Source organism: Pseudonocardia sp. ICBG1142 (assembly GCF_020496255.1).
GTDB lineage: Bacteria > Actinomycetota > Actinomycetes > Mycobacteriales > Pseudonocardiaceae > Pseudonocardia.
This window is the reverse complement of sequence record NZ_JAHLJC010000030.1, coordinates 2,089,505-2,145,746: the sequence shown is the minus strand read 5'-3', so window position 1 is coordinate 2,145,746 and position 56,242 is coordinate 2,089,505. Positions and strand designations below refer to the sequence as shown.

The 56,242-nt window shown below is 75.4% G+C and carries 55 protein-coding genes, 1 pseudogene and 1 riboswitch (2 of these 57 cut by a window edge); of the genes and pseudogenes, 32 read left to right on the top strand and 24 right to left on the bottom strand.

Annotated features, from left to right (window positions below; translation table 11 throughout):
- Positions 1-455: the beginning of a metal-dependent hydrolase gene (locus KPL59_RS24425; RefSeq protein ID WP_226352198.1), read on the bottom strand. 457 nt of this gene lie to the left of the window's left edge; 455 of the gene's 912 nt are visible here — the first part of the coding sequence; its start codon is at positions 453-455; the stop codon falls past the left edge of the window.
- 19 nt (positions 456-474) lie between these two features.
- On the bottom strand, positions 475-2,262 hold the full coding sequence (locus tag KPL59_RS24420) for an SDR family oxidoreductase (RefSeq protein WP_226362073.1): 1,788 nt from the start codon (positions 2,260-2,262) through the stop codon (positions 475-477).
- 128 nt (positions 2,263-2,390) lie between these two features.
- Here KPL59_RS24420 and KPL59_RS24415 point away from each other — a divergent pair, with 128 nt between their 5' ends.
- The 3 genes from KPL59_RS24415 (at position 2,391) to KPL59_RS24405 (ending at position 5,224) form a co-directional block, all read left to right on the top strand.
- Complete coding sequence (locus KPL59_RS24415; protein WP_226362072.1) at positions 2,391-3,281, top strand: alpha/beta fold hydrolase; 891 nt, start codon at positions 2,391-2,393, stop codon at positions 3,279-3,281.
- A 9-nt stretch (positions 3,282-3,290) separates the two neighbouring features.
- A complete protein-coding gene (locus KPL59_RS24410) occupies positions 3,291-4,094 on the top strand; it encodes a crotonase/enoyl-CoA hydratase family protein (protein ID WP_051050258.1) in 804 nt (267 codons plus the stop codon).
- A 92-nt stretch (positions 4,095-4,186) separates the two neighbouring features.
- Positions 4,187-5,224, top strand: a complete 1,038-nt coding sequence (locus KPL59_RS24405) for an alpha/beta hydrolase (RefSeq protein ID WP_226352195.1) — start codon at positions 4,187-4,189, stop codon at positions 5,222-5,224.
- A gap of 30 nt (positions 5,225-5,254) precedes the next feature.
- Here KPL59_RS24405 and KPL59_RS24400 read toward each other — a convergent pair whose 3' ends face one another.
- The 5 genes from KPL59_RS24400 to KPL59_RS24380 all read right to left on the bottom strand — a co-directional run bounded on the left by KPL59_RS24400 (position 5,255) and on the right by KPL59_RS24380 (position 10,046).
- On the bottom strand, positions 5,255-6,514 hold the full coding sequence (locus tag KPL59_RS24400; protein WP_226362071.1) for an Nramp family divalent metal transporter: 1,260 nt from the start codon (positions 6,512-6,514) through the stop codon (positions 5,255-5,257).
- Positions 6,515-6,609: 95 nt separating this feature from the next.
- Positions 6,610-7,095 carry a GNAT family N-acetyltransferase gene (locus KPL59_RS24395; protein WP_060711452.1) on the bottom strand — a complete coding sequence of 162 codons (486 nt, stop codon included), beginning with the start codon at positions 7,093-7,095 and terminating at the stop codon, positions 6,610-6,612.
- Between the two features lie 4 nt (positions 7,096-7,099).
- Positions 7,100-7,726, bottom strand: a complete 627-nt coding sequence (locus KPL59_RS24390) for a YigZ family protein (protein WP_226362070.1) — start codon at positions 7,724-7,726, stop codon at positions 7,100-7,102.
- Positions 7,727-8,038: 312 nt separating this feature from the next.
- Positions 8,039-8,347, bottom strand: coding sequence for a hypothetical protein (locus KPL59_RS24385; RefSeq protein ID WP_020625351.1), 309 nt, complete (start codon positions 8,345-8,347; stop codon positions 8,039-8,041).
- Positions 8,348-8,360: 13 nt separating this feature from the next.
- The gene (locus KPL59_RS24380; RefSeq protein WP_226362069.1) at positions 8,361-10,046 is read right to left on the bottom strand and encodes a sodium:solute symporter family protein; all 1,686 of its coding nucleotides are present in this window, start codon (positions 10,044-10,046) and stop codon (positions 8,361-8,363) included.
- A gap of 314 nt (positions 10,047-10,360) precedes the next feature.
- On the opposite strand from KPL59_RS24380, the gene KPL59_RS24375 reads away from it, so the two are divergent.
- Together KPL59_RS24375 and galT are read left to right on the top strand one after the other, a co-directional pair.
- On the top strand, positions 10,361-11,152 hold the full coding sequence (locus KPL59_RS24375) for a DeoR/GlpR family DNA-binding transcription regulator (RefSeq protein WP_226362139.1): 792 nt from the start codon (positions 10,361-10,363) through the stop codon (positions 11,150-11,152).
- 14 nt (positions 11,153-11,166) lie between these two features.
- A complete protein-coding gene (gene galT / locus KPL59_RS24370; RefSeq protein WP_226362138.1) occupies positions 11,167-12,246 on the top strand; it encodes a galactose-1-phosphate uridylyltransferase in 1,080 nt (359 codons plus the stop codon).
- Positions 12,247-12,518: 272 nt separating this feature from the next.
- On the opposite strand, the gene KPL59_RS24365 is transcribed toward galT, so the two are convergent.
- Positions 12,519-13,643, bottom strand: coding sequence for a C40 family peptidase (locus tag KPL59_RS24365; RefSeq protein WP_226362068.1), 1,125 nt, complete (start codon positions 13,641-13,643; stop codon positions 12,519-12,521).
- Between the two features lie 810 nt (positions 13,644-14,453).
- On the opposite strand from KPL59_RS24365, the gene KPL59_RS24360 reads away from it, so the two are divergent.
- Positions 14,454-15,800, top strand: coding sequence for a glycosyltransferase family 2 protein (locus tag KPL59_RS24360; protein WP_226362067.1), 1,347 nt, complete (start codon positions 14,454-14,456; stop codon positions 15,798-15,800).
- A gap of 110 nt (positions 15,801-15,910) precedes the next feature.
- Here the strand turns inward: KPL59_RS24360 and KPL59_RS24355 are convergent, their stop codons facing one another.
- Positions 15,911-17,101 (bottom strand): glycosyltransferase family 4 protein, encoded by a 1,191-nt coding sequence (locus KPL59_RS24355; RefSeq protein ID WP_226362066.1) that lies wholly within the window; start codon positions 17,099-17,101, stop codon positions 15,911-15,913.
- Positions 17,102-17,311: 210 nt separating this feature from the next.
- On the opposite strand from KPL59_RS24355, the gene cobF reads away from it, so the two are divergent.
- The 5 genes from cobF to KPL59_RS24330 all read left to right on the top strand — a co-directional run bounded on the left by cobF (position 17,312) and on the right by KPL59_RS24330 (position 20,562).
- The gene (gene cobF / locus KPL59_RS24350; RefSeq protein WP_226352187.1) at positions 17,312-18,118 is read left to right on the top strand and encodes a precorrin-6A synthase (deacetylating); all 807 of its coding nucleotides are present in this window, start codon (positions 17,312-17,314) and stop codon (positions 18,116-18,118) included.
- A gap of 30 nt (positions 18,119-18,148) precedes the next feature.
- Positions 18,149-18,640, top strand: coding sequence for an SRPBCC family protein (locus KPL59_RS24345; RefSeq protein ID WP_226352186.1), 492 nt, complete (start codon positions 18,149-18,151; stop codon positions 18,638-18,640).
- 81 nt (positions 18,641-18,721) lie between these two features.
- The gene (locus KPL59_RS24340) at positions 18,722-18,982 is read left to right on the top strand and encodes a helix-turn-helix transcriptional regulator (RefSeq protein WP_226352185.1); all 261 of its coding nucleotides are present in this window, start codon (positions 18,722-18,724) and stop codon (positions 18,980-18,982) included.
- A gap of 35 nt (positions 18,983-19,017) precedes the next feature.
- Entirely contained in the window at positions 19,018-19,518 is a 501-nt protein-coding gene (locus tag KPL59_RS24335; protein ID WP_226362065.1) for a hypothetical protein, read from the top strand.
- 48 nt (positions 19,519-19,566) lie between these two features.
- Complete coding sequence (locus KPL59_RS24330) at positions 19,567-20,562, top strand: SDR family NAD(P)-dependent oxidoreductase (protein ID WP_075307317.1); 996 nt, start codon at positions 19,567-19,569, stop codon at positions 20,560-20,562.
- On the opposite strand, the gene KPL59_RS24325 is transcribed toward KPL59_RS24330, so the two are convergent.
- Positions 20,552-21,136, bottom strand: coding sequence for a TetR/AcrR family transcriptional regulator (locus KPL59_RS24325; RefSeq protein WP_226352182.1), 585 nt, complete (start codon positions 21,134-21,136; stop codon positions 20,552-20,554). The two genes, KPL59_RS24330 and KPL59_RS24325, sit on opposite strands and share 11 nt — an antisense overlap.
- 207 nt (positions 21,137-21,343) lie before the next feature.
- Between KPL59_RS24325 and KPL59_RS24320 the strand changes: the two genes are divergently transcribed.
- Positions 21,344-21,883 carry a DUF5709 domain-containing protein gene (locus KPL59_RS24320; RefSeq protein ID WP_193564266.1) on the top strand — a complete coding sequence of 180 codons (540 nt, stop codon included), beginning with the start codon at positions 21,344-21,346 and terminating at the stop codon, positions 21,881-21,883.
- Positions 21,884-21,966: 83 nt separating this feature from the next.
- Here KPL59_RS24320 and KPL59_RS24315 read toward each other — a convergent pair whose 3' ends face one another.
- Both KPL59_RS24315 and KPL59_RS24310 read right to left on the bottom strand, forming a co-directional pair.
- The gene (locus KPL59_RS24315; protein ID WP_020625337.1) at positions 21,967-22,392 is read right to left on the bottom strand and encodes an SsgA family sporulation/cell division regulator; all 426 of its coding nucleotides are present in this window, start codon (positions 22,390-22,392) and stop codon (positions 21,967-21,969) included.
- A gap of 285 nt (positions 22,393-22,677) precedes the next feature.
- Positions 22,678-23,337: a hypothetical protein gene (locus KPL59_RS24310; RefSeq protein ID WP_226362064.1), complete on the bottom strand. Its 660-nt coding sequence runs from the start codon at positions 23,335-23,337 to the stop codon at positions 22,678-22,680.
- A gap of 241 nt (positions 23,338-23,578) precedes the next feature.
- Between KPL59_RS24310 and KPL59_RS24305 the strand changes: the two are divergent.
- Positions 23,579-25,276: pseudogene (locus KPL59_RS24305) on the top strand (AMP-binding protein).
- Between the two features lie 16 nt (positions 25,277-25,292).
- Here KPL59_RS24305 and KPL59_RS24300 read toward each other — a convergent pair.
- The gene (locus KPL59_RS24300) at positions 25,293-25,925 is read right to left on the bottom strand and encodes a flavin reductase family protein (RefSeq protein ID WP_226362063.1); all 633 of its coding nucleotides are present in this window, start codon (positions 25,923-25,925) and stop codon (positions 25,293-25,295) included.
- A 46-nt stretch (positions 25,926-25,971) separates the two neighbouring features.
- Entirely contained in the window at positions 25,972-26,958 is a 987-nt protein-coding gene (locus KPL59_RS24295) for an aldo/keto reductase (RefSeq protein ID WP_226362062.1), read from the bottom strand.
- Between the two features lie 102 nt (positions 26,959-27,060).
- Between KPL59_RS24295 and KPL59_RS24290 the strand changes: the two genes are divergently transcribed.
- Together KPL59_RS24290 and KPL59_RS24285 are read left to right on the top strand one after the other, a co-directional pair.
- Positions 27,061-27,927: a helix-turn-helix transcriptional regulator gene (locus tag KPL59_RS24290; protein WP_226352178.1), complete on the top strand. Its 867-nt coding sequence runs from the start codon at positions 27,061-27,063 to the stop codon at positions 27,925-27,927.
- A gap of 10 nt (positions 27,928-27,937) precedes the next feature.
- The gene (locus tag KPL59_RS24285; protein WP_226352177.1) at positions 27,938-28,945 is read left to right on the top strand and encodes a cobalamin biosynthesis protein; all 1,008 of its coding nucleotides are present in this window, start codon (positions 27,938-27,940) and stop codon (positions 28,943-28,945) included.
- Between the two features lie 342 nt (positions 28,946-29,287).
- On the opposite strand, the gene KPL59_RS24280 is transcribed toward KPL59_RS24285, so the two are convergent.
- The gene (locus KPL59_RS24280) at positions 29,288-30,190 is read right to left on the bottom strand and encodes an SURF1 family protein (protein ID WP_226362061.1); all 903 of its coding nucleotides are present in this window, start codon (positions 30,188-30,190) and stop codon (positions 29,288-29,290) included.
- Between the two features lie 58 nt (positions 30,191-30,248).
- On the opposite strand from KPL59_RS24280, the gene KPL59_RS24275 reads away from it, so the two are divergent.
- The 9 genes from KPL59_RS24275 to KPL59_RS24235 all read left to right on the top strand — a co-directional run bounded on the left by KPL59_RS24275 (position 30,249) and on the right by KPL59_RS24235 (position 40,610).
- Positions 30,249-31,778: a cobyric acid synthase gene (locus KPL59_RS24275; protein ID WP_226362137.1), complete on the top strand. Its 1,530-nt coding sequence runs from the start codon at positions 30,249-30,251 to the stop codon at positions 31,776-31,778.
- Positions 31,775-34,027 (top strand): VWA domain-containing protein, encoded by a 2,253-nt coding sequence (locus KPL59_RS24270; protein WP_226362060.1) that lies wholly within the window; start codon positions 31,775-31,777, stop codon positions 34,025-34,027. Before KPL59_RS24275 ends, KPL59_RS24270 begins: the two co-directional genes overlap by 4 nt.
- A 29-nt stretch (positions 34,028-34,056) precedes the next feature.
- On the top strand, positions 34,057-34,671 hold the full coding sequence (gene cobO / locus KPL59_RS24265) for a cob(I)yrinic acid a,c-diamide adenosyltransferase (RefSeq protein ID WP_060711477.1): 615 nt from the start codon (positions 34,057-34,059) through the stop codon (positions 34,669-34,671).
- 5 nt (positions 34,672-34,676) lie between these two features.
- On the top strand, positions 34,677-36,062 hold the full coding sequence (locus KPL59_RS24260; protein WP_226362059.1) for a cobyrinate a,c-diamide synthase: 1,386 nt from the start codon (positions 34,677-34,679) through the stop codon (positions 36,060-36,062).
- A 53-nt stretch (positions 36,063-36,115) separates the two neighbouring features.
- A complete protein-coding gene (locus KPL59_RS24255) occupies positions 36,116-36,616 on the top strand; it encodes a cobalamin biosynthesis protein (protein ID WP_226362058.1) in 501 nt (166 codons plus the stop codon).
- Positions 36,613-37,833 (top strand): uroporphyrinogen-III C-methyltransferase, encoded by a 1,221-nt coding sequence (gene cobA / locus KPL59_RS24250; protein ID WP_226362057.1) that lies wholly within the window; start codon positions 36,613-36,615, stop codon positions 37,831-37,833. The genes KPL59_RS24255 and cobA overlap by 4 nt, the downstream gene beginning before the upstream one ends.
- 53 nt (positions 37,834-37,886) lie before the next feature.
- Positions 37,887-38,429 (top strand): MarR family winged helix-turn-helix transcriptional regulator, encoded by a 543-nt coding sequence (locus tag KPL59_RS24245; protein WP_226362056.1) that lies wholly within the window; start codon positions 37,887-37,889, stop codon positions 38,427-38,429.
- Positions 38,426-40,012 (top strand): chloride channel protein, encoded by a 1,587-nt coding sequence (locus KPL59_RS24240; protein ID WP_226362055.1) that lies wholly within the window; start codon positions 38,426-38,428, stop codon positions 40,010-40,012. The genes KPL59_RS24245 and KPL59_RS24240 overlap by 4 nt, the downstream gene beginning before the upstream one ends.
- A riboswitch (cobalamin riboswitch) is annotated at positions 40,009-40,198 on the top strand. (Overlaps the previous gene by 4 nt.)
- 34 nt (positions 40,199-40,232) lie before the next feature.
- A complete protein-coding gene (locus tag KPL59_RS24235; RefSeq protein WP_075307290.1) occupies positions 40,233-40,610 on the top strand; it encodes a hypothetical protein in 378 nt (125 codons plus the stop codon).
- 22 nt (positions 40,611-40,632) lie between these two features.
- Here the strand turns inward: KPL59_RS24235 and KPL59_RS24230 are convergent, their stop codons facing one another.
- From KPL59_RS24230 to KPL59_RS36580, 3 genes are all read right to left on the bottom strand, one after another.
- The gene (locus KPL59_RS24230; RefSeq protein WP_226362054.1) at positions 40,633-42,165 is read right to left on the bottom strand and encodes a DNA polymerase IV; all 1,533 of its coding nucleotides are present in this window, start codon (positions 42,163-42,165) and stop codon (positions 40,633-40,635) included.
- Positions 42,166-42,172: 7 nt separating this feature from the next.
- Positions 42,173-42,880, bottom strand: a complete 708-nt coding sequence (locus KPL59_RS24225; RefSeq protein ID WP_226352169.1) for a 4'-phosphopantetheinyl transferase superfamily protein — start codon at positions 42,878-42,880, stop codon at positions 42,173-42,175.
- 120 nt (positions 42,881-43,000) lie between these two features.
- Positions 43,001-43,309 (bottom strand): hypothetical protein, encoded by a 309-nt coding sequence (locus KPL59_RS36580; protein ID WP_264198159.1) that lies wholly within the window; start codon positions 43,307-43,309, stop codon positions 43,001-43,003.
- 258 nt (positions 43,310-43,567) lie between these two features.
- Here KPL59_RS36580 and KPL59_RS24215 point away from each other — a divergent pair, with 258 nt between their 5' ends.
- Positions 43,568-44,737, top strand: a complete 1,170-nt coding sequence (locus KPL59_RS24215) for an FAD-binding oxidoreductase (protein WP_226362053.1) — start codon at positions 43,568-43,570, stop codon at positions 44,735-44,737.
- 34 nt (positions 44,738-44,771) lie between these two features.
- A complete protein-coding gene (locus KPL59_RS24210) occupies positions 44,772-45,980 on the top strand; it encodes a cytochrome P450 (protein WP_226352166.1) in 1,209 nt (402 codons plus the stop codon).
- Between the two features lie 71 nt (positions 45,981-46,051).
- Here the strand turns inward: KPL59_RS24210 and KPL59_RS24205 are convergent, their stop codons facing one another.
- From KPL59_RS24205 to KPL59_RS24190, 4 genes are all read right to left on the bottom strand, one after another.
- Complete coding sequence (locus KPL59_RS24205; protein WP_020626879.1) at positions 46,052-46,678, bottom strand: 3-oxoacid CoA-transferase subunit B; 627 nt, start codon at positions 46,676-46,678, stop codon at positions 46,052-46,054.
- A 2-nt stretch (positions 46,679-46,680) separates the two neighbouring features.
- The gene (locus KPL59_RS24200; protein ID WP_020626880.1) at positions 46,681-47,424 is read right to left on the bottom strand and encodes a CoA transferase subunit A; all 744 of its coding nucleotides are present in this window, start codon (positions 47,422-47,424) and stop codon (positions 46,681-46,683) included.
- Positions 47,425-47,621: 197 nt separating this feature from the next.
- Positions 47,622-48,536, bottom strand: a complete 915-nt coding sequence (locus KPL59_RS24195) for an MOSC domain-containing protein (RefSeq protein WP_226362052.1) — start codon at positions 48,534-48,536, stop codon at positions 47,622-47,624.
- A 68-nt stretch (positions 48,537-48,604) separates the two neighbouring features.
- Complete coding sequence (locus KPL59_RS24190; RefSeq protein WP_226362051.1) at positions 48,605-49,393, bottom strand: HAD hydrolase-like protein; 789 nt, start codon at positions 49,391-49,393, stop codon at positions 48,605-48,607.
- On the opposite strand from KPL59_RS24190, the gene KPL59_RS24185 reads away from it, so the two are divergent.
- The 5 genes from KPL59_RS24185 to KPL59_RS24165 all read left to right on the top strand — a co-directional run bounded on the left by KPL59_RS24185 (position 49,392) and on the right by KPL59_RS24165 (position 54,996).
- Positions 49,392-50,543: a lyase family protein gene (locus KPL59_RS24185; protein ID WP_226362050.1), complete on the top strand. Its 1,152-nt coding sequence runs from the start codon at positions 49,392-49,394 to the stop codon at positions 50,541-50,543. The two genes, KPL59_RS24190 and KPL59_RS24185, sit on opposite strands and share 2 nt — an antisense overlap.
- On the top strand, positions 50,540-51,325 hold the full coding sequence (locus KPL59_RS24180) for an IclR family transcriptional regulator C-terminal domain-containing protein (RefSeq protein ID WP_226352931.1): 786 nt from the start codon (positions 50,540-50,542) through the stop codon (positions 51,323-51,325). The genes KPL59_RS24185 and KPL59_RS24180 overlap by 4 nt, the downstream gene beginning before the upstream one ends.
- Before the next feature lie 67 nt (positions 51,326-51,392).
- A complete protein-coding gene (locus KPL59_RS24175; protein ID WP_226362049.1) occupies positions 51,393-52,529 on the top strand; it encodes an LLM class flavin-dependent oxidoreductase in 1,137 nt (378 codons plus the stop codon).
- A gap of 128 nt (positions 52,530-52,657) precedes the next feature.
- Positions 52,658-53,551, top strand: coding sequence for a PaaI family thioesterase (locus KPL59_RS24170; RefSeq protein ID WP_226362048.1), 894 nt, complete (start codon positions 52,658-52,660; stop codon positions 53,549-53,551).
- 59 nt (positions 53,552-53,610) lie between these two features.
- A complete protein-coding gene (locus KPL59_RS24165) occupies positions 53,611-54,996 on the top strand; it encodes an FAD-dependent oxidoreductase (protein ID WP_226362047.1) in 1,386 nt (461 codons plus the stop codon).
- A 49-nt stretch (positions 54,997-55,045) separates the two neighbouring features.
- Here KPL59_RS24165 and KPL59_RS24160 read toward each other — a convergent pair whose 3' ends face one another.
- Positions 55,046-55,357: a hypothetical protein gene (locus tag KPL59_RS24160; RefSeq protein WP_060711494.1), complete on the bottom strand. Its 312-nt coding sequence runs from the start codon at positions 55,355-55,357 to the stop codon at positions 55,046-55,048.
- A 309-nt stretch (positions 55,358-55,666) separates the two neighbouring features.
- Here KPL59_RS24160 and KPL59_RS24155 point away from each other — a divergent pair, with 309 nt between their 5' ends.
- The gene (locus KPL59_RS24155) at positions 55,667-55,945 is read left to right on the top strand and encodes an Lrp/AsnC family transcriptional regulator (RefSeq protein WP_060711495.1); all 279 of its coding nucleotides are present in this window, start codon (positions 55,667-55,669) and stop codon (positions 55,943-55,945) included.
- A 144-nt stretch (positions 55,946-56,089) separates the two neighbouring features.
- On the opposite strand, the gene trpD is transcribed toward KPL59_RS24155, so the two are convergent.
- A protein-coding gene (trpD, locus tag KPL59_RS24150; RefSeq protein WP_226352935.1) for an anthranilate phosphoribosyltransferase crosses the window boundary here: on the bottom strand, positions 56,090-56,242 show its 3' portion. 888 nt of this gene lie beyond the right edge of the window; 153 of the gene's 1,041 nt are visible here — the last part of the coding sequence; its start codon lies off the right edge, out of view; it ends in the stop codon at positions 56,090-56,092.

Here is a 56,242-nt window from a genome sequence, read left to right as displayed (position 1 = left end):
TCGAGGATCCACGAGCCGAGGACGGCGGTGAAGTGCTCGATCGCCGCGATCAGCCCGACCCGCTCCACCAGCCACTCCCGGGCCGCGTCGCCGCTGAGGCCGCGGTCGCCGAGCAGCTCCGTGAAGATCCACTCGACCTGCTCGACGAAGCGGGTCACGTCCACGCCCGCCTCGACGAGGTGGTCCAGCGCCCCCTGGTGCGAGGTCGCGTGCACGGCCTCCTGGCCGATGAACCCGCGCACGTCCTCGGCCAGCGCCTCGTCACGGACCATCGGCAGCGCGCGGGAGAAGACCTCCACGAACCAGCGCTCCCCCTCGGGCAGCAGCAGGTGCAGCACGTCGATCAGGTGCGAGGCGAACGGCTCGCCGGGGATCCAGTCGGTCCGCAGGGTGCTGAAGTCGAACCGGACGTCGCGGGCCTGCAGCGCGATCCGGTCCTCGGTCGGGTCGGTCATGGCGATGCTCCTGGGAGGCTCAGCGGGTCCCGTCGACCCGGGCGAGTGCGCGGACGAGTGCGGGGGACAGCCGGGAGGCGAGCAGCCCGACGTGCGCCTCGGCGGTGACCGGGGCGATCGGCAGGTCCCGCTCGACGGCGCGGACCAGCCGGGCGGCGACGCGCTGCGGGGTGTACCCGCGTCGGGCGTAGGCCGCCGCGACGTCGCGACGGCGGACGGCCTGCGTGGCGTCGTCGGTGCCGGCGAAGCGGGTGGCACCGGTGATCGGGGTGTCGACGAACCCGGGGCACAGCGCGGTGACCCCGACCCCGGCGCCCGCCAGCTCGGCGCGCAGGCACTGCGACAGCATGAGCACCGCCGCCTTGGTCGTGGCGTAGGCCGGCAGCGAGCGCGACGGCAGGTAGGCCGCCGCCGACGCGGTGTTGACGATCGTGCCGCCCTCGCCGTGCGCGGCGAGCAGCGCGCCGAAGTGCCGGCAGCCGTGCACGACGCCCCACAGGTTCACGTCGACGATCCGCTGCCACTCCTGCGTCGTCGTGTCGGCGAACGACCCGGCGACGGCGATCCCGGCGTTGTTCACGACGAGGTCGGGCACCCCGTGCTCGGCGGCGACCCGCTCGGCGAGCGCGGCGACGGCGGCCTCGTCGGCGACGTCGACGACCGCGGCCACCGCACGCCCTGGCCCGTGCCGCCGGGTCACCAGGTCGACGGTCTCCGCGGCGCCGGCCTCCGAGACGTCGGCGACGACGACCCGTCCCCCCAGGTCGGCGAGCCGGCGGGCGATCTCGCGGCCGATCCCGCTGCCGGCCCCGGTGACGACGGCGAGCGAGCCATCCCAGCGCGACGCCCGGCCCGGCCGCCCCCCGCTGCGGACCAGGGCGGCGCCCCGGGCCGCCGCCCGCTCCAGCGCGGGCGCGGTGGTGCCGCCGGAGCGCTCGGCGACGAGCTCGCGGACGCAGCGCGCGACGACACCCGCCCGCTTGCGGACGATCCAGTGCCCGCCGGGCAGGTACCGGACCCGCAGGTCGGGGGCGTACGCGGCGGCGCTCGTCGCCATCGCGGGGGTGACGTAGGCGTCGCCGAGCGGGGCCAGGATCTGCACCGGGACGTCGGTGCGGCGCGGCCGGGGGCGTCCGAGCCGCCGGGGCAGGTTCCGCCGGTAGAGCTCCAGGCCGTTGACCGCGTCGCGCACCGAGGGCCGCGGGATCCGCTCGGTCCGCGCCACCATCGCGCCGAGCAGCCCGCTGCGGACCATCAGCTCGGGCAGCACCGGCATCCGGAACGCCAGGGTGTACCAGGAGTGCAGCGCCTGGATGAGGACCGGCCGCAGGTCGCGCAGGCCGCGGCGGCGCAGGAACAGCCCCACGTGGTCCAGGCACGGGCCGGAGACCGAGGTGAACGACGCGACCCGGCCGTCCATCGCCGAGGGGGCGCCGTCCTCGCGCGTCACGGCGTGCCAGGTCTGGATCGCGCCCCAGTCGTGCGCGAGCAGGTGCACCGGGGAGTCGGGGGAGAGGGCGTCGGCGACCGTGCGCAGGTCCGCGGCGAGCAGCTCCAGGTCGTAGCCGGCCGGGGCTCCGGGGGCGGCGGAGCCACCGTGGCCGCGCACGTCGTAGGTGACGACGTGGTGGTCCGCGGCGAGGTCCGCGGCCACGCGGTCCCACACGTGCCGGTCGTCGGGATAACCGTGCACGGCGACGACCGTCGGGTGCGACGGGTCGCCCCGTTCCTCCACGACCAGGTCCAGGTCGTCCCGGCTGCGCACCGTCCGGACGCGGCCGGCGGGCTCCACCTCGTTGTGAGACACACCGTCATCGTAGAAAACGTGTCAACAAGACGCCACCCCTGGTCGCCGCCGCGCTGCCGGACGTCGTCGGGGCCGCGGGGAGGTAGGTTCTCCACGGCCGTCCCCGCACCACGATCCGAGGTCCCAGCGTGTCCACCGCTCCGCCCACGTGGTTCACCGACGCACTCGCCGATCCGGGCGAGCCCGGGCGCACCGAGAGCGACGGCGTCGAGATCCGTTTCCGCAGCTGGGGCACCCCGGGCGGGCCCGGCGTGCTGCTCGTGCACGGCGGCGCGGCACACCTGCACTGGTGGGACCACATCGCTCCGCTGCTGACCGAGGGCACCCGCCGGGTGGTGGCGGTCGACCTGTCCGGGCACGGTGACTCCGGGCGCGCACCGTCCTACGACCTGGACCGCTGGGCCGCCGAGCTGCGTGCCGTGATCGACGCCGCCGGCCTCGGCCCGCGTCCGACGCTGATCGGGCACAGCATGGGCGGGTACGTCACGCTCACCGCGGCACTGCGCTACGGCGAGGAGCTGGCCGGGTCCGTCGCCGTCGACTCCCCGATCCGGGACCGGTCGCCGGAGGAGCTGGCGGCACGGGAACAGCGGGCGTTCGGTCCGGTGAAGGTGCACCCCGACCGCGACGCGCTGGTCGCGCGGTTCCGCACCATCCCCGGCCAGCCCGGTGACCTGCCCTACGTGCACCGGCACATCGCCGAACGCAGCGTGCGCGCCGTCGACGGCGGCTGGAGCTGGAAGTTCGACCCGCGCATCTTCGGCGGGATCGCGCTGACCCCCGGCGACCTGGGCCGGCCGGGCTGCCGGATCGCGCTGTTCCGCGCCGAGCACGGCCTGGTCCCGGCCGACATGGGGGAGATGGCCGTCGACCGGATGGGCCGGGCCGCGCTGGTCGTCGAGATCCCCGGTGCCGGGCACCACGTGATGATCGACCAGCCGCTGGCGCTGGTGACCGCGCTGCGGACCCTGCTCGCGGACTGGGAGCACTCGGTTCCGGTGGTGGCGCCCGCGATCTAGGGTGGGCCCATGACAGAGCAGTCAGAACTGACTCCTTCCGGGACGGCCGCGTCCGACGAGGACGTGCTGGTCGAGCGGCGGGACGGCGTCCTGCTGATCACGATCAACCGCCCGCACGCCAAGAACGCCCTCAACGAGAGCGTCGCGCGGACCGTCGCCGCGGCCGTCGACGAGCTCGACGCCGACCCCGACCTGCGGGTCGGCGTGCTGACCGGGGCGGGCGGGGTCTTCTCGGCCGGGATGGACCTCAAGGCGTTCCTGCGCGGCGAGCGGCCGTCGGTGCCCGGGCGCGGCCTCTGCGGGATCACCCAGGCCCCGCCGGTCACCCCGATGATCGCCGCCGTCGAGGGCTGGGCCCTGGCCGGCGGGTTCGAGATCATGCTGGCCTGCGACCTCGTCGTCGCCGGGCGGGGCGCCCGTTTCGGGGTGCCGGAGGTCAAGCGGTCCCTGGTCGCCGCCGCGGGCGGGGCGCTGGAGCTGGCGAACCGGGTGCCCCGGGCACTGGCGCTGGAGATGCTGCTGACCGGGGACCCGATCGACGCCGCGCGGGCCGAGGCCGCCGGCCTGGTCAACTCCGTTGTCGACGACGGCACCGCGCTCGAGGCGGCGCTGGCGCTGGCCGCGCGGATCGCGGTGAACGGGCCGCTCGGCGTCGCCGCGTCGAAGCGGATCGTGCGGGAGAGCCCGGACTGGGGCGCCGACCGCTGGGAGCGCCACGACGCGATCGTCCGCCCCGTGCTGACCTCGGAGGACGCCCGCGAGGGCGCCACGGCGTTCGCCGAGAAGCGCGACCCGGTCTGGCGCGGTCGCTAGGGGGTCACGCCACTCCATCGGGTGCCGCACCGATCGTTTCAAATCTTCGTTAAGAAGGTGTCCCTGAGCGTTCACCGTCGAACGGAGACACGATGTCCCTCCCCCTCGCGCGCCCGCTGCGAGCTGCCGTTCTGGCGGTGGCGACCGCGATGATCGCCACCACAGTGGGCGTCGTCCCCGCCCTCGCGGCCCCGGCCACGGACTGCCGCGAGGTCCGGGTGCCGGTCCGGGTCGTGGGCGGAGCGGGGGACATCGCCGGCACCCTGTGCGCCCCGGCCGGTGCCTCGGTGCTGCAGGTCCTGGTGCACGGCTACACCTACGGGCGGTACTACTGGGACCTGCCGTACCAGCCGGAGACGTACTCCTACGTCGACCGCTCCACCGCCGCGGGCATCGCCACCCTGAACATCGACCGGATCGGCACCGGTGACTCGTTCCACCCGCTCGGCGCCACGCTGACCTACGACAACCACGCCGACGCGGTGCACCAGGTCGTCCGGGCCGCCCGGGCGGGCGAGCTCGGGCGGGCGTTCGAGCACATCGTGCTCGTCGGGCACAGCTACGGCTCGGTGACCGCCTACCTCGAGGCCGGGCGGTACCAGGACGTCGACGCGCTGATCGTCACCGGTGCCGGGCACCAGCTCAACGCGGTCACCCTCGCGAAGGACGTCGCCGCCAACAGCATCCCGGTCGCCCTCGACCCGAAGTACCACGACGCGGGGCTCGACCCGACCTACATGACCACCCGGCCCGGTACCCGCTCGGTCTTCTACCGGGTGGAGAACGCCGACCCCGCGGTGATCGAGCTCGACGAGGAGCTGAAGGGAACCGGCAACGACATCGAGCTGGCCACCGCGGCGACGTACCTGGCCAGGCCGGAGTCGAGGTCGATCGACGTGCCGGTGCTGACCGTCAACGGCGACCAGGACAGCATCTTCTGCTCCGTCGGTGCCTCGGACTGTTCCTCGGCCGAGGCCCTGGCGGCCCAGGAGGCGCGCTACCTCGGCCCCCGTGCGGTGTCGGAGGCGGTCGTCCTGCCCGGTGGCGGGCACGACGTGAGTCTGGAACGCACGACGCCGCAGGCGCACGATGCGATGATCGACTTCATCGAGCGCCACGTCGGGGGCTGACGACGGCCGCCCGGCCGAGACGGCGGGCGGTCAGGCGACGAACGCCTCCCAGATCAGGAAGGCGTTCAGCCCCACCACGACCGCGGCGACGACGACCGCCGCGGCCGTGGTGACGCGGTGGTTGACCATGTCGCCCATCACCTCGCGGCGCGCGGTCAGCCACACCAGCGGGACCAGCGCGAACGGGATCCCGAACGACAGCACGACCTGGGAGAGCACCAGCGCCTGCGTCGGGTCGATCCCGATGCCCAGCACGACCAGAGCGGGGGCGAGGGTCAGCAGCCTGCGCAGCAGCAGCGGGATCCGGCGGCGCAGGAACCCGGCCATGATGACCTGCCCGGCGTAGGTCCCGACGCCCGAGGACGCGAACCCCGAGGCGAGCAGTGCGATCGCGAACCCGTACGCGGCGACGGCGTCGAGCTCGCTGCCCAGCCCGGCGAAGATGCCCTCCAGGGTGTCGGTGCCGGGCACGTCGGTGCCGGCGAACAGGGCGGCCGCGACGACCAGCATCGACAGGTTGACCAGCCCGGCCACGCCCATCCCGAGCGCGATGTCGGTGCGCCCGACCCGCAGCAGGAACCGGGTGTCCTCCGGGCCACGGGCGACCAGGCGGCCCTGGGTCAGCGCCGAGTGCGGGTAGATCACGTGCGGCATCACGGTCGCGCCGAGGATGCCGGTGGCCAGTACCAGCGACCCGACGCCGTCGAAGCCCGGGACCAGGCCCGCCGCGAGCGCGGGACCGTCCACGTCGGTGCGCGCCACGGTGGAGACCAGCCCGACCAGGATGATCGCGAGCAGGAAGACGATCGCCCGTTCGAACGGCCGGTGCCCGCGCGACTGCAGTCCCAGCAGCACGAACGCGATCACGCCGGTGATCACCCCGCCGGTGAACAGCGGGATGCCGAACAGCAGGTGCAGTGCGACGGCGCCGCCGATCACCTCGGCCAGGTCGGTCGCGATCGCGACGAGCTCGGCCTGGGCCCACATGAACCGGTTCCGCCACGGGGTGAGGTGCTCGCGGCACAGCTCGGGGAGGTTCTTGCCGGTCGCGAGCCCGAGCTTGGCCGAGAGCGACTGGATGAGCATCGCCATCAGGTTGGCGACGACGATCACCCAGACCAGCAGGTAGCCGTAGCCGGCGCCGGCGGAGAAGTTCGTCGCGAAGTTGCCCGGGTCGACGTAGGCGACGGCGGCGACGAACGCGGGCCCGAGGACGGCGAGCCTGCCGCGCCACCCGCGTCGGCGCAGCTGCTCCACGCTGACCGGTGCGGCCGTGTCCGTGCTCGTCATGTGCGCCCCCGTGCAGTGATGAGGTCTGGCGAAGACGCAGTGTAGGCACGACTAACTCTGCAGGTACAGAGGTGCAACGATGCAGACCGTGCGGGTCACAGGTAGCGGTGCATCACGTGCAGGCCGGTGGTCGTGCCGTCGGGCAGGGCGAACGCGTCGGGCACCGTGCCGACCGTGGCGAAGCCGAGCGAGTGCCACAGCGCGACCGCGCGGGTGTTGGTCGCAACGACGGCGTTGAACTGCATCGCGGCGTACCCGTCCGCGCGGGCGAGGGCCAGCACGTGCTCGCCGAGCGCGCGCCCGGTGCCGCGCCCGGCCTCGCCGGCGTCGACGGCGAAGCTCGCGGTCGCGACGTGCGAGCCCGGCCCCGGCTGGTTGGGCCCGGTCTTGGCGGTGCCCACGACCCTCCCGTCCCGGACCGCCACGACGACCCGTGCCGGCGGCGGGAGCATCCACATGCGGGTGATCCAGGCGTCGTCGGCGTCGGGCGGGACGGTGTAGGTCCGGCCGTCGGCGAAGATCGGGCGGAGCACGTCGAGGACGGCGGGGAGGTCGTCGGCGGTTGCGGCGCGGATGTGCACGCGCTCAGGGTAGGTAGAGGTCGCGCGGGCCGGCGTCGAGCGCCTCGACGTCGCCGCCGGTGTGCTCGGCGAGCCAGTCGGCGAAGGCACCGGTGTCGGTCTCGGCGACGGCCACGGTCAGCGTGACGTCCGCGCCGTGCGTGACGTCGCACAGCCGGTACGGGGAGTGGTGCAGGTCGTGCTCCAGGCGCCCGGCACGGTCGTGGCCGACGGCGAGCAGCAGCTCGCGGTGCCGGACCCGGCGCAGCTCGCCCACCGCGTCCAGGGTGGCGGTCAGCGCGCCGGAGTAGGCGCGGACCAGCCCGCCCGCGCCGAGCTTCGTCCCGCCGAACCAGCGCGAGACGACGGCGACGACGTCGGTCAGCCCCCGGCGGGTGAGCACCTCCAGCATCGGCACGCCCGCGGTGCCCGACGGCTCCCCGTCGTCGCTGCTGCGGGCGGTGAGGTCCCCGGTGGCGGGGTCGCCGATGCGCAGCGCGGTGCAGTGGTGGGTGGCGTCCGGCCCGGCCCGGCGGACGCGGTCGATCACGGCCTGGGCCGCTGCGACGTCGGTGACGCGGGCGACGGTGCAGCGGAAGCGCGACCGCGCGATCTCGATCTCGTGCGCGCCGTCGCGGGCGATCACCCGCACGCCGCGACCGGCCTCACATCGTGACCGCGCTCGCGATCGGCGGCGCGTCGGGATCGATTCAGTGCATCCTGGAAGGGTCCGGTGACGAGGCCGCCCGCCTCACCCGGCGGGCTCCCTCGTCCACAGCTGGCGGTTCTGCCGCCGACACCGAAGGGAATCCCATCCATGATCGACACACTCCGCGTCCTGCGTTCCGGCCTGACCCGCGTGGTGCGCCGGATCGACGACTACACCCTCGCGGCGTTCAACCCGGTCTACCCGAACCCCGCCGGCCGCGAGCGCTGAGGGCACTCCCGGCCGGCGTGGTCCGGGTCAGTCCTGCTCGTCGGCCGCCGGCGGGGCCAGCTTCAGCGGCCGCAGGTACACCCACAGCAGGAACAACGCCCCGATCACCAGCATGCCGATGCCGGTGTCCAGGTTGAGGTTCGTACCGCCGGTCTTGGCGAGGTTCTCCGGGTCGTTCCCGGACACGGTGCCCATGATCGTCAGCACGATGCCGTAGACCCCGAACAGCAGGGCGATCACCGTCCGCAGGTCGAACAGGTTGGCCGCGGTCGTCGAGACCGGGGCGTCGGTCCCGGCGCGGTCGCCGGGGGTGTGGTCTGCACTCTTCGAGCTCATCGCAGGTCTCCGCTCAGTCGAACGCGATGTAGAGGACGACGGTCATCGCGAGCACCAGCGCGCCGAGCACACCCGGGCTGCGGTACCAGCCCGCGTCGTCGCCGTCGGTGGAATGGGTGCGGGCCTCCTTGGGCGTGAGGCTCCAGGTCAGGCCGACCAGCTCGGCGTCCGGCTTCGGGGTGGTCACCAGCGAGACCCCCGCGGCCACGCCGACACCGACGACGAACGCCGCGATGGCGCCGACGAAGCTGCCCGCCTGGCTGGACATCGTCCAGACCTCGGTGCGCACCAGGATGTCGACGAGCACCGCCGCAGCGGTACCGGAGAGCAGGCCGATCCAGGCCGACGGCCCGGTCATCCGCTTCCAGAACAGACCCAGGATGAAGATCGCGAACAGCGGTGCGTTGAAGAAGCTGAACAGCGACTGGATGTAGTCCATCAGGTTCGCCGAGCCCGAGGCGATGAACGCGGTGCCGATCGCGAGCACGCAGCCGACGATCGTGACCAGCCGGCCGACGCCGAGGTAGTAGCGGTCGGCGCGGCCCGGGCGCACCCAGTCCTGCCAGATGTCGTAGGTGAACACCGTGTTGAACGAGCTGATGTTCGCCGCCATGCCCGCCATGAACGCGGCCAGCAGGCCGGCGATCGCGACGCCGAGGATCCCGTTGGGCAGGACCTCCTTCATCAGCAGCGACAGCGCGTTGTTGTAGGTGATGCCCTCGACGGCGTCGCCGCCGCCGGACTTCACCGCGGCGATCTGCGGGACCAGGATCCCGGCGATCATGCCCGGGGTCACGATGACCAGCACGACCAGCGCCTTCGGGAACGCACCGATGATCGGGGTGCGCCGGGCGGCCGACATCGACTTGGCCGACAGGGCGCGCTGGACCTCGGCGAAGTTCGTCGTCCAGTAGCCGAAGGACAGGACGAACCCGAGGCCGAACACGATGCCCAGCACGGACAGGAACGGGTTGGCGATCTCGGTGAGCGGGGTGCCGGGCCAGGCGTTGAGGTCCGCACCGCCGCTCGGGCCCTCGGTGACCGCGCGGGTCAGGCCGTCCCAGCCGCCGACCCGGTTGAGCCCGGCGACGGTCAGCGGGATCAGCAGCGCAAGGATCACGAAGAACTGCAGGACCTCGGTGTAGATCGCGGCGGACAGCCCGCCGAGGGAGATGTAGCCCAGGACGACGACGGCCGCGACCGGGATCGCCAGGTACAGCGACCAGCCGAGCAGCGCCTCCAGGACCAGGCCCAGGGAGAACAGGTTGACCCCGGCGATCAGGATCGAGGCGACCGCGAAGATCACCGCCTGCACCCGCTGGGTGGTCTTGTTGAACCGCTTGAGCAGGAACTCCGGCACGCTGCGGGCCTTGGAGCCGTAGTAGAACGGCATCATCACGATGCCCAGGAACACCATCGCCGGGATCGCGCCCAGCCAGTAGTAGTGCACCGTCGGGATGCCGAACTGGGCCCCGTTGGCGACCATGCCGATCAGCTCGATCGCGCCGAGGTTCGCCGAGATGAACGCCAGGCCGGTGATCCAGGCCGGCATCGACCGGCCGGACAACAGGAAGTCGAGGCTGGAGGAGACCGAGCGGCGTGCCGCGAAGCCGATGCCGAGCACCAGCACGAAGTAGAAGGCCACCAGCAGGTAGTCGACCAGGTTGGGGTTGAGGCGCAGGACCTCCTGGGCGGTCATGCCGTGCCCTCCCGGGACGTCCCCGGGGCCCGCCGGGCCGTCTCGTGATGCTCCATCTCGGATAGCTCCTCGCCGTCGAGTGCGTGTGCTGCCGGTCCGCCGGCCGGTGGTGCACCACGGCGCGTTGCGCGGACCAACGCACAAGCTAGACCGGACTCGATCAGAAGTGAACACTTTCGCTCGATTTCGAGACCGGTCGGTGACCTGGATGCCCCTCGGGTGGCCGATCGATACGCTCGGTCGACCCTTGCCGCACGTTCGGTTGTGTTGCATTCTGTGCGGGTGAAGCCCCGACGGTGTCCGGCCCGGACACGATGAGCCTGCTCGCCGAGCAGCGGCGCGAGGTGATCGTGGAGCAGGTCCGCACCCGCGGCGCGGTGCGGGTGTCCGAGCTCGCCGACCACCTCGGTGTGTCGGAGATGACCGTGCGCCGCGATCTCGACGTGCTGGCCCGGCGCCGCCTGGTGGACAAGGTGCACGGCGGCGCGACGGCCGTCGGCGAGCACACCACGTCCGAGCCCGGGTTCGCCGCCAAGTCGGTGTGCGAGCTGGAGGAGAAGGACGCCATCGCCGCCGCGGCCGCCGAGCTGGTGACCCCCGGTGCCGCGATCGGGCTGTCCGCGGGTACGACGACCTGGCGGCTCGCCCGGCTGCTCGCAGCCGTGCCGCGGCTGACGGTCGTGACCAACTCCGTCGCCGTCGCGGACGCGCTGCACACCGGCGGCGCCGACTCCCGCGGGACCACGGTGATCCTGACCGGAGGTGTGCGGACGCCGTCGGAGGTGCTGGTCGGCCCGGTCGCGATCGCCGCGCTGCGCTCGCTGAACCTGGAGACGGTGTTCCTCGGGGTGCACGGGATGAGCGCCGCGGCGGGCTTCTCCACCCCGAACCTCACCGAGCGCGACACCAACCGCGCCCTGATCGAGTCCGGCAGCAGGCTGGTGGTCGTCGCCGACCACACCAAGTGGGGCACCGTCGGGATCTCGACGATCGCCGAGCTGTCCGAGGCCGACGTGCTCGTGACCGACAGCGGTCTGGCCGACGCCGACCGTGCGGTCCTCGAGGGCGAGGTCGACCACGTGATCATTGCCCGGACCGGAAGGTGACGTACGTGCAGAAGGTGCAGAAGCTGGCCACCCGGATGGCCGACGGCCGGGAGATCCTCTGGTTCGACGGCCCCGACCACGCTCCCCGGGACCCGGCCGACCTGGTCGACGCCCGCGACCTCCCGCGGGTGGTGCCCGCCTCGCAGCTGCGCTACGACGCGCTGGCCGGGGAGTGGGTGACGATCGCCGCGCACCGGCAGGACCGCACCTACAAGCCGCCGGCCGACCAGTGCCCGCTGTGCCCCAGCCGCGACGGTCGCCACACCGAGGTGCCGAGCCCGGAGTACGGCGTCGTCGCGTTCGAGAACCGCTTCCCGTCGTTCGGGTCCGCACCCGGCGCCCCGCTGCCCGAACCGGGCCCGGTGCCGCAGGCGGCGTCGGGGCGGTGCGAGGTCGTCTGCTTCACCGACGACCACGACACCCCGTTCTCCCGGCTCACCCCCGACCGGGCGCGCCTGGTCCTGGAGGCGTGGGCCGACCGGACCGCCGAGCTGGGTGCCCGGCCGGGGGTCCGCTACGTCTTCCCGTTCGAGAACCGGGGCGCCGAGATCGGCGTGACGCTGTCCCACCCGCACGGACAGATCTACGCCTACCCCTACGTCCCGCCGTTCCCGCAGCGGATGCTGGCCCACGTCGCCGTGCACCGCGAGGCCACGGGGGAGAACCTGTTCGACACGCAGCTGGCCGCCGAGCGGGCGGGGGAGCGCGTCGTCGTGGCCGGGGAGCACTGGACGGCGTTCGTGCCGCAGGCGGCGCGCTGGCCGGTCGAGGTGCACCTGTACCCGCACCGGCCCACCCCGGACCTGCCCGCCTTCGACGAGGCCCAGCGCGCCGAGTTCGCGACCCTCTACCTGGACGTGCTGCGCCGCCTCGACGCCCTCTACGACGACGAGCTGCCCTACGTCGCGGGCTGGAACCAGGCACCGGTGCTGGAGTCCGACGGTCGCTCCGACGCCCGGCTGCACCTGCGGCTGCACTCGATCCGCCGGGCCCCCGGGAAGATCAAGTACCTGGCCGGGTCCGAGTCCGGCGCTGGCGCGTTCATCTCCGACGTGCTGCCCGAGGCCGTCGCGGAACGGCTCCGCTCGCTGTAATCGCTGCCCTCCCACGGGGAGCCACCCGCCGGTGCTGCCCGCGGTCCGCCATGATCCGCAGCTCGCTCGGTGATCCGTTGTTCGCGTGCGTTCAGACGCGCGCGCCGGGCGGATCACCGCGCGTCTGACGGATCACCGCGCGGGCTGCGGGTCTGCGTGCGGGCTGCGGGGCGCCGGGCGGGCCCTGGGCTGCGAGGCGAACGGGTCCGGACGTGCGTCGAGGCCGCACCCCTCCCCAGGGGGGCGGCCTCGAAGGCAGGGTGCGGCGGGGGTCAGACCCGGACGGCGTTGTGGAACGGCATCGAGTCGATGTCGGAGTACTTGACCGGCTCGCCGCTGGTGGAGGCGTGGAGGACCTTGCCGTTGCCGGCGTAGATGCCGACGTGGCTCACCGGCGAGTAGAAGAACACCAGGTCGCCGGGCTTGAGCTGGCTCTTGGAGACCGGGGTGCCGTCCATCTGCGACTGCGCGCTGGAGGTGCGCGGCAGGTCGATGCCGATCTGCTCGAACGCCCACACCATCAGGCCGGAGCAGTCGAACGCGCTCGGGCCGGTGGCGCCCCACTTGTAGGGCTTGCCGAGCTGCTGCTTGGCCTGCGCGAGCGCCTGGGCGCCCTCGGCGGAGCCGCCGGTCAGGCCGCCGACGATGTCGCCGATCACGCCGCCACCGTCGCCGTCGTCGTCCCCGCCGTGCCGGGCCGACGCCGCGGCGGCCTTCGCCCGGGCCTCGGCCGCCTTCGCCGCGGCCTCCTTCTGGGCGACGGCGGCGATGCGGGCCGCGTCGGCCTTCTCGAAGGCCTGTGGGACCGAGGCGGTGACGTGCTCGAACCCGCTGGTCAAGGTGGACGCGGCGTCGCTGGTGCCGGTGCCGCCGTGCTCGGAGCCCGCGGCCGGGATCGACAGCTTCATCGTGGCCTCGTTGGCCGCGCCGGTGAGGTCCATGTCCGCGGAGGTCTCGGGGGACTGCTCCGGCGAGCTGAGGGTCGACACGACGCCCATGACCGCGGTGGCGCCGACGAGCGTCGCCGACATGGTCGCGACGACGGCGCGCGGGTTGCGCCCGAGCGGCCCGGTGTCCGAGGTGCCGCGGAGCAGGCCGACCGCGGTCCGCGAGGTGACGCCGGCGGGGGTGTCCGGCGCGTCGCGGGTGATGACGGTGTCGCTGCCGGACGCGGCGGGCAGACCGGTCGCGGGGGTGCCGATGCGCTCCAGGTCCGGGCCGGGGGCGTCGGCACGGCGGGCGCGACGGCCGCCGGTCGCGGGGGTGTCGAACCCGGCCTCGGAGTAGCGGGCGAGCAGCTCGGCGGCGGAGATGCCCGCGCCGGCGTCACGGTCCCGACGACGCCGGGGGACATCGCTCTCGGGTGTATGGAGTTCCGGGGTGAGTGCAGTGGTCATTCGGGGGTCCTCGCCGCCTCGAACCCGCCCCGGTCCTCGTGACCGGACACGGCTCCGCCCCGCTGCGTGCTGGGTGGGCGCCAGGGGGAGTGTCGGCCAGCGGGGAGCAGGCGACCGACCAGGCGCACCAGCCGACATCTCGTCGACCAGCCGAGAGGGACCGTAACCGATCCGTGACTCGGACACCGACGGGGCTCGCCGGGTGTGCGGCGAGCGGCCGGTCCGGCGCGATCCGCGCACCGGGGCCGCGCCCAACGGTGCAGACGGTGTGTTGTTCGGGTCGTACGGTCGTTCGGCTGCGCCGAACGGTGTGCGTGCGCGGATGTCGCAGTGCGCACGGTGACCGGGAGAGCCCCGGACGGACCACCCTGTCCCGAACCCGGCGGTGCCGCCGGTGGCGCCTCGTCGGCGTGACTGGGCCGGGAGGTCGTCCGGACCGCGGCGGACGGAGCAGCGCACGATGCGGGTCCCGTGCCTGGTGAGCGCGGGTGCCGGGTGCTCTGCGACGATCGGGGCGGGTGCCCGTCGCGACCGGCGGGGCGTGCGCCGGTCGGGTCGATGCCCGGGCCGGTGCCCGGAGCGGGAACCGGTGCGGCTCGGCGTGACGCCGGCCGCACACGGTGAACCGGGCGGCGGTCCGCGACGTAGGCATCCGGGAGGCACTCGGGGGGCGTCCGGGAACGGACGGGCTCCGGAGCCGGGCCCACCGACCCGGACCCCCACACGGACCCGCCGACACCGACCACCGACACCGACCCACGATCCCGGGAGGCCGCAGCAGTGCCGGACCGAGCAGGCGACCCCGTCTGGGTGGGTGAGCTCGCCCACCACCGCGGCGTGCACGGCAGCGGCCACGGGGCCGGCGACCTCGTCGTCCCGGCGCGGTTCGGCTCGGCCCGGCTGCTGGTCACCGACGGCGGTGTCCCCGTCGGTCAGGCCGTCGTCCCGCTGCACGGGGGCCGGGCGCGCGCCGCGGACCTGGCCCGGGCCGCCGCGGCCGTCGCCGGGCGCGAACCACCGGCCGAGCCCGCGGTGTCGGCCGAGTCGCTGACCGTCGTCGTCGCGACGCGGGGGCGGCCGGAGAGCGTCCGTCGCTGCCTGGCCGCGGTGCTGGCCGGCGACCACCCCGACGTGACCGTGCTCGTCGTCGACAACGACCCGCCCGACGAGCGCACCCGCGAGGTCGTCCGCGACTGCGCGGACCCGCGGGTCCGCTACGTCCGCGAGCCGCGCCGCGGTGTGTCGGTCGGGCGCAACCGCGGCCTCGCCGAGGCCGGCACCGCGGTCGTCGCGTTCACCGACGACGACACCGAGCCCGACCCGCGGTGGGCGTCACGGATCGCCGGGTCCTTCGCCGAGGACCCCGAGCTCGTCGCGCTGAGCGGTCCCGTGCTCGCCGCGCGGCTGGAGACCCCGGAAGAGCGGGCCGCCGACGTCGCGCTGGCCTGGAACAAGGGCTTCCTGCCGCGCCGGTTCCGGCTCGACGACCCACCCGCGGACTCCCCGGTGTTCCCGTTCTCCCCGGGCCTGTTCGGGATCGGCGCCAACCTGGCGGTGCGTGCCGAGCCGGTCCGCGCGCTCGGCGGGTTCGACGAGGCGCTCGGCCCGGGCAGGCCCACCCGGGGCGGCGAGGACATCGAGCTGCTGGTCCGGATCGTGCTCGACGGCGGCACCCTGGCCTACCTGCCGTCGGCGTGGGTGTGGCACCACCACCGGCCGTCGTCGGGGGAGCTGCGCGACCAGATGGGCGGCTACGCGCTCGGGCTGGGCGCGTTCCTGGGCAAGGTGGCGCTGGACCCGCGGGCCCGGCGGCTGGCGGTGCGCCGGTTCCCGGCGGCACTGGGGCGGCTGCGCGACATCGTGCGCCGCGAGTCCGCGGAGCCGAAGCCCGTCGCGCGGGCCCGCCACGAGCAGCACGCCCCGGCCGCTGTCGGTGGGCGCGGGCCGTCGCCGGAGCCGTTCGGTGCCCCGCTCCCGGAGGAGGAGCGCCCGGCGCCGCAGGACGTCGTCGCGCTGCCGAGGGGGGCGGGCGCTCGCAAGCTGCGCGGACTGGTCTCCGGTCCGGCGCTCTACCTGCAGGCCCGCCGGCAGGTGCAGGCCGAGGGCGGGAGCGCTCCGCCGCTGACCGGCCCGGCCCGGCCGCTGCGGCGGCGCTGACCGCGGTCCGGTCCGTCCCTGCTCCGAGCCGGCCGACCGGGACCTCCGCGAACGAGGCACCCGGCGGCGCACCGGGAGCCCGGTCCGGGCAGCCGGAGCCCGGGACCGGCTCAGCCCCGGCCCACCGGCTCGGGGGTGTCCAGCTCGGCGGCGGCCGGTGCGCCGGCGACCCCGACGGCACTGCGGTAGACGTCGCCGAGCCGGGCCGCCCACGGCGCGGCCGCGAACCGGTCGAGGAACCGCCGTCGGGCCCCGGCCCCGAGCCGGGCGCGCAGGTCGGCGTCGCGGGTGAGGCGCACCAGCTCGTCGGCGATCCGGGTGGCGTCGACCGGGGCCAGTAGGCCGGTCTCGCGGGTCACGATCTCCGGGATCCCGCCGACCCGGGTCGCGACGGCCGGGGTGCCGGTGCCGTGACCGAGCAGCAGCATCCGGGGCATCGTGTCGTGCCGGGTGGTGTGCAGCTGCACGTCGGCCGCCCGGAGCAGTGCCACCGGGTCGGTGCTGCGGCGGAAGGCCACCCGGCCGGACAGGGCCTCGTCGGCGGCGACCCGGGACTCCAGCCACGGCCGCAGCGGTCCGTCGCCGCCGAGCACCACGGTGAGCGGCTCGTCCGGCGCGATCCCGGCGACGGCGTCGAGCAGCATGTCCTGCCCCTGGCCCCGGCGCATCGGCGCGACCGAGACGGCGACGACCTCGTGGTCGGCCACGCCGAGCCCGCGCCGCAGGCGCTCCCGCTCCTCGGCCGTGCCCTCGCCCGGGTCGGCGGCGCCGTCCGGGATCACCGACAGGCCCTCGGTGGACCCGGCGGCGCGGCGGTACCAGTCGCGCTGCAGGGCCGACGTCGCGATCGTGCGGGTCATGAACCGCTTGCGCGCCAACGTCTTCGCGGTCCGCCGGAGCTGGTCGCCGCGGTCGGCGGGGTGCTCGTGGATGTGGTGCAGCGTGGACACCGCCGGCACCCGCAGGCGGGCCGCGGCGGCCGAGCCGACGACGTCGGGCCGGGCTCCGTGGGTGTGCACCAGGTCGACGCCGTGCTCCCGGAAGGCGGCGAGCACCTTCAGCACGGCGCGCGGGTCCCACGGTGCGACGTTCAGCTCGACCGGCGGCGCCCCGGCACGGGACAGGAGTTCGGCGACGTCGGAGTGCCCGGACGGGGCCAGCGCGACGACCACGACCCGGAACCCCGCGTCCGGGCCGGCGACGGCGAGGTCGCCGAGCGCGGCCGCGCCGCCGCCGTCGTCGAGCGACTCGACGAGGTGCCCGATCGTCAGGATCCTGCTGGTGCTCTCGCTGGTGGGCACGGTGACGTGGCCTCCCGGGGTGGCGCGTGGGGGTCGGTCGTCGGCGGTCGGCCGGTGACGCGGCCCGGCTCGCCGGCCACTCCGACACTACCGAGTGACGACGGGGCGAGACGGGGTCGCGCGCTGCGCGCATCGGGCGACACCGGACCGGAGGTGCCTGCCGATCGGGGGAGTGCCCGGGCGTGTCCGGGGTCCATTACGGTCATTCCGGTGCGCACGGTTCTCGTGATCGGGATCGGGGCCGGTGACCCCGACCACCTCACCCTCCAGGCGGTCCGCGCCCTGCAACGGGCCGACGTCGTCTTCGTCATCGACAAGGGGCTCGACGGCGGGGGGTCGCAGGACGACCTGCTGGCGCTGCGCACCGAGATCCTGCGCCGGCACCGCCCGGACGGCGGCTACCGGCTGGTCACTGCGCCCGAGGTGGGCCGGGACCGCGGCACCGAGGTCGAGCGCGACGACGAGCGCTACCGCGAGGTCGTCGTCGACTGGCAGGACCGGCGGGCTCGCCTCTACCGCGAGATGCTCGACGCCGAGCTGGCCGACAGCGAGACCGGCGCGTTCCTGGTGTGGGGCGACCCCTCCCTCTACGACGGGACGCTGCGCCTGCTCGACCGGGTCCTGGACGGTGCCGGGGAGCAGTGGGCGGTCGAGTCGGTCGCCGGCATCTCCAGCGTCGCCGCGCTCGCCGCCGCCCACCGGCTGATCCTCAACCGGGTCGGCCGCCCCGTCCTGATCACCACCGGGCGTCGGATCGCCGAGGGGATGCCCGACGACGTCGACGACGTCGTCGTGATGCTCGACGGCCGTACCGCCTTCGCCACGCTGCCGGCCGAGCAGCGTCGTGAGCTGCACATCTACTGGGGTGCCTACCTGGGGACACCCGACGAGCTGCTCGTCGCCGGGCCGCTCGACGAGGTCGCCGACGAGATCCTGAAGGTCCGCGCCGAGGCCCGGGAGCGCAAGGGGTGGATCATGGACACCTACCTGCTGCGCCGGGGTGCCGACGAGCGCTGACCCGCCGCGGGCCGACGACGAGGAGGTCGCATGCGCTACGCCGACGGACCCACCACCGAGGCCACCGCCCGGGTCGCCGCACCGCCACGGGCGGTGTGGGCGCTGGTCACCGACCCGCAGTTCCTGGTGGAGGTGTCCACCGAGATGCAGCGCGCCGAGTGGGTCGACGGCGACCGCCCCGGGCCCGGTGCCCGGCTGCGCGGCGAGCACCGCCACGAGGCCATCGGCGGGTGGAGCACCGTGTCCACGGTGACCGCCTGGGAACCCGAGCGGGTCTTCGAGTGGACCGTCGAGGCCGGTGCCGAGTGCGGCGAGACCGCCGTCTGGCGCTTCGAGCTCACCCCCGACGGCGACGGCACCGTGCTGCGTCAGTGGGCCCGGATGGGCCCCGGGCCGTCCGGGCTCACCGCGGCGATCGAGCGGTGGCCGGACAAGGAGGAGCGGATCGTCGAAGGCCGGCTGCGCGAGTGGCGGGCCGGGATGGAGCGCAACCTCGACGCCGTCCGCGAACGCCTCGGCTAGATCGAGGTCGCGCCGGACCGGGTAGCGGATCGATGTCCGGCTTACTTGACATGAAGTCGAGTAGCCTTGACAATCGTCGATGTGGGACGGACATCGGCGAGGGGACGGCGCAACGCCGTCCGCGCGGCCCGGACGGCGGCCGGCATGACGCAGGCCGAGCTGGCCGAACAGGTCGGCGTGACCCGGCAGACGGTCGTGGCCGTCGAGGCCGGCGACTACGCACCGTCGGTCTACCTGGCCCTGGCCATCGCCCGGTCGCTCGACGGCACCGTCGAGGGGCTGTTCGGGGCCGAGGCGGAGGCCGGCCGGACCGCAGGGAACGCGACCGGGACATCGGAGTGAGGCCGCGCCGAGGCGCGGCGGGGGGAGGACGTGTGATGGGTGACGAGACGAAGCGCGACAGCTGGTTCGTCCGGGCGGCCGCCGCGGTCGGCGACCTGGGCAATCCGTTCTACCGGGAGGAGCGCCGCCGGGACGTCTGGAACGAGGCGTCGGCCGTGGGCTTCCAGCTGATGCTGTGGCTCGGGCTGGCGGCCGCGGGGGCGATGATCTGGATCGGTGGACCGCCGGCGCTGCCCTACGTCCTGGTCGTGATCGGCGTCGTCGGTGTGCCGTCGCTGGTCAGCGGCATCTACGCCGCGAGGCTCGGGGTCCGCGCCACGGAGGGTGCGCGGATGTCCTGGTGGCGCATGGCCCCGGTCCTGGTCCTGTTCCTCGTCATGGCTGCCGGGCTGCTGGTGCGCGGGAGCAGCGACGGGGTCAGCGCCTCGACGGTCTGGGGGGTCGTGGCGGGCGGCGTGGCCGTCGTCGGGCTGATGAGCTGGACGGAGATCCGGGCGCGCCGTCGCGAGTCCACCGCCGACGACGTCGCGGCCTGACGGGCTGATCGACGCGCGGGTGGCGCGGCGCTGTGGTCGGATCGATGCGTGCCCGGCAGCGTCGTCCCCTCCGTCCTCGACACCCTCCTCGACCGCACCCTGGTCCCCGGCTACTCGCGGATCGGCTACCTCCTGCGGCGCCCGGGGTGGAGCGGCGACCGCGCCGACCCACCCCGCGGCGCCCTGGCCGGGCGCGCCGCGCTCGTCACCGGCGCGGGCGGCGGACTGGGCGAGGCGATCGCGACCGGGCTGGTCCGGCTCGGCGCGACGGTGCACCTGCTCGTCCGCTCCCGGGACAAGGGCGTCGCGGCACGGGACCGGATCCTGGCCGCCGTGCCGGGGCTGTCGGCCGACCGGCTGCCGGTGCAGGTCTGCGACCTCGGCGAGCTCGCAGACGTCCGCGCGTTCGCGACCCGGTTCGCCACCGAGGTCGACGCCCTGGACGTGCTGGTGCACAACGCCGGGCTGCTCCCGCCCGGCCGCAGCGAGACCTCCGAGGGCAACGAGCTGACCCTGGCCGTGCACGTCCTCGGGCCGCTGCTGCTGACCCGGCTGCTCACCGACACCCTCGCGGCCGGCGCCGAGCGGTCCGGCAGCGACTCCCGGGTGATCATCATGTCCTCGGGCGGCATGTACGCCCAGCCCCTGCGCGACGACGACCTGCAGTTCCGCACCGGCGACTACGGCGGCACCGCGGCCTACGCCCGCACCAAGCGGATGCAGGTCGTCCTGACCGGGCTGCTCGCCGACGAGCTGGCCCCCCGTCGGGTCACCGTGCACGCACTGCACCCCGGCTGGGCCCGCACCCCGGGCGTCACCGGGTCGCTGCCGCTGTTCGACCGGGTCGTCGGCCCCGTGCTGCGCACCCCGGCCCAGGGTGCGGACACCGCGGTGTGGCTCGCGGCCGCGCCGTCCTCGGCGGTCGGGACCGGCCGGTTCTGGCACGACCGCGCCCCGCGGCCCGAGCACTACCTGTCGCGCACCCGGGAGACCCCCGCCCAGCGCGAGCGGTTCCGCGCCGAGGTGGACCGGCTCACCGGCTGACCCCGGGTGCCTCCAGCAGGGTGCGCGCGGCGCGCGTGACGTGGGCCAGCACCGTGTCCGGCTCGGCCCGCCCGACCGCGCCCTCCGGCAGCAGCGGCTGGACCAGGCTCAGCCCGAGCAGCCAGGTCAGGACCAGCTCCGCGCGCAGCTCGGCCTCGGCCCGGTCGGCGGCGCCGGTGGCCTGCGCGGCGAACGCCTCGGTGAACGCCCCGGCCAGCTCCCTCCGCACGGCCGTGGCCGCCTCCGACGTCCCGGCCGAGCGCACGACGGGCCCGAACAGGTCGCGCTCGGGGCCCTGGCTGCTGTCGAGGACGGACCGCAGCAGCCGGGGCAGGAGGTCCTCGGGCGGGCCGTCGTGCAGCACGGCGAGGGCGCGCTCGGCGGCGACCCGGGCGAACAGGGCGTCCTTGCTGCCGAAGTAGCGGAAGAGCAGCGCCTGGTTCACCCCGGCCCGGTCGGCGATCGCACGGACCGAGGTGCGGTCGTAGCCGTGCTCGGTGAACAGGTCCGCGGCCGCGGCGAGCAGGGCCCTGCGGGTGCTGTCACCGGAACGGGTGGACGGGTCGGCGGTCACGGGGGAGTGCTCCTTCGTACGTGCTGGAGGTGCGGCGCGCCAGGGGCGCGGCGCGGGGGACCGGCGACGGCGGGTCCGGTGTCGGCGACCGTAGCGTCCGGGCGTCGGCGCATGGCGGGAGGCGACGCCGGGTACGCACGGTCGATACCGAACACCCGAGACCGAAGACCACCCGACACACGGCCACACCGAGGAGACCCGCAGGCGATGGCATCCGCTTCAGGTGACGAGAACGAGTTCCAGCCGGAGGCGCCGGACATGGCGTCGGCGATGCAGCTGGACACCGACGAGGCGCTGACCGGGCCGTCGGACACCGACCCGCTGGACTCCGGCTACGTCCCGCCGGACCGCCCCTACGGCGTCGAGGACAACGCGGTGACCGCGGCGGGACAGGAGGAGGGCGAGTCGCACGAGGCGCGCCTGGCCCGGGAGCTGCCCGACGACCTGCCGGAGGGCGACCCGGGCCGCTCCGGTCGGCTGACCGCGGCCACCGACTCCGTCGCGGGTGACCCGGCCGTCGACGGCGCCGGGACCGACGTCGGCATCGACGGGGGCGCGGCCAGCGCCGAGGAGGCCGCCGTGCACGACGTCGACGAGGGCGTCGTGCCGGTGGTCGACGAGTCCCCGGTGGGGGACCCGGAGGTCAGTGACCAGCTTGCCCGCGACGCCGACCACGCCGACGAGGCCGCGGCCGACGCCGAGTGGGACGCCTCGACCGACCCCGAGTGGGCCGGGCAGAACCGCTGAGTGTCCGGGACACCCGGTCGACAAGAGGGCCCCGGTACCGCGTCGTGCGGTCCGGGGCCCTCGTCGTCGGTGGGAGCGTGGGCTCAGGGGGTGGTGGGGCCCGCCGCGCTGCCGGTCAGCCGGGCGATGGCGCCGTCGATGTCGAGGTGGTCGTGCTCCTCGCCGAGGTCGACGATCTCCAGCGTCGAGTCGACGAACTGGGCCAGCAGGTCGCGGTCGACCTCCAGCACGGCGGAGCCGCCGTCGGAGCGGATCTCCAGCTCGACGACGTCGTAGCCGTCGATGCGGCGCGGCGCCATCCGGATGTCACCGATGCCGGTGGGGGTGGTCAGGCCCTCGATCACGAGATCACGCGCGACGAGCCACTCGATCCAGCGGTCGGAGGACCGGCGCACCGAGAAGGAGATCGCGAACGGGTCCGCGGCGCGGTACGCCCATCGGCTCACGATCGGCGACGCCTGCCCGTGCAACACGGTGAAGACGTCCTGCTGGACCGACTCGCTGGCCATCGTGCTCCGCCTCTCCTGGACCCCCCGACCGTCGCGGTCTCGCGACGGCCTCGTACGGAACATCGTCGAACCGGGCCCTGGCGCTGCACTCGACGCCGGGTTTCACCCGTTCGTGCCAACTGTCATTCACCTCACGGTACCCACGGCGCGCACAGGGCGTAACGCGAGGTCGGCTTCCGGCGAGGCGCACCGTCCGGCACGAGGCTCCGGTGACGTCGGGTGCCGGCGCGGGCCGGGCCGTGACCGGCCCCGGCAGTCGGCCCCGGTCGGCCCCGTCGGGTCCGGTCAGCCGCGGTCGACGTGGTCGACCACCCAGATCCCGCCGGTACCGGAGCGGACCGGCTGGGTGAGCCGGATCGTCGCGCGCTGCGGCGTGCGACCGTCGGTGGCGGCGTAGACACCGTTGCCGAGGCGGGTGACGGTCGGGTTCCGGTAGCCGAGCTCGCTGCCGACGAAGGAGAGCGTCACCTCCTCCGGATCGAGCAGCCACGGGTCGCCGCCGGCGTCGGACTGCTGCTGCATCCGCCGCGCGGTCGCCGCGTCGCCCGCGGGCCACATCGGCGACGGCGCCGCGGCCGCCCCCGGGGCCCCGGTCCGGCCCGACCCGCCGCCGTCGGCACCACCGCGCCCGGGCGCGGGGGCCGGGGCGGGGGCGGCCGTCGTGCGCGACGGCTCGGCGGTGCGGCTCGGCGTGGGGGTCGCGGTGGGCGTCGGGGACGGGGTCGGCGTGGCGGTCGGCGACGTCGTCGTCGGGGCCGGCGACGGGGTGCGCCCCGCCGCGGGCAGCTCGCCGTTGCCGCAGCCGGTCAGCAGCAGCACGAGGAGCACCAGCGCGAGCCCCACGAGTACGACGCGGAGCAGCGTCCGCGGTCCGTACCGGCCCACCCGCAGGCGGGACACCGACACGTCGGGGGTCGTCACCTTCGGCAGGTTCGGCACGGTCACGCGGGCACCTTACGATCACCGGCCGGCCCGGGCGGGCCGACCTCGCCGCCACCATCGCGTGATCGAGGTCCTACGGCCCGAGTTCCTGCGGCGGCCCCGTGCGGCGGGCCCATGTGGCGGGGCCGTCGCGACCTGCCGAGCCTGCGGCGGAGTGACTAGGGTCGCGGTACGGCCGCACGGGCGGCCCCGCACGACGGGCCCGGGGCACGGGCCCCCGCACGAGCCCACCGAGGTGCACCCCATGGCGACCGGCAGCCCGGCGACGGAGACGTTCCTCGCCGCCCGCGACTTCCTGCTGACCCACCGCGAGGACTACGACACGGCCTACCGCGACTTCCGCTGGCCGGAGCTCGACGAGTTCAACTTCGCGCTCGACCACTTCGACGTCGTCGCAGCCGACCCCGAGCGGGGCGCCCGGAAGGCCCTGTGGATCGTGGAGCAGGACGGCTCGCAGGCGCACTGGACGTGGGCGGAGCTGTCCGAGCGGTCCAACCGGGTCGCGAACTGGCTGCGCGAGCAGGGCGTCGTCCGCGGCGACCGGGTCGTCCTGATGCTCGGCAACCAGCTGGAGCTGTGGGAGACCCTGCTGGCGGCGATGAAGCTGGGCGCCGTCGTCATCCCCGCAACCACCCTGCTCACCCCGGCCGACCTGCAGGACCGGATCGACCGGGGCCGGGCGCGGCACGTCGTCGTCGGTGCGGGCGACACCGCGAAGTTCGACGGCGTCGACGGCGACTACACCCGCATCGCCGTGCGCGGTGCCGTCGCGGGCTGGCGCGACTACACCGGTGAGGCCTACTCGGCCGCGGCCGAGTTCACCCCGGACGGCGTCACGAAGGCCTCCGACACGCTGCTGCTGTACTTCACCTCGGGCACCACGGCCAAGCCGAAGCTGGTGGAGCACACCCACACGTCCTACCCGGTGGGGCACCTGTCGACGATGTACTGGATCGGGCTCGAGCCCGGCGACGTGCACCTGAACATCTCCTCGCCCGGCTGGGCCAAGCACGCCTGGTCCAACGTGTTCGCGCCGTGGATCGCCGAGGCCACCGTGCTCGTCATGAACTACGCCCGGTTCGACGCCGAGTCCGTCCTGTCGGTGCTGGACTCCTGCGGTGTGACGAGCTTCTGCGCGCCGCCGACGGTGTGGCGGATGCTGATCCAGGCCGACCTGTCCGGGCTGACGACGCCGCCGTCGAAGGTCGTCGGGGCGGGGGAGCCGCTCAACCCCGAGGTCATCGAGCAGGTCGAGAAGGCGTGGGGCCTGCGCATCCGCGACGGGTTCGGCCAGACCGAGTCCTCGGTCCAGATCGGCAACCCGCCCGGGCAGCCGGTCAAGCCGGGCTCGATGGGCAGGCCCATCCCCGGGTTCGTCGTCGCGCTGGTCGACCCGGCCACCGGGAAGGCGGCCGACGAGGGCGAGATCTGCCTGGACCTCGCCCACCGCCCCACCGGGCTGATGGTCGGCTATGCCGACGACCCGGAGCGCAACGCCGAGGCCATGACCGGCGGGTACTACCACACCGGCGACGTCGGCTCCCGTGACGAGGCGGGCTACATCACCTACGTCGGCCGCGCCGACGACGTGTTCAAGGCCAGCGACTACCGGATCAGCCCGTTCGAGCTGGAGAGCGTGCTGATCGAGCACCCGGCCGTCGCCGAGGCGGCGGTCGTGCCGTCCCCGGACCCGGTCCGCCTCGCCGTGCCGAAGGCATACGTGGTGCTCGCGAACGGGCACGAGCCGACCGAGGAGACGGCGTAGGCGATCCTGCGGTTCGCCTACGACAACCTCGCGCCCTACAAGCGGATCCGCAGGCTCGAGTTCTTCGAGCTGCCGAAGACGATCTCCGGCAAGATCCGCCGGGTCGAGCTGCGCGGCCGGGAAGGCGAGATCCACGCCGACCCGGCCGCGACGCCGCCCACCGAGTACACCCTGTAGACCCGGCGGGGCCGGGTCACGCGTCGCCGAAGTGACCCGGCCACTGCTGGTAGGGGATGCGGGTGATCTCCAGGACCTCGCCGAGGCGCGACCACTCGTTGCGGCCCAGGCGGGCCAGCGGGGCGAGCCGGTGGATGTCGGGCAGGGAGTTGCCGCGTTCGTCGGTGACGAACACGCTCTCCTCGATGGCGGCGTGCACGACCCGGCCGATCACGACGGTCGAGTTGCCCAGCTCGATGCTGGCGTGCAGCACGCACTCCAGCGCGACCGGTGACTCGGCGACCCGCGGTGGTGCGACGACCGACGACGCCTCGGCGGTCAGCCCGACCGAGGGGAACTCGCTGATCTCGGCGGGGAAGTCGGTGCCGGTCGCGTTGATCTTCTCGAACATCGGCTCGTTCGCCAGGCAGACGACGAACTCGCGGGTCTCCGAGACGTTGCGCAGCGAGTCCTTCTTCCCGACCGACGTGAACTGGATCATGGGCGGGTCCACGCAGGACACCGTGAAGAACGAGTGCGGGGCGAGGTTGTCGACGCCGTCGGCCGAGCGGGTGGAGACCCAGGCGATCGGCCGGGGGACGACGACGCTGGTCAGGAGCTTGTAGAACGGGCCGCTGCCCAGCTCCTCGGGGACGATGTCCGTGCGCATGCCCCTGATCCTCCCCGGCCCGGCGCCGGACCGCCCACCGCGAGGGTCAGTTCCCCACGCCGAGGGCACCCATGAACGCCGACGGGTAGCGGTCCCCGCGCGCGGAGCCCGCGGGCAGCGCGTCGGTGATCGCGGCGAGGTCCGCCGGGCCCAGGTCGAGGTCGGCGGCGGGCAACGCCTCGGCGAGCCGCTCCCGGGTGCGGGCACCGACGAGCGGGACCACGTCGTCGCCCTGCGCGGCGACCCAGGCGATCACGAGCTGGGCCACGGTGACCCCGCGCTCGGCCGCCAGCGCGCGCAGCGTCTCGACCAGGCCCAGGTTGTGCGTCAGGTTCTCCCCGCTGAAGCGCGGGCTGCGGGTGCGGGCGTCCCCGGGCCTGCCGGGCTCGTAGTGGCCGGAGAGGAGCCCGCGGGCCAGCACGCCGTAGGCGGTGAGGCCGATGCCCAGCTCGCGCAGCGTCGGCAGGACCTCGGCCTCGACGGCGCGGGAGATCAGCGAGTACTCGATCTGCAGGTCGGCGACCGGGTGCACGGCGTGCGCCCGGCGGACGGTGGCGGCGTCGACCTCGGACAGCCCGAGGTGGCGGACGTACCCGGCGTCGATCATCTCGCTGATCGCGCCGACGGTGTCCTCGATCGGGACCTGCGGGTCGAGCCGGGCCGGGCGGTAGACGTCGACGTGGTCGACGCCGAGGCGGGTCAGGGAGTACGCGAGGAAGTTCTTCACCGCGACCGGGCGGCAGTCCTGGGTCAGCGGTGGCAGGCCCGGGCCGCCGAGCCCGCCGAACTTCACCGACAGGACGTAGCCGTCGCGATCGCGCCCGCGCAGCGCCTCGGCGAGCAGCAGCTCGTTGTGGCCCATGCCGTAGAAGTCGCCGGTGTCGATCAGCGTGACGCCGGCGTCGAGCGCGGCGTGCACGGTCGCGACGGCTTCCGCGCGGTCGGCGTGTCCGTAGGAACCGGACATGCTCATGGCGCCCAGGCCGAGAGCGGAGACGGTGGGGCCGGTGGTGCCGAGGGTGCGTGTCTGCATGGGAGCCAGCGTGCGCCGCGTCGGCCCGTAGCGGGAGCGGAGCGTCGATCGTGGGAGCGGCGCTCCCTGGTCGGGCGGCCTGCCCACGGGGACCATCGCAGGGTGCAACGTGAACAGCTCGCGGACTTCCTGCGTCGCCGGCGGGACTCGGTCCGCCCGGCCGAGGTCGGCATCGCGGCGGGGCCGCGCCGGCGGGCCACCGGCCTGCGCCGGGAGGAGGTGGCGATGCTGGCGGGGATGTCGGTCGACTACGTCGTGCGCCTCGAACAGGGGCGCAGCAGCCGGCCGTCGACGCAGCTGCTCGCCGCGCTGGCCCGGGCCCTGTGCCTGACCGACGACGAGCGCGACCACCTCTTCCGACTGGCCGGGCACCGGCCCGCTCCCGGGGAGGGGGTGGCCCGGCTCGCCCGCGCCGGGCTGCTGCGCCTGCTCGACCTGCTGCCGGCCACCCCGGCGATGGTGATCTCCGACCTGGGGGAGGTCCTGGCCCAGAACGCGATGTCACGGGTGCTCGCCGGGGAGCAGACCGGGTTCACCGGCGATGACCGCTACCTCGCCCACCGCTGGTTCACCCGGTCCGACCAGCGCGACGGTCACCCGCCGCAGGAGCAGGTGCGCCACTCCCGCCAGCTCGTCGCGGACCTGCGGGCGGTGGCCGGGCGGCGTGCGGGGGACCCGGTGGTCGACCGGCTCGTCGCGCGGCTGGCCGCGGCCAGCGCCGAGTTCCGCGAGCTGTGGGCCGAGCACGAGGTCGCCGTCCGCCGCGCCGACCGCAAGACGCTGCGGCACCCGCGGGTCGGCGCGCTGGTGATGGACTGCGAGACCCTCGTGACGCCCGACCTCGGCCAGCAGCTGGTCGTGCTCACCCCGGCCGACGACGAGACCCGCGAGCGGCTCGAGCTGCTGCGCGTGCTCGGCGTGCAGGAGTTCCCGACCGGGCCTGCGCCGGACGGACGCCCGGTGGCCTAGTTTCCCCGGCATGGGAACACGGGGCCGCGCGACGGGGCTCGCCACCGGGATCGTCGCCGACGCGCTGCTCGGCGACCCGCGGCGGGGGCACCCGGTCGCCGGGTTCGGTGCCGCCGCCGCCCGGCTGGAGCGCCGGCTGTACCGCGACGCCGTCGCGCCCGGTGCCGCCTACACCGCGCTGCTGGTCGGTGGCACGGTCGCGGCCGGGGCGCTGGCCGAGGCGGTCGCCCGCCGGGCCGGGGGTCGGCGGGCGACGGTCCTGCGGGCCGGGCTGACCGCCGTCGCCACCTGGGCGGTGCTCGGCGGGACCTCGCTGGTGGGGGAGGGCGCCGCGCTGGCCGCGTCGCTCGACGCCGGCGACCTGGACGCCGCACGCGCCCGGATCCCGCACCTGTGCGCGCGTGACCCGGACCTGCTCGACGCCGACGGCATGGCCCGCGCCGGAGCCGAGTCGCTGGCCGAGAACACCTCCGACGCCGTCGTCGGGCCGCTGGTGTGGGGCGCGGTTGCCGGGATCCCGGGGCTGCTCGGCTACCGCGCGGTGAACACCCTCGACGCGATGGTCGGCTACCGCTCCGCCCGGCACGCCCGCTTCGGGTGGGCCTCGGCCCGCCTCGACGACCTGGTCAACCTGGCGCCGGCCCGGGTCACCGCGGTGGTCACCGTGGCCGTCGCGCCGCTGGTGGGGGGCTCGCCGGCGACCGCGCTGCGGACCTGGCGCCGCGACGCCGCGGGGCACCCCAGCCCGAACGCCGGTCCGGTCGAGGCGAGCGCCGCCGGTGCGCTCGGGCTGCGTCTGGGCGGGCCGACGGTCTACGCCCACGGCACCGAGGACCGCCCGTCGCTCGGCGACGGGCACCCGCCCCGGGTCGCCGACCTGCACCGCGTCGCGCGGCTGTCCCGGCTGGTGGCCGGGACAGCCGGGCTGCTCGCCGTCGCGACGGCGGCGGTCCTCGCACGGCGGGATGTACCCACCCGGTCGGCGAGAGTGCATCGGGGGCGGTCGCCGAGCGGGTGAGCGGGTCCGGAGGGAGGGATCGCGGGCGGTCGGTGTGTTCGGGGGGGGGGGGGGGGGGGGGGGGGGGGGGGGCGAATTCGCTTACCCGGTAAGCGAATTCGCAGAAGGACGGCCCTCCGGGACGGCCCTGGTCCGGTGCGCGGGCGGCGCGGGTACGGGTGGGCTCGGCGAGTTCGCTTACCCGGTAAGCGAGTTCGGAGAGTGAGGCCCGCGAGGTGGTGCTGGTCCGGTGCGGGGGGCAGCGCGGGAGACGGGTCGGTCGGGCGGACTCACTGACCGGGTGAGCGCACGGGACTCGCGGGGTGCAGACCTGCCCGCCCGGCGCACCTGGCCGGGGCGGAGTCAGCCGGCGCCCGGACCTGAACCGGCGGCGTCGCGGGCGGTGTCACGGGGGCCGTCGTCGGCGCCGTCGGTGACACGGTCGGTGACACGGCCGTCGGGGGCGGGCTCGTCGCCGAAGCCGTCGCGGCCGGAGAGCTGGTCCCGCAGGCTGCCGGCCGTCTCGCGCTTCCCGTTGCGCTGCAACAGTTCCAGTCGGATGAACAGGCCCAGCGCGATCAGGGCGACGGCGCCGAAGGTCAGCCACTGCAGGGCGTAGGAGAAGTTGCTGAACGGCGCTCCGCCCCCGACCGGCGCGATCGGGATCGGGTCCAGCACGCCCGGCTGACCGGCCTCCAGCACGACGACGCCCTCGACCGGCGTCAGGCCGGTGGCGGCGGCGACCGACCGGGAGTCGGACACGTAGACCTGGCGGGTGCCGTTCTCGACCAGCGGGTGGCGGCCCTGCGGGTCGGTCTCGTCCAGGCGCAGCCTGCCCTCGACGGTCACCAGCCCGGCGGGCGCCGCGGCGTACTCGGGCACGGCGCCCCGGTCCGCGGCCGGGACCGACCCCCGGTTCACCACGACGGTCCGACCGTCGGTGAGCCGCAGCGGCGTCAGCACCTCGAACGCGGGCGCGCCGTCGACGACCCGAAGGCGGACGAGGGTCTCCGCGGCGCGGTCGAAGGAGCCGGTCAGGGTGACCCGGCGCCACTGGTCCTCGACGCCGATCCCGGTGCCCGGCGGCACGAGCGTGTCGAACCCGACGGCGGGGGTCGCGTCGGCGTTGGCGATGGCCCGGCTCTGCGCGGAGCGCTCGGACTCCCGGTCGAACTGCCACGGCGCGAGCAGCGTGTAGCAGGCGACGGCGAAGGCCAGCACCGCGACGACGAACGCGATCCACCCGGGACGCAGCAGGAAACGCACGCCGCCCAGGGTAGCCGCGCCCGCCGACGGTCCCGCCGGGGCGATACTTCGCGCCGTGGTGGTTCAGGGAGCGGTCCTCGTCGCGGGGACGACGTCGGATGCGGGCAAGAGCGCCGTCGTCGCCGGCATCTGCCGGTGGCTGCACCGGCGCGGGGTCTCGGTGGCGCCGTTCAAGGCACAGAACATGAGCAACAACTCGGTCGTCACCCCGGACGGCGGGGAGATCGGGCGGGCGCAGGCGATGCAGGCCTTCGCCTGCGGCATCGCCCCCTCGGTCGATCTGAACCCGGTGCTGCTCAAGCCCGGCGGGGACCGGACCTCGCAGGTCGTGGTGCGCGGCCGTGCCGACGGCCAGGTGTCAGCGCTGTCCTACCGGCACCGGACCGCGGCGCTGTCCGACGTCGTCGCCGACTCCCTGGCCCGGCTGCGCGCCCGCCACGACGTCGTGGTCTGCGAGGGGGCGGGCTCGCCCGCGGAGATCAACCTGCGGGCCACCGACCTCGCCAACATGGGCTTCGCCCGGCGCAACGACCTGCCGGTGCTCGTCGTCGGCGACATCGACCGCGGCGGGGTGCTCGCGCACCTGTTCGGCACCCTCGCCGTGCTCGACCCGGCCGACCAGGCGCTGATCGCCGGCTTCGTGATCAACAAGTTCCGCGGGGACCCCCGCCTGCTCGAACCCGGCCTCGACCGGCTGCGCGAGCTCACCGGTCGGCCGACGCTGGGCGTGCTGCCCTTCGCCGAGGGGCTCTGGCTCGACGCCGAGGACTCGCTCGCCGCCGTCGCCGACGGGGTGCTCGGGCGTCCGGCCCCGCCACTCGGCACCCAGTGGCTGCGGGTCGCGGTCGTCCGGTTCCCGCGGATCTCCAACGCCACCGACGCCGAGGCGCTGGCCTGCGAACCGGGCGTCGCCGTGCGGTACGTGACCGAGCCGTCGCGGCTCGCCGACAGCGACGTCGTCGTCCTGCCCGGGACGAAGGCGACCATCTCGGACCTGGCCTGGCTGCGGTCCTCCGGGATGGCCGACGCGGTGCGCGCGCACGCCGCGTCCGGGCGTCCGGTACTGGGGATCTGCGGGGGCTACCAGATGCTCGGGCACACCGTCGCCGACCCGGACGGGGCCGAGGCGGCCCCCGGCACCTCCGTCGCCGGGCTGGGGTTGCTGGACCTGGAGATCGCCTTCGACCCGGTCAAGCACCTCGGCACCCCCACCGCGACGGCGTGGGGCGAGACCGTCACCGGCTACGAGATCCACCACGGCCGCGTCGTGCGCTCCGGCGACCCCGGCCTGATCGGGGAGGAGGGCAGCGACCGCGGCAACGTCCTGGGCACGCACTGGCACGGCCTCGCCGAGAACGACGGTTTCCGACGGCTGCTACTCACCCGCCTCGCCGACGAGGCAGGGCGGACCGGGTTCCGGGTGGCACAGGACACGTCGTTCGCGGCCGAGCGCACCCGGCAGGTGGATCTGCTGGCCGACCTGGTCGAACGTCACCTGGACACGTCGTCACTTGAACATGTGATCGGACACGGTGCGCCGTCGGACCTCCCTGTGCTGACCTCCGGTCTGGCAGCCTCACCGGCGTGAGCACGAGCACCGCCCCCGCCGCCGGACCTCCCCGTTTCCCGTTCTCCGCCGTCGTCGGCCACGACGACCTGCGGCTGGCGCTGCTGCTCAACGCCGTGCACCCGGGCGTCGGCGGTGTCCTGGTGCGCGGGGAGAAGGGCACTGCGAAGTCCACGGCGGTGCGCGCGCTGGCGGCGCTGCTGCCCTCGCACGACGTCGTCGAGGCCTGCCGGTTCGGCTGCGACCCCGCCGCGCCGGACCCGTCCTGCCCGGACGGCCCGCACCCGGCGGGCGCACCGGGCGGCCGCCGCCCGGCCCGGCTGGTCGAGCTGCCCGTCGGTGCGACCGAGGACCGCCTGGTCGGCTCGCTCGACCTGGAGAAGGCGCTGTCCGAGGGGCGCCGCGCCTACCAGCCCGGCCTGCTCGCCGACGCCCACCGCGGGGTGCTCTACGTCGACGAGGTCAACCTGCTGCACGACCACCTCGTCGACCTGCTGCTCGACGCCGCCGCGATGGGCCGCGCGCACGTCGAGCGCGACGGCGTCTCCGTCTCGCACGCGGCCCGGTTCCTGCTGGTCGGGACGATGAACCCGGAGGAGGGCGAGCTGCGCCCGCAGTTGCTCGACCGGTTCGGGCTGACCGTGGAGGTCCGGGCCAGCCGCGACGTCGACACCCGCGTCGAGGTGACCCGGCGGCGGATGGCGTTCGAGGACGACCCGGCCGGGTTCGTCGCCCGCTTCGCCCCGGACGAGACCGCGACCGCGGCCCGGCTCCGCGCCGCGCAGGCCCGGGTCTCCGCCGTCGCGGTGAGCGACCGGGAGCTGCGGCGGATCGCGTTCGTGTGCGCCCGGTTCGACGTCGACGGCATGCGCGCCGACCTGGTCATCACCCGCGCCGCGGCCGCGCACGCCGCCTGGGAGGGCCGCGACGCGGTGACCGCCGACGACGTGCGCGTCGCCGCCCGGCTCGCGCTGCCGCACCGCCGTCGCCGCGACCCGTTCGACGAGCCCGGCCTGGACCCGGCCGAGCTGGACCGCGCCCTCGCCGACGCCGAGGACCACCTGGGTCCCGAGGACGGCCCGGACCCCGACGACGACCCCGACCACGATCCGGACCCCGGCCCGGGCCCCGGCGACCTGGCCGAGCCGCAGGACGCCCCGGACGGCTCCGGGGCGGGCGAGGAGCCCGACGGGACCGGGGGCACGACCCCCGAGGCGGACGACCCGCGCGGCCCCGCGACCGGGTCCGGCGGGCGCGCCGAGGCCCCCGGCACCGACGGCACGGAGAGCGCCGACGGCGCGACCGACCCGACCGAGGCGACGGAGACGACCGAGGAGACCGGGGCGACGGACCCGGGGGACCGGGAATCCGGGGCCGAGCAGGCACCGGCCGGGGGCGACGGCGGGGAGGGCCGCGCCGTCGTCGTCGGGGAGGCCGCCCGGCTGCTCCGGGCCACGGTCAGGAAGTTCACCGTGCCCGGGCTGGGCGCGGGCGCCCCGGGGCGCCGCTCCCGGGCCCGCACCGACACCGGGCGCGTCGTCCGCCCGTCCGGGGCGGGGACCACCCGCGCCGCGGACCTGCACCTGCCCGCGACCGTGCTCGCCGCGGCCCCGCACCAGGCCGGTCGCGGGCGCCGCGGGCCCGGCCTGCTGGTCCGCCGCGACGACCTGCGCCGCGCCGAGCGGGAGGGCCGCGAGGGCAACCTGGTGCTGTTCGTGGTCGACGCGTCCGGCTCGATGGCCGCGCGCAGGCGGATGACCGCGGTGTCCGGCGCCGTGCTGGGCCTGCTCCGCGACGCCTACCAGCGCCGGGACAAGGTCGGGCTGGTCACCTTCCGGGCCCGGGAGGCGGAGCTGGCTCTGCCCCCGACGTCGTCGGTGCCGACCGCCCAGCAGCGCCTGTCCCGGCTGCGCACCGGCGGGCGGACCCCGCTGGCCGGCGGACTGCTCAAGGCCCGCGCCGTGCTCGACGCCGAGCGCCGCCGGGACCCGCGCCGTCGCCCGCTGGTCGTGCTGCTCACCGACGGGCGGGCCACCGTCGCCGCCCGCGACGGCGGGGACCCCGTCGCCGACTCCCGCCGCGCCGCCGGGCTGCTGGCCGCGGACGAGGTGCACACCGTCGTCGTCGACTGCGAGGCCGGGCACGTGCGCCTGGGGCTCGCCGCGCCGCTCGCCGCCGCCGCGGGCGGCGAGCTGGTGACCCTCGACGAGCTGACCGCCGACAGCGTGGGGGACCTGGTCCGGGCGACCCGGTCCGCGCGCGCCGCCTGACACATCACGCCCGAGAAGGAGGGACCGCCGTGCCGCAGGGACAGGTGTCCGTCACGCCCGCCGACGGGCTCACCACCCGTCAGCGCCGCAACCGGCCGCTGCTGGTGGTGCACACCGGGGTGATGAAGGGGAAGTCGACCGCCGCGTTCGGGATGGCGCTGCGCGGCTGGAACCAGGGCTGGTCGATCGGGGTGTTCCAGTTCGTCAAGTCCGCGAAGTGGAAGGTCGGCGAGGAGGAGGCGTTCCGCGCCCTGGGGGCCGTCCACGAGCAGACCGGGCAGGGCGGGCCCGTGGAGTGGCACAAGATGGGGTCGGGCTGGTCCTGGTCGCGCAAGGCGGGCACCGAGACCGACCACGCCGCCGACGCCGTCGAGGGCTGGGCCGAGATCCGCCGCCGCATCGAGCGCGAGGAGCACCAGGTCTACGTCCTCGACGAGTTCACCTACCCGCTGAAGTGGGGCTGGATCGACGTCGACGAGGTCGTCGGGGTGCTCACCGCCCGGACCGGCCGGCAGCACGTGATCATCACCGGCCGGGACGCCCCGCCCGCCCTGATCGAGGCCGCCGACCTGGTCATGGAGACCACGAAGATCAAGCACCCGATGGACGCCGGGCAGAAGGGCCAGCGGGGGATCGAGTGGTGAGCACCGTGAGCACCGTGAGCACGGCCCGCGCGCTGGTCGTCGCGGCGCCGTCGTCGGGCAGCGGGAAGACGACGGTGGCGACCGGGCTGATGGCCGCGCTGTCGCGGCGCGGCACCCGGGTCGCGCCGTTCAAGATCGGGCCGGACTACATCGACCCCGGGTACCACACGCTCGCCGCGGGCCGTCCGGGCCGCAACCTGGACGTCGTCCTGCAGGGCGCCGACCGGCTCGCCCCACTGGCCCGGCACGGGAGCCGGGACGCCGACGTCGCCGTCGTCGAGGGGGTGATGGGGCTGTTCGACGGCCGCATCGCCGACGGCGCCGGGTCCACCGCGCAGGTCGCCGCCGCGCTGGGGGCACCGGTGGTGCTGGTCGTCGACGTCCGGGGGGAGTCCCGGTCGCTGGCCGCGTTGCTGCACGGGTTCCGCAGCTTCGACGAGTCCGTGCAGGTGGCGGGGGTGATCCTCAACCGGGTCGGGTCGCAGCGCCACGCCGACGTCTGCCGGGCCGCGGCCGAGGAGGTCGGGCTGCCGGTGCTCGGCGCCGTCCCGCGACGGGCCGAGCTGGCGGTGCCCTCGCGGCACCTGGGCCTGGTCACCGCCGCCGAGCACGGCACCGCCGCGACCGCCGCGGTGGACGCGATGGCCGAGCTCGTCGCCACACACGTGGACCTCGACGCCGTCCTCGCACTCGCCCGCCCGCTGCCCGCCGGCCCGGTCTGGGACCCGGCCGCCGAGGTCGGCACGAGCGGCACGGCGGGGCAGCGGCCGCTCGTCGCGCTCGCCGGGGGGCCCGCGTTCGGGTTCGGCTACGCCGAGCACGCCGAGCTCCTCACCGCGGCCGGCGCCGACGTGGCGACCTTCGACCCGCTGCGCGACCCCGCGCTCCCGGCGGGCACCGCCGCGCTCGTGCTGCCCGGCGGCTTCCCCGAGGAGCACGTCGGCGCGCTCGGCGACAACGCACCGCTGCGGGCGCAGGTCGCGGCGCTGGCCGCGTCCGGGGCCCCGGTGCACGCCGAGTGCGGCGGGCTGCTCTACCTGTGCCGGGACCTCGACGGGACGCCGATGTGCGGGGTCCTCGACGCGTCGGCGGGGATGACCCCGCGGCTCACCCTCGGCTACCGCGACGCGGTCGCAGTGTCGGCGTCGCCCCTGTTCGCGGCGGGCGAGCGGGCCGGGGCACACGAGTTCCACCGGTGCGCGGTCACCCCGCGGGCGGGTGCGGCCCCGGCCTGGGCGTGGCGGGGCGGGGAGCCGGAGGGCTACGTCGAGGACCGGGTGCACGCCTCGTTCCTGCACACCCACCCGGCCGGCGTGCCCGGCGCCGTAGCCCGGTTCGTCGCGGCGGCACGCCACACCCGGGCCGGGGCCGCCCCGGCCGCGTTCGCATGATCACCGGTCGTGGAGCCGACCGTCCGCGTGCCGAGCGCTCCGCTCCACGACCGGTGATCACGGTCGGGGTGGGGCTGCGCCCCGGAACCCCCGAGGCCGCGGTGCGCGCGCTGCTGGACCGGGTCGCCGCCGAGCACGGGCTGGAGCTCGGCGACGCCGTCGTCGCCACCCTGGACCGGCGGGTCGCCGAACCCGGTCTGCTGGCGGCCGTCGCACCGCGGGAACCGCACGGTTTCGCCGCCGCCGCACTGGCCGTGGTCGGGGTGGCGAGGCCGGATGCCCGGGTCGCCGCGGCCGTCGGGACCCCATCGGTCGCAGAGGCCGCCGCGCTCCTCGCCGCGGGCGACGGAGCCCAGCTGATCGTGGGCAAGACCGCTGGTCAGGGCGTCACGGTCGCCGTGGCCGCCGGAGCGGCGGATGTGGGATTGCCCTCCGGGGGCTCCTGTGACACATGCGGGCCCGGCTATCGTCCGGCGTCGCCGTCGAGCGGGGGCCCGGCGCAGGGACCCGCTGCCACCACCGGGCGTCGGAGTCCGGGAGAGGAACGTCGTTGAACGCGCACCACGAGCAGTACCTGGTCGGGCTGGACCTGGCCGGCCGCCGGGCCGTCGTCGTCGGCGGGGGACAGGTCGCCCAGCGGCGTGTCGCCCGCCTGATCGCGGCGGGAGCGGTCGTCGAGGTCGTCTCGCCCGAGGTCACCCCGGCGGTCGAGGGCATGGCCTCGGCCGGGGAGATCACCTGGACGGCCCGCCGCTGGACCGACGGCGACCTCGCCGGGGCCTGGTACGCGATCGCCGCCACCGACGAGCCGGAGACCAACGCCGCCGTCGTCGCCGAGGCCGAGCGGGACCGGGTGTTCTGCGTCCGCGCCGACGACGGCGACCTGGGCACCGCGGTCACCCCCGCCACCGGCGGCTACGACGGGCTCACCGTCGGCGTGCTGGCCCGGGGCGCGCACCGGCGGTCCGCGGCCGTGCGCACCGCGCTGGTCGAGGCACTGGCCGCCGGCGTCGTCGACGAGTCGGCCGAGCCCCCGCAGGCCGGTGTCGCGCTGGTCGGTGGCGGCCCCGGCGACCCGGAGCTGATCACCGTGCGCGGACGGCGGCTGCTGTCGCGCGCCGAGGTCGTCGTCGCCGACCGGCTCGGCCCGCGCGACATCCTCGACGAGCTGTCCCCCGAGGTCGAGGTCATCGACGCCTCGAAGATCCCCTACGGCCGCGCCATGGCCCAGGAGCGGATCAACGAGCTGCTCGTCTCGCACGCCCGTGCCGGGAAGTTCGTGGTGCGCCTCAAGGGCGGCGACCCGTTCGTCTACGGCCGCGGGTTCGAGGAGGTCCAGGCGTGCGCCGCGGCGGGGGTGCCGGTGACCGTCGTCCCGGGCATCACCAGCGCCTTCGCCGCACCGGCCGTCGCCGGGACGCCGGTGAGCCACCGCGGGGTGGCACACGAGATCGTCGTCGTCTCCGGGCACGTCGCACCGGGTGACCCGCGCAGCCTGACCGACTGGACCGCGCTGGGCCGGATGACCGGCACGATCGTGCTGATGATGGCCGTGGAGCGGCTCGGGAAGTTCGCCGAGGCGCTCATCACCAACGGCCGCCCGGCCGACACCCCGGTGCTGATCGTGCAGGACGGCACCACGCGGATCGAGCGGTCGGTGCGCGCGACGCTGGAGACCGCCGAGCGCGTCGCCGCCGAGCAGGAGATCAGCCCGCCCGCGATCGTCGTGATCGGGCCGGTCGCCGGTCTGCAGGCGCCCGTCGCCCGCTGACCACGACGACCTCATTGCACACTGCAACCTTGCAGTGTGCAATCATTGGCGGCGTGACCGACGAGAACGGTGCGACCGACGAGAACGGTGCTGCCGACGAGATCGACGATGTCGTCGACGCGGTGATGACCGCGAGCCGGGCGATGCTCTCCGTGGTCGCCGGGTCCCTGGCCGCCGCGGGGGAGCAGGCCGGCCCGACGGCGGGCGAGGTGACCCTGCCGCAGTACCGCGCGCTGGTCGTCCTGGCCCAGCACGGCACCCGGCGCCCGGCCGACCTGGCCACGGCGCTGACCGTGTCGGCCTCGACGGCGACCCGGATGTGCGACCGGCTGGTGAGCCGCGGCCTCGTCGTGCGCACCCGCACCGGCGACGACCGCCGCGAGGTCGCCCTCGCGCTCAGCCCCGCCGGGCGGACGCTCGTCGACGAGGTCACCCGGCTGCGCCGCGCCGAGATGCACCGGCTGCTCGCGATGCTGCCGGCCGCCGAGCGCACCGCGGTCCGCGACGCACTGCGCCGCTTCGCCGACGCCGCGGGCGAGGTCGGCGAGACCGACTGGGCCGTCGCGCCGGTGCCCGCCGAGGGCGGTGCGCGGTGACCGCGGTCCGCGCGCTGCACCGCGCGCTCGTCGGCACCCGGCCGGGGCTCGTCGGTCTGGCGACGGTCATCGGGGTCGGCGCCGGCATCGGGTCGGTGCTGTTCCACGAGCTGATCCTCGGCGTGACCTGGCTGGTCACCGGGCGGGAGGACTTCTCCGACGCCGGCCGGGTCGCCTCGCCGCACCTGCCCGGGCTGGGCGTGTGGTTCCTGCTGATCGCCCCGGTGCTCGGCGGCCTGGTGTACGGCCCGCTGGTCCAGCGGTTCGCCCCGGAGGCGCGCGGGCACGGGGTGCCCGAGGTGATGTTCGCCGTCGCGCGCAGGGGCGGGCGGATCCCGGCCACCGTCGCCGCGGTGAAGGCGCTCGCGTCGGGGATCTGCATCGGGACCGGCGGCTCCGTCGGCCGGGAGGGCCCGATCGTGCAGATCGGCTCCGCGCTCGCCTCGGCGATCGGGCAGTGGCTGCGGGTGCCCGCCACCCGGCTGGTGCTCATGGTCGCCTGCGGTGCCGCGGGCGGGATCTCCGCGACGTTCGACGCGCCGGTCTCCGGGGTGGTGTTCGGCCTGGAGCTGATCCTGCGGTCGTTCAGCGCCGAGGCGTTCGGCGTGCTGGTGATCAGCTCGGTGGTCGCGAACGTCGTCGCCGAGGTGATCGCCGGCGACCGCGCGATCCTGACCCTGCCGCACTTCGACCTGGGCAGCCCCGCCCAGCTGCCGCTCTACGCGCTGCTCGGGCTGCTCGCCGGGCTGCTGGGCTGGGCCTTCGCCCGGATCCTCTACGTCGTCGAGGACGCCTGTGACGCCGTCTGGCGCGGCCCGGAGTGGTTGCGCCCGGCCGTCGGCGGGCTGCTGCTCGGCGCGCTGCTGCTGGCACTGCCCCAGATGTACGGCGTCGGCTACCCCGTGCTGGAGGCCGCGATCGGTGGCCGGTACGTCGTCGGGTTCCTGCTCCTGCTCGTCGTCGGGAAGATCCTCGCGTCCAGCCTCACCATCGGCATCGGCGGGTCCGGCGGTGTGTTCGCGCCGTCGCTGTTCGTCGGTGGCACCGCCGGGACCGCCTTCGGCTACGCCGCCGCGGCCCTGTTCCCGGCGCTGGACCTGCACCCCGGCGCGTTCGGTCTGGTCGGCATGGCGGCGGTGTTCGCGGGGGCCGCGCACGCCCCGATCACCGCGGTGCTCATCGTGTTCGAGCTGACCGGCGACTACGCCCTCATCCTGCCGCTGATGGCCGCCGTCGTCCTGGCCACCGGCCTGTCGAACCTGGTGTCGCGGGACAACATCTACACGCTCAAGCTGCTGCGACGCGGGATCGACCTCGCCGCCGACACCCCGACCGACGAGGCACTGCGCCGGGTCGTCGTCGCCCAGGTGATGCGTCCCGCCGACGGCACCCCGCCCGGCCCGGAGCTGCCCGCGCTGGACCCGGCCGCCCCGGTGCACGACGTCCTCGGGGTGCTCGCCGCGCACCGGGGAGCCGCGCTGCCCGTGCGGGAGCCGGACGGGCCGCTGCTCGGGACGCTCGCCGAACACGACCTGCTCGACCATCTGCGGGGGGTGTCGGGGCGGGGGACGGTTGACCACTGACCCGGTCGCGTGATGGGCTCCCCGACGACGACGGAACAGGAAGCCGGTGCGAATCCGGCGCGGTCCCGCCACTGTCACCGGGGAGTGCCCTCCCCACACCGGTGCCACCGCCCGCGAGGGTGGGAAGGCCGGGGAGGGCGTGGGGATCCGGGAGCCAGGAGACTGCCCGTCGTCGCGGATTCCCACTGGTGAGGGCGCGGACCCTCGAGGAGGACATGCGATGAGCCACGACCTGGTGGTGCTCGGTACCGACCCGTCCGGCGACGGCGCACCCCGCCCGGGTGCCCACGTCGCGGACCTGCTGGCCGACGCCGAGACCGTCTTCGCCTTCCCCCAGGCCGAGTCGACGGCCCTGTTCTACGCCGAGGCGTGGCGGGTCGAGCCGGTCACCCCGCGTGACGCCGTCGCCCGGATCGGGGCCTGGGCCGCCGCCGGACCCGCCGGCGGCGCGGTGCTGCTGGTCGGGGGCGACCCCGCGGCCGACGCCGCGCTCGGTGCGGTCCTCGACGGGCTGGCGCGCACCGTCCCGGCGTTGCGGGCCCGGGTCGCCGAGGGCAGCCGCGTCGCGCCGCCGCACCGCAGCCCGCTGATCGGCTGAGCCCGCCGGCGGGACGGCGCGCTCAGGCCCGCCAGCTGCCCAGCGGGTCGGCCCGGGTGAGGTCGGGGTCGGCGGCGTCGAGCGTGCGGGTGCGGCCGGGCCCGGTGTAGGCGGTCTCGAAGCGCACGGTGACCCGCCCGTGCCCGGCGCCCTGGACCCAGCCGTGGCCGTGCTCGGGGTGTGCGACGTCGTCGCCGGCGCGCCAGGGCCGGTCCGGGTCGGGTTCGCGGTCGGGGCGGCCCGGGCGGACGGGGCCGGGCACGTCGCCGGCGCCCGTGGTCGCGTCGGCCCCCGCGGTACCGCCGGTCCCCGCAGGACTGTCGGCCCCCGCGGCCGCGCCCGTCCCTGTCCTCGCGTCGGTGTCCGGAGGTGCGTCGGTGTCCGGCGGTGCGTCGAGCACGGCCACCCCCGCCGCGCCGGCCGGGGCGTCGGCCGCGGGTGGGGGGTCGAGGGCCGAGGCCGTCGTCCACCCGTTCTCCGAGGGCACCGCGTCGAACAGGGCCAGCGGCGGCTCGTCGCCGAAGCCGGACACCGACACTCCCAGCAGCCGCACCCCGCCCTCGCCGACCGCGCCCTCGGCCAGCCGGCGCGCCACCGCGACCAGGGTCGCCAGGTCCCGGGTGCCGAACGGGGTCGTCTCCGACCGGGTGTGGGTGGTGAAGTCCCCGGTCCGCGCCTTCACGGTGACGGTGCGGGCGGTCCGACCGTCGGCGACCAGCCGTCGGTGCACGGCGACGCAGATCGACTCCACCGCGGTGTGCACCGCGCTCATCGCGGTCAGGTCGGCGTCGAAGGTCGTCTCCGCGCTGATCTGCTTGGCGGCGCCGCGCGGGGCGACCGGACGGTCGTCGATGCCGCGGGCGAGACGGTGCAGCTCGGACCCGATCGCGCTGCCCAGCACCCCGGCGACCTCGCGGGCGTCCATAGCGGCGAGCTGCCCGATCGTCTCGATCCCGATCTTCCGCAGCGCCTCGCCGGAGACCGGCCCGATGCCCCACAGCGACCGCACCGGCAGCGGGTCGAGCACGGCCGCCTGCTCGGCGTGGGCGATCACCCGCAGCCCGTCCGGCTTGGCCAGCTCGGAGGCGATCTTCGCGATCTGCTTGCCCGACCCGGCGCCCACCGAGGCGGGCAGCCCGGTGCGGTCGCGCACCGCGCCGCGCAGCCGGGTGCCCCACTCCCGCACCTGGTCGGGGGAGGCGCCCACGAGGTCGGGCGGCTCCACGAACGCCTCGTCCACCGACACCGGCTCCAGCACGGGGGAGAACTCGCCGAGGACGGCCATGACCTCCTCGGACAGCGCCTTGTACAGGGAGAACCGGGGCGGCAGGACCGTCGCGTGCGGGCAGCGCCGCCGCGCCTGGCCCATCGGCATCGCCGAGCGTGCCCCGAACACCCGGGCCTGGTAGCTCGCCCCCGCGACGACGCCGCGCGGTCCCGCGCCGCCGACGAGGACCGGACGGTCGGCCAGGGTGGGCCGGGTGAGCTGCTCGACGGAGGCGAAGAACGCGTCCATGTCGAGGTGCAGCACCCAGCGGTCGGCCGCCGCGGTCACTCCATCATCACCCGTGCATCGTGCCCCGGCGCACCGACAGGATCGCGTCGCCGTCGGCGACGGTGACGGCCGGGGCCACCGGTCCCGCCCCGGCGACGGCGCCCGGGTGGTCGTCGAGGCCGGTGGGGACGTCGGTGACCCACCAGCTCCCGGCGGTGCCGGTCCAGTCCAGCACCCGGGCCGGGCTGTGCGGCGGGGACAGGGTGATCGCGTCCATCGGGCTCGACAGGCCCTCGCCGGTGGCCTTGAGCAGCGCCTCCTTCCGGGTCCAGGTGACCAGGAAGCCGGTCCCGTCGGGCGTCCCGGCGGCGAGCTCGGCGGGGGACAGGGCGTGCCGGACCAGGCCGTCGAGGCCGGACAGGGGGCGGTGTGCCTCGACGTCGACGCCGACCGGCCCGGTCCCGACCGCGACACCGACCAGCGCGCCGGAGTGGGTGAGGGAGAAGCCGGGGTCGTCGCCGCGCCCGGCCAGGCGGGGCTTGCCGTGCGGCTCCCCGCAGCGGCAGGTCCGGTCGAGGACCAGCTCGGCGGGGTCGGCGTCGAGCCGCTCGGCGAGCACGAGCCGGGCCAGCGCGTGCGCGGCGAGGTAGCGGGCGCGGTCCTCGGGCCGTCGCAGCGCGACGAGCCGTTCGCGTTCGTGGGCGTCCAGCAGCGCGACGAGGTCGGCGCGGGCGCCGGGATCGGCCGGGGCGGCCCACCAGACGGTGACGGTCACGGCGTCCAGCCTCCCACGTCGCACCCCCGTCGGGGCGCGCCGCCGGGAGTGATCACGGACCGGGCACACGAAGGGTCGCCCGTCGGCGTCTCCGGTGCCCGGTCCGTGCTCCCCGTGCGGTCAGCCGCTGCGGCGGGCGGCGAAGTCCGTGCGGACGTGGGCCGGGCGGGCCTGCGGGGCCGGCCCCGCCGTGCGCGGTGCCGCCGGGCCGCCCGGCGCGCCGGACCGGCCGCGCTCGGCCGCACGGCGCTCGGCGCGGTTGGCGGGTGCGGCGGCGGTGGCTCCGCCGGGTGCCGCCCCGCCGGCCGTGTCGGGCCCGGTCTCGCCGGTCAGGGGACCGGGAACCGCGGACGCGTCGGTCGGTCGGGCTGTGCTGTGGGCTGCGCTGTGGGCGGTGGTGTGCGCGGTGGTGTGGCGGGTCGTGGGCATACGACCTCCTCGGAACATCGGGTCGGACTCGGACCGGGTGGGAGGGGCCGGTGACGCGCGGGGACGCCGGAGGGGCCGCGCGAGGGCGGCGACGGTTCCGGGGCCCGGTGAGGACGTCACGGGCCGGCGACGGAGGGCGCGGAGATCGACCGCGCGGGTCGCTCAGAGGAACCGGATCAGCATGGCGGCGACGCTACGACGACGACCCCGACCGGTGCCACCGGTTTTCCCCGGCGCCGCCGCCCTATCGTCGCGGGCATGGGTACGGCGGGCACGGGTACGGCAGGGACGGCGGGCACGGTGACGGCGGACGTGCTGGTGATCGGCGGCGGCATCGCGGGGGTGTCGGTCGCGTGGGAGCTGGCTGCGCACGCCCGGGTCGTGCTGACCGAGGCGGAGGACGACCTGCCGGTCCACTCCACCGCCCGCTCCGCGGCGACCTACATCCCCGGGCACGGCTCCGGCCCGTTCCGCGCGCTGATCGACGCCTCGGGCCCGCGGTTCGCCGCGCTGCCCGCGCTGCTCGGCACGCCACCGCTGCTGAGCCCGCGCCCGGTCCTGCACGTCGCCGACGACGACCTGGCCGCCGACCACCTCGCCACGACGGTGCGCGAGCAGCACGGCGAGCCCGGCGCCCCGGTCGCGCTGGACCCCGAGCAGGCCTGGCGACGCGTGCCGGTGCTGCGCCGGGCCCCGCGTGCGGCCGCGTGGACCGCCGGTGCCTGCGACGTCGACACCGCCGCCCTGCACGACGGCTACCGGCGCGGGCTGCGCGCCCGCGGCGGCACCGTGCTGCGCGGGGCCCGGGTGGCCGCGCTGGAGCGGGACGGCTCCGGCTGGACCGCCACGACGGCCGCCGGGCACCGGGTGCGGGCGGAGACGGTCGTCGACGCGGCCGGCGCCTGGGCCGACGCGGTGGCGGCACTCGCCGGCGTGCCCGGTGCCGGGCTGACCCCCTACCGGCGCACGATCGCGGCCTGCCCGGTCGCCGACCCGTCGGTGCTCACCGTCGACGGCGCCGTCCTGCCGATGGTCGTCGATGCCGCCGAGCGCTGGTACCTCAAGGCCGAGGCGGACACGGTGCTCGTCTCCCCGGCCGACGAGACCCCGGCCGAGCCGGGCGACGCCCGTCCCGACGAGCTCGACGTCGCCCTCGCCCTGGACCGGGTGGGCGCGGCGACCACGTTGGGGCTGCGGTCGGTGCGGACCGCGTGGGCGGGGCTGCGGACCTTCGCCCCCGACCGTGCCCCCGTGCTGGGTGCGCGGCCGGAGCACCCCGGCTTCTTCTTCGTCGCGGGGCAGGGCGGGTCGGGCATCGAGTCAGCCCCGGCGCTGGCCGCGCTGGCCGCGTCGGTCGTCCTCGGCCGCCCGTCGCCGGCCGACATCGATCTCGACCCGGCTGCGTGCTCCGTCACACGATTGACGTAAGCGCTCGCTTACCACTGGCTGGCACGATGGACCCATGGCGCTGACCACCACCGGCACCGAGACGCACGACCTGTTCTCGGGCGACTTCTGGACCGACCCGCACCCCGCCTACGCGGCCCTGCGCACCGAGGAGCCGGTGCGGGAGCTCGCACTTCCGGACGGGAAGGTGTGGCTGATCAGCCGGTACGCCGACGTCCGCGCGGCGTTCGTCGACCCGCGGCTGAGCAAGGACTGGCGGTACACGCTGCCCGCCGACCAGCGCGAGGGCCAGCCGGCCGCGCCGATCCCGATGATGATCCTGATGGACCCGCCGGACCACACCCGGCTGCGCAAGCTCGTCGGCCGCTCGTTCACCGTGCGGCGGATGAACGACCTGCAGCCCAGGGTCGAGGAGATCACCCAGGAGCTGCTCGACGCGCTGCCCGCCGAGGGCCCCGTCGACCTCATGCGCCAGTACGCGTTCCTCGTCCCGGTGCTGGTCATCTGCGAGCTGCTGGGCGTGCCCGCCGAGGATCGCGACAAGTTCTCCGCGTGGTCGTCGGTGCTGGTCGACGACTCCCCGCAGGAGGAGAAGTTCGCCGCGATGGGCAGCCTGAACAGCTACCTCGCCGAGCTGATCGAGCGCAAGCGCACCGAGCCCGACGACGCCCTGCTCTCCGGCCTGCTCGCCGTCAGCGACGCCGACGGCGACCGGCTGTCCTCCGAGGAGCTCGTCGCGATGGCGACCCTGCTGCTCATCGCCGGGCACGAGACCACGGTCAACCTGATCGGCAACGGCGTGCTCGCCCTGCTGACCCACCCCGAGCAGCACGCCCGGCTGAAGGCCGACCCGTCGCTGATCAACTCGGCGGTGGAGGAGTTCCTGCGCTTCGAGTCCCCGGTCTCCAACGCCCCGATGCGCTTCGCCAGCGAGGACGTCGAGTACTCCGGGGTGACCATCCCCGCCGGGTCGACCGTGATGCTGGGGCTCGCCGCGGCGAACCGGGACCCGGAGTGGCTGGCGGACCCGGATCGCCTCGACATCACCCGGGACTCCTCGTCCGGGGTGTTCTTCGGTCACGGCATCCACTTCTGCCTGGGCGCGCAGCTGGCCCGCACCGAGGGGCGGGTGGCGATCGGCAGGCTCATCGCGCAGCGGCCGGACCTGGCGCTGGCCGTCGACCCCTCGGAGCTCGTCTACCGCGAGTCGACGCTGGTCCGGGGCCTGTCCGGGCTGCCGGTCACGCCGGGCGCGCCCGCCTGAGGGACGCGCCGCCGCCGGACGCGACCGAGGGGGCGCGCCCGGCGGGCAGCCGTCGGTGCAGCGGGTCGGGGTCAGCGCAGCGGAGCGCCGGTCTTCTCCCGGACCTCGTCGGCGGTGACGCCGGGCGCGGTCTCGACCAGTGCGAGCCCGTCCGGCGTCACGTCGATCACGGCCAGGTCGGTGACGATCTTCGTGACGCAGCCGAGGCCGGTGATCGGCAGCGAGCACCGCTCCACGATCTTGGGGGACCCGTCCTTGGAGACGTGGTCCATCATCACGATCACCGAGCGCGCGCCGTGGACGAGGTCCATCGCGCCGCCCATCCCCTTGATCATCTTGCCGGGGATCGCCCAGTTCGCGAGGTCGCCGTTCGCGGCGACCTCCATCCCGCCCAGGACGGCCACGTCGAGCTTCCCGGCCCGGATCTGGCCGAAGCTCTCGGCGGAGCCGAAGAAGGCGGCACCGGCGGCGACGGTGACGGTCTCCTTGCCGGCGTTGATGAGGTCGGGGTCGACCTCGTCGTCGGTGGGGTAGGGGCCGACGCCGAGGATCCCGTTCTCCGAGTGCAGCACGACCGTCCGGCCCTCGGGGATGTGCCCGGGGACCAGGGTCGGCATGCCGATGCCGAGGTTGACGTACGCGCCGTCGGGCAGCTCCGCCGCGACCCGGGCGGCCATCTCGTCACGGTTGAGGGCCATGGTCAACGCACCGTCCTGAACTCGACCGGCTTCTCGACGTCGGGGACGTGCAGCACGCGGTGCACGTGGATGCCGGGGGTGTGGACCTCGTCGGGGTCGATCTCCCCGGGCTCGACCAGGTGCTCGACCTGGGCGATCGTCGTCCGCCCGGCCGCGGCGCAGTCCGGGTTGAAGTTGCGCGCCGCGCGCCGGAACACCAGGTTGCCGTGCCGGTCGCCCTTCCAGGCGTGGACCAGCGCGAAGTCCGGGGTGAGGGCACGCTCGAGGACGTAGGTCACGCCGTCGAACTCGCGGGTCTCCTTCGCCGGGGACTCGACGGCGACCGAGCCGTCGGCCGCGTAGCGCCAGGGCAGCCCGCCCTCGGCGACCAGCGTGCCGACCCCGGCCGGGGTGTAGAACGCCGGGATGCCCGCGCCGCCGGCCCGCAGCCGCTCGGCGAGGGTGCCCTGCGGGGTCAGCTCCAGCTCCAGCTCGCCGGCGAGGTACTGGCGGGCGAACTCCTTGTTGTTGCCGACGTAGGAGCCGATCGTGCGCCGGATGCGCCCGGCGGCGAGCAGGGTGCCCAGGCCGAAGCCGTCGACGCCCAGGTTGTTCGAGATCGTCTCCAGGTCCGTCGCGCCCTGTTCCAGCAGCGCCGCGATCAGCACCGTCGGAACCCCGGACATGCCGAACCCGCCGACCGCGAGCGACGCCCCGTCGCCGATGTCGGCGACCGCCTCCGCGGCGGATGCCACCACCTTGTCCATCACGCACCTCCGTCGCCGACGACGGTACGCGGCGTACGACAGACGCACAAGCGTTCGCTCTGCGAACACAGCCGGACCGGCGTCCACGCGCCGAGATGCAGCTCAGCGGGGCCCGAGGGCGCCTCGTACCCCGCTGGGCTGCATCTCGACGACCGCCGCCGTTGCGGCGCACCGTCGGTCGGGCGGGCCGGCGTGGGTCAGGCCGGGGCGGGGGCGGTGTGCGGGTCGCCGACGGCGATCTCCCCGCCCGCGGCGACCTCGGCGTACACGCCCGCGCACGCCCAGACCCCGCCGATCTGCGGGATCTCGATGCGGTTGTGCTTCGCGATCGTGCGCAGGGTGTCCGGGTCGTCGGGCAGGTCGCCCTGGGGGAGCGTCGTCATGACGCACCGCATGGTGGCGAAGGAGAAGGAGACCCGGACCTCCTCGCCGATCGTCGACGTGCTGCCCGGCCAGTCGTTCTCGACGAAGCCGTGGCCGTCGGGGGAGGAGTCGGCGCGGAGCACGATGTTCGGCCGGTAGCGCAGCGGGTCGAAGGTCGCCTCCGGCGCGAGCTCGCGGAGCCGGTCGAGGGTGGACTCGGTGAGCACGTGCAGCGACGACAGGTCGAAGAACGTGCCCGGCGCCCCGAACGCGGAGATGTCGAACCGGCTGATGGCCTCGCCGGAGTCCTCGTGCCGGGTCGTCGTGGCCTCGATGAGCGCGCGCGGGGCGAGCTGCTGCGGGGTGAGGCCCTCGATGTCGGGCCACAGCTCCTCGAAGTGGCTGCCCTCCGGCGGAACCGAGACCAGCGACACGTCCCGCCCGAGCGCGTCCGACAGCGCGGTGTCCAGGCCCTCGTCGTCGCTGCGCAGGACCGAGCCGTCCGGGAAGGTGATCTCGACCGGAGGCAGCGGCTCCCCGGGCACCGGCTCGGCGACGAACCGGGCCGCGAAGCCGAGCAGTCCGAGCCAGCGCCTGGGCACCTTGGCGCTGGCGATGCTCCCGGTCTCGGTGTCGAGCACCGCATAGGCGCGGTCGCCCAGCAGCCCCCGCCCGGTGACGGTGGCCCGGGTCAGGGACTCACCGAGCATGGACTTGACCGGGTACCGGTACAGCGCGACGACCGTCATGTCCGGTGTATATCGGCCCGTCCGCGTTCCCGGCACGGGCCGGACGGAGGGGGCCGCCCGGCCGGGTCTCAGCTGAGGGACTGCCGGGGGAGGGTCGCCGCGGATGCGCCGTCCTGCCCCGTCGGACCACCCGTTCGGCCCAGCAGGGCGACCCGGAGCTCGTCCGCGGAGTCGTAGACGGTGTCCGCGCCGGCCGCGACCAGCTCACCGGGCTCGGCGTAGCCCCAGCCCGCGCCGACGCAGCGCAGCCCGTGCTCGGCGGCGCCCTCGACGTCGTGCAGCCGGTCGCCGACCATCAACGGCTCGTCGGCACCGGACGGGTGCCCGAGCCGGCGCAGCGCCTCGGCGACGACGGCGCCCTTGGTCGGCCGGTCCGCGGTGCGGGTGTCGCCGACGATCTCGGTGAACAGGTCGGTCCAGCCGTGGTGGGCGATGATCCGCCGGGCCGGCGGCTCGGCCTTGCTGGTGGCCAGGGCCATCGTCACGCCGGCCGCGGACAGCGCGCGCAGCAGCTCCTCGACGCCGGGGTACGGAGTGCAGTCCAGGCAGCCGTCCTCGTCGCCGTAGATCCGCCGGTACACCGGCAGCACCGCGGCGGTGCCCTCCTCGCCGAGGATCGGGGGCAGGCTGCGGTACAGCGGCGGGCCGAGCAGGTGGGTGCCGAGCGCGGACTCGGGGACGTCCAGGCCCACCTCGTCGATGGCGCGGCGCATCGAGCCGAGGATGCCGGGGGCGGAGTCGACGAGGGTGCCGTCGAGGTCGAGCAGGATGTGGGTCAACACGTCGGGCCATTCTGCCTGCCGGGCGACGTGGGCGTCCTCCTCCCCGGCGGTCGCAGGCCGTACGCTCGTACGCATGGCGAACACGTTGCTCGGGCCCCTGTCCGGTACCGACCGGGTCGACGGCCTGCTCGACGACGGCGCGTGGATCGCCGCCCTGCTGGAGGTCGAGCTGGCGCTGTCGGCCGTCGCCGCCGAGCAGGGCGCGGTCGCCGAGCACGACGCCGACGCGGTGGAACGCGCCGTCGCCGCCGTCGCGGGCCTCGACCCGCACACGCTGGCCGCCGAGTCGGTCGAGGGCGGCAACCCGGTCATCCCGCTGGTCAAAAGGCTCAAGGCGGCCGCGGCGCGAATCCAGCCCGGCGCCGAGCGGGCGGTACACCCGGGCGCGACCAGTCAGGACGTCATGGACACCGCGCTGATGCTGCTCGCCCGCCGGGCCGGGCACCGCATCGTCACCGACCTCACGGCCTGCGCCGACGCCGCGGCCGCGCTCGCCGCCGCCCACCGCGACACCCCGTGCGCGGCCCGCACCCTCGGCCAGCAGGCGTTGCCCACCACCTTCGGCCTGGTCGCCGCGACCTGGTGCACCGGGCTGGACCGGGCGCGCACCGGTCTCGACCGGGTGCTCGACGCCCTGCCGGTCTCCTACGGCGGCGCCGCGGGCACCCTCGCGGCCGTCCACCCGCACGGCCCGGCCGTCGCCGACGCACTGGCCGCGCGGCTCGGGCTCGCCCCGCAGGGCGTGCCGTGGCACACCGAACGCAGCCGGGTCGGCGAGCTCGCCGGGGCACTCGGCGTCGCCGCCGGGGCCTGTGCGAAGCCCGCGGGCGACGTGGTGCTGCTGTCCGCCACCGAGCTCGGCGAGGTGTCGGAGTCCGCGCCGGGGGACTCGTCGTCGATGCCGCACAAGCGCAACCCGGCCGCCGCCGTCACCGCCCGCGGCGCCGCGAAGCGCGCACCCGGCCTGGTCGCGACGCTGCTCGCGGGCGCCGAGCAGGAGTTCCAGCGCGCCGCCGGGGCCTGGCACGCGGAGTGGGAGACGCTCGTCGCGCTGCTGCGGGTCACCGCGGGTGCCGCGGCCCGGCTGCGGGTGAGCCTGGAGGGACTGCAGGTGCACCCCGGGGCGATGGGCCGCAACCTCGCCCTCGCCGCGGGCGCCCAGGGCTCGGGCACCGGGCACGCCACCGACCTGGTCGACACCGTCCTCGCCGGGCGGCCCGGATGAGCGCCCCGCGCACCGAGCAGGTCCGCTCGCTGGCCCGCGGTCTGGCCGTCATCCGGTCCTTCGACGCGCAGCGTCCGCAGCAGACCCTCGCCGACGTCGCCCGTGCCACCGGGCTCACCCGCGCCGCGGCGCGCCGGTTCCTGCTCACCCTCGCCGAGGAGGGCTACGTCCGCACCGACGGCAGGCTGTTCGCGCTGACCCCGCGGGTGCTGGAGCTCGGCTGGTCCTACCTGTCCGCGATGGGGCTGCCCGAGATCGCCGCCCCGCACCTGGAACGGCTGGTCGCCACGGTGCGCGAGTCCGCGTCGGTGTCGGTCCTCGACGGCGACCCGCACACCGGCTACGACGTCGTCTACGTCGCCCGCGTCCCCACCTCGCGCATCATGACCGTCACGATCACGATCGGGACCCGCTTCCCCGCCTGGGCGACGTCGATGGGCCGGGTCCTGCTCGCCGCCCTCCCACCCGCCGACCTCGACACCCACCTCGCCGCGCTGGAGCCCGCGGCGCTGACCGCGCACACCGTCTCGACCCCGGAGCAGCTGCGCACCGAGCTGGACCGGGTCCGCGCCGACGGGTACTGCGTCGTCGACCAGGAGCTCGAGGCCGGGCTGCGCTCGGTCGCGGTGCCGGTCCACGACCGCGCGGGGCGGGTCGTCGCGGCCGCGAACGTCTCCACCCACGCCTCCCGCAACGACGCCGACGGCCTGCGCGCGGACATCCTGCCCGAGCTGCGCGCCTGCGCCGCCGCGATCGAGGCGGACCTGCGCGCCGCCGGGTAGCCGGGAACAGACCGCGTCCGCGACGGGTTGGCTCGGTCAGGAGCTGAACACGAGCGACGGAGGCACGGTGAGCGGACGTCTGCACCTGGCGGTCGAACTCGGAGCGGCGGGGCGCCACGCCGGCGCGTGGCGGCTCGGCGGCGCCGACCCGGCCCGGTTGTTCACCGCCCCGTACCACCTGGACCTGGTGCGCACCGCGGCGCGCGGCGGCCTCGACCTCGTCGCGCTGCCCGACTCGCTGCAGCCGCCCGGCGCCGACCCGGCCGCGCTGCCTGGCACCCTCGACGCCGTCGCCGTCGCCGCGCGGGTCGCGCCCGCAGTCCCCGGCATCGGGGTCGTCCCGACGGTGACGGTCACCCACACCGAGCCGTTCCACCTGTCCAAGGCCGTGGCCACCCTGGACTTCGTGTCCACCGGGCGAGCCGGGTGGCAGCCCGAGGTGTCGCGCACCCAGGCCGAGGCCGACCTGTTCGGCCGTGCGCGCGCCGACCGCGACGCGGCCTCGCTGTGGCGGGAGGCCGGCGAGGTGATCGAGGTCGCCGCGCGGCTGTGGGACTCCTGGGAGGACGACGCCGAGATCCGCGACGCCGCCACCGGGCGTTTCGTCGACCGCGACCGGCTCCACCACATCGACTTCACCGGCGAGTTCTTCTCGGTGACCGGGCCGTCGATCACACCGCGCCCGCCGCAGGGGCAGCCGCTGACCGTGCTGCGCGGCGACGAGCCCGCCGCGCTGGCGACCGTCGGCCGCTACGCCGATGTCGTCCGGGTCGCGGCCGACACGGTCGCCGGTGCCGCCGAGGCCCGCGACCAGGTCCGGGCCGCCGTCGCCGGCGCCGGGCGCGACCCCGAGCAGGTCACCGTGCTGCTCGACGTCGAGACCCTGCTGGGCGACGACGCCCCCGCCCGGCTGCGTGAGCTCGACGCCCTCGCCCCGGCAGGCGCCGACACCGGTCCGGCCACGCTGCGCCACGTCGGCGACCCGGCCGAGCTCGCCGCCCTCCTGCGCGACGCCGCCGAGGAGCGCGCCGCGGACGGGTTCGTCCTGGTCCCGCTCGCGTTGCCGTCCGGGGTCGACGAGATCGTCGACGGCCTGCTCCCCGCGCTCGGTGACACCTGGGCACCCGCCCCCTACGACGGCACGTTGCGGGACCAGTTCGGGCTCGCCCGCCCGGTGAGCCGGTACGCCCGTACGGCGGGCTGACCGGCACGATCGCCGGGTGCGCGTCCTCACCGCGAGCGGCGCGCCGTCGACGACGCGGCGGCACTGCTCACCGCCGGGTACCGGGACCCGGAGCCGGGAGCACCCCCGGGGTGACGCACGATGGGATCATGACCGGTACGACGCAACCGCAGCAGACCAGGCCCGGACCGGGCTCCCGGGAGCGGCTGCGGCGCGCGCCGGTCGAGTCCGGTCTCGGGATGGTCCCCGACCCGTCGTCGACGCGGGAGCGTGCGGTGGTGCGCGCCCCGCTGCACGACGGCGTCCGTACCGCCGACGGCCGGATCCTCCCGGTGGTCCCGGCGCTCCTCGCGGACGCGGGCCTGGGCTACTTGGTGTTCTCCACCGCGCGCCTCGTCGCCGGCGCCCCCACCGTCGACCTGCGCCTGGACCTGGCCGGGATCCCCGCGGCGGACGCGCGGTGGCTGCGCGCCGAGCTGACCCTGCTGCACCTCGACGACGCCGTCGGTGTCGGCCGGGCCGAGATGCACGACGACACCGGGGTCGCCGTGGCGCACGTCGTCGCGACCTTCGCGCTGACCGGTGTCCCCGCGGGCCCCGGCGGGCTCGCGACCGCTCCCGCCCCGGGCCCCACCGCTCCCGACGCCACTGATCCCGACGCCACCGCGCCCGGCACCGACGTGCGGGCCGCCCTGCCGCCGTTCGACGCCTCCCGGCTGCGGCCGGAGAACCTCGAGCGCGACGCCGACGGCGACGTCGTGTTCACCCCCGGCCCGTCGACGACCAACCTCAACGGCACCACCCACGGCGCGGTCCTGTCCGGGCTCGCCGCCGCGGCCCAGTCCGCGCACCCCGGTGCCGGCGACGCCCGGCCGCTGTCGACGACGGTGGAGTTCCTGCGGCCGGTGCAGGTCACCGACCGGCTGCGGGCCCGCACCGTCGCGATCCGCGACGGCCGGCGCTTCCGCACCCTGAGTACGGAGCTGCTGCTGCCCGACGGGCGGACCGCGGTGCGCGCCGTCGGCACCGCGCTGCGTCGGTGATCGCCCGGACGGGTCATCGCTGTTAGCGTCGTCACCGTCCCCGGCTCGGAGGTGCGCACGTGTCGACCCCGCAGGTCCTCAGCCCACGACCCCACCGGATCGCCGTCATCGGATCCGGACCGTCCGGCCTGTACACGGCCGAGGCGCTGCTGGCGGGGGACCCGGCGGTGCACGTCGACGTGATCGACCGGCTGCCCGCGCCCTACGGTCTGGTCCGCTACGGCGTCGCCCCCGACCACGTGAAGATGAAGTCGGTCATCCGGGCGCTGGTGCGGACCTTCGACGACAGCGACCGCGTCCGGTTCCTCGGCAACGTGCACGTCGGTCCCGGCGGCATCCCGGGGGAGGCGCTGCGGGAGCACTACCACGCCGTCGTGCACGCCACCGGCAGCGCGGTCGACCGCGACCTCGGCGTCCCGGGGGAGGATCTCGCGGGCTCGGTCGGGTCCGGGGCGTTCGTGTCCTGGTACTGCGGGCACCCCGACGCGGTGGGCCCCGGCCCGCTGCTCGACCACCCCGGCGCGGTCGTGGTCGGCGCCGGGAACGTCGCCGTCGACGTGGCGCGGGTCCTGGCCCGCCCCGCCGAGGACCTCGCCGCCACCGACGCGCACGACGCGGTGCTCGACGCGCTGCGGGCGAGCGCGGTCACCGACGTGCACGTGCTGGTCCGGCGCGACCCGCTGCACGTGAAGTTCACCCCCGCCGAGCTGCGCGGTCTCGGGGGTCTCGACGACGTCGACGTCGTGGTGCACGACGACGGCCTGCTCGCCGCGGGCGTCGCCGAGCCGGAGGAACGGCGGATGCGCCAGAACATCGAGATGCTCACCGAATGGGCCGCCCGGTCCGAGACCGGCGCGCGCCGGCGCATCCACCTGCGGTTCCTGCGGTCGCCGGTCCGGCTCGTCGACGACGGCACCGGCCGGGTCGGCGCCGTCGTGGTCGAACGCAACGCCGTCGACGCCGACGGCCGGGTGCACGGCACGGGTGAGGTCGAGACCCTGGAGGCGGGCCTGGTCGTGCGGGCCATCGGCTATGCGGGCGAGCCCATCGAGGGGCTGCCGTTCGACCCGGCGACCGGCACCGTCCCGAACGAGGCCGGGCGGGTGCTGCTCGGTGGGGAGCCCGTGCGCGGCAGCTACGTGGCCGGGTGGATCAAGCGGGGCCCGACCGGGGTGATCGGCACCAACAAGGGCGACGGCGCGCAGACCGCGGAGTCGGTGCTGGCCGATCTGCCGGACCTGGCGACGCCGCCGCGGCCGGGTGGCGACGCCGTCGTCGAGCGGATGCGCTCCTACGGCGTCGACCCCGTGCTGTGGGAGGACTGGCTGCGCCTCGACGCCGCCGAGATCGCCCTGGGGGAGCGGCGCGGCGGCACCGAACGGGTCAAGATCGCGGACCGGGCCGAGATGCTCGACGCGGCCCGCAGCCGCAGCTCACGCCCGTAGCGGCCGCGGGCCTGTCGCCTCGGTACCGGCCGGTCCAGCTCAGTACGGCTCAGTACGGGTCGACGGCCAGGACACAGGGCATGGCGCCCATGCCGCGGGTGAAGTCGTCGGCTTCGTCGGGCGTCATCGACAGGGTGCAGGTGACCGAGCTGTAGGCGACGCCCTCACGGACGTCGACGCAGAACTCGCGCAGCGTGCGGCCACAGCTCTGCAGCGCCGAGGCGATCTGCATGACCCCGGCCATCCCGTCGCCGGTGACGACGGTGTGCCGGCGGGGCATCCGGGACGCGATGTCCGCGGCGCCACCGGTACCGGTGGGGAAGGAGAAGGTGGTGGTGGGGCGGTCGGCGGTGATGCTCATGATCGTGTGGCTCCGTGCGTTGCGCGAGAGAGAAGCGGGAACGCGAGCCAGGTCTCGAAGATCCTCACCGCGGTGTGCGGGAGGGAAGCGCCGGGATTGCGGCGCGGGCGCGTCGGCGGCCTGGATCAGCCGACGCGCAGTGCTACTACCGCGGGAATGAGTGCGGGCGGCGCTGCGGCCGGAGCAAGGGTGTGCTCGACGGTGCGCATGACGGTGACAGTAGCAACCGGATGCGGCCTGCGCCACAGGGGATGCCCCCACTAGCCTGACCGGTGTCCGCCACGCCCTGACCCGAGGGGGAGCCCCACCGTGATCACCGCGATCGTCCTGGTGCACACCGCCGCCGACCGGATCCCCGAGACCGCGCAGGCCATCGCGGACCTCGACGGCGTGTCGGAGGTCTACTCCTGTGCCGGCGACGTGGACCTGATCGCGATCGTCAAGGTGCGCGAGCACGAGCAGCTCGCCGACGTGATCGCCAGCCGGCTCAGCCGGATCGACGGCGTCGTCGGGACCGACACGCACATCGCGTTCCGGTCCTACTCCAAGGCCGACACCGACGCGGCCTTCGCCATCGGCCTCGACTGAGCCCCGTCCCGCCCCAACTGACCTGACTGCGCGAGCGGCCGGCCCGGCGGACGGCGCTGCCGGGCCGCTCGGGCGGCCGGCTCTGCTGAGGGCGGTGTCGGGCCGCTCGGGCGGCCGGCTCGGCGGACGGTGGTGCCGGTCCGCTCAGGCGGCCAGCTCGGTGGACAGTGCCGCCCAGCGGGTGAGCAGGTCGGACGCGGCGCCGGAGTCCACGGCCGCGGCGACGGCGTCGAGCGCGTCCCCGATCGCGGCCGTGAGGTCGGTGCCGATCCCGCGGTGCGCGGCGAGCGCGCCCGC

Coding starts and splice junctions, on each gene's coding strand:
- KPL59_RS24405 (WP_226352195.1), top strand. CDS start 4,187: ATGTCCCTCCCCCTCGCGCGCCCGCTGCGAGCTGCCGTTCTGGCGGTG.
- KPL59_RS24295 (WP_226362062.1), bottom strand. CDS start 26,958: ATGCAGACACGCACCCTCGGCACCACCGGCCCCACCGTCTCCGCTCTC.
- KPL59_RS36580 (WP_264198159.1), bottom strand. CDS start 43,309: ATGCCCACGACCCGCCACACCACCGCGCACACCACCGCCCACAGCGCA.
- KPL59_RS24375 (WP_226362139.1), top strand. CDS start 10,361: ATGAGCCTGCTCGCCGAGCAGCGGCGCGAGGTGATCGTGGAGCAGGTC.
- KPL59_RS24345 (WP_226352186.1), top strand. CDS start 18,149: ATGCGCTACGCCGACGGACCCACCACCGAGGCCACCGCCCGGGTCGCC.
- KPL59_RS24190 (WP_226362051.1), bottom strand. CDS start 49,393: ATGCGTACGAGCGTACGGCCTGCGACCGCCGGGGAGGAGGACGCCCAC.
- KPL59_RS24170 (WP_226362048.1), top strand. CDS start 52,658: ATGACCGGTACGACGCAACCGCAGCAGACCAGGCCCGGACCGGGCTCC.
- KPL59_RS24300 (WP_226362063.1), bottom strand. CDS start 25,925: ATGCGCACGGACATCGTCCCCGAGGAGCTGGGCAGCGGCCCGTTCTAC.
- KPL59_RS24195 (WP_226362052.1), bottom strand. CDS start 48,536: ATGACGGTCGTCGCGCTGTACCGGTACCCGGTCAAGTCCATGCTCGGT.
- KPL59_RS24315 (WP_020625337.1), bottom strand. CDS start 22,392: ATGGCCAGCGAGTCGGTCCAGCAGGACGTCTTCACCGTGTTGCACGGG.
- KPL59_RS24180 (WP_226352931.1), top strand. CDS start 50,540: ATGAGCGCCCCGCGCACCGAGCAGGTCCGCTCGCTGGCCCGCGGTCTG.
- KPL59_RS24160 (WP_060711494.1), bottom strand. CDS start 55,357: ATGAGCATCACCGCCGACCGCCCCACCACCACCTTCTCCTTCCCCACC.
- KPL59_RS24400 (WP_226362071.1), bottom strand. CDS start 6,514: ATGACGAGCACGGACACGGCCGCACCGGTCAGCGTGGAGCAGCTGCGC.
- KPL59_RS24380 (WP_226362069.1), bottom strand. CDS start 10,046: ATGACCGCCCAGGAGGTCCTGCGCCTCAACCCCAACCTGGTCGACTAC.
- KPL59_RS24200 (WP_020626880.1), bottom strand. CDS start 47,424: ATGGACAAGGTGGTGGCATCCGCCGCGGAGGCGGTCGCCGACATCGGC.
- KPL59_RS24285 (WP_226352177.1), top strand. CDS start 27,938: ATGGGAACACGGGGCCGCGCGACGGGGCTCGCCACCGGGATCGTCGCC.
- KPL59_RS24365 (WP_226362068.1), bottom strand. CDS start 13,643: ATGACCACTGCACTCACCCCGGAACTCCATACACCCGAGAGCGATGTC.
- KPL59_RS24210 (WP_226352166.1), top strand. CDS start 44,772: ATGGCGCTGACCACCACCGGCACCGAGACGCACGACCTGTTCTCGGGC.
- KPL59_RS24215 (WP_226362053.1), top strand. CDS start 43,568: ATGGGTACGGCGGGCACGGGTACGGCAGGGACGGCGGGCACGGTGACG.
- KPL59_RS24185 (WP_226362050.1), top strand. CDS start 49,392: ATGGCGAACACGTTGCTCGGGCCCCTGTCCGGTACCGACCGGGTCGAC.
- KPL59_RS24410 (WP_051050258.1), top strand. CDS start 3,291: ATGACAGAGCAGTCAGAACTGACTCCTTCCGGGACGGCCGCGTCCGAC.
- KPL59_RS24205 (WP_020626879.1), bottom strand. CDS start 46,678: ATGGCCCTCAACCGTGACGAGATGGCCGCCCGGGTCGCGGCGGAGCTG.
- KPL59_RS24335 (WP_226362065.1), top strand. CDS start 19,018: ATGGGTGACGAGACGAAGCGCGACAGCTGGTTCGTCCGGGCGGCCGCC.
- KPL59_RS24235 (WP_075307290.1), top strand. CDS start 40,233: ATGAGCCACGACCTGGTGGTGCTCGGTACCGACCCGTCCGGCGACGGC.
- KPL59_RS24385 (WP_020625351.1), bottom strand. CDS start 8,347: ATGAGCTCGAAGAGTGCAGACCACACCCCCGGCGACCGCGCCGGGACC.
- KPL59_RS24320 (WP_193564266.1), top strand. CDS start 21,344: ATGGCATCCGCTTCAGGTGACGAGAACGAGTTCCAGCCGGAGGCGCCG.